The organism is Chloroflexus sp. (assembly GCF_034432675.1).
GTDB lineage: Bacteria > Chloroflexota > Chloroflexia > Chloroflexales > Chloroflexaceae > Chloroflexus.
In genome coordinates, this window is sequence record NZ_DAOUBI010000145.1 from 1 (window position 1) to 43,445 (window position 43,445).

At 54.7% G+C, this 43,445-nt stretch carries 36 protein-coding genes and 1 pseudogene; 28 read left to right on the plus strand and 9 right to left on the minus strand.

The features are described from left to right. Nucleotides 1-100: 100 nt before the first annotated feature. Both VAE55_RS10900 and rimO read left to right on the plus strand, forming a co-directional pair. Nucleotides 101-598, plus strand: a complete 498-nt coding sequence (locus VAE55_RS10900; RefSeq protein ID WP_322815811.1) for a YajQ family cyclic di-GMP-binding protein — start codon at nucleotides 101-103, stop codon at nucleotides 596-598. Between the two features lie 207 nt (nucleotides 599-805). Continuing rightward, the gene (rimO, locus tag VAE55_RS10905) at nucleotides 806-2,176 is read left to right on the plus strand and encodes a 30S ribosomal protein S12 methylthiotransferase RimO (protein ID WP_322815812.1); all 1,371 of its coding nucleotides are present in this window, start codon (nucleotides 806-808) and stop codon (nucleotides 2,174-2,176) included. Nucleotides 2,177-2,236: 60 nt separating this feature from the next. On the opposite strand, the gene VAE55_RS10910 is transcribed toward rimO, so the two are convergent. After that, nucleotides 2,237-2,662 (minus strand): BlaI/MecI/CopY family transcriptional regulator, encoded by a 426-nt coding sequence (locus tag VAE55_RS10910; protein ID WP_322815813.1) that lies wholly within the window; start codon nucleotides 2,660-2,662, stop codon nucleotides 2,237-2,239. A gap of 193 nt (nucleotides 2,663-2,855) precedes the next feature. Between VAE55_RS10910 and VAE55_RS10915 the strand changes: the two genes are divergently transcribed. From VAE55_RS10915 to VAE55_RS11010, 20 genes are all read left to right on the plus strand, one after another. Further along, complete coding sequence (locus tag VAE55_RS10915; RefSeq protein WP_322815814.1) at nucleotides 2,856-3,887, plus strand: polyprenyl synthetase family protein; 1,032 nt, start codon at nucleotides 2,856-2,858, stop codon at nucleotides 3,885-3,887. Nucleotides 3,888-4,395: 508 nt separating this feature from the next. Continuing rightward, nucleotides 4,396-4,698, plus strand: coding sequence for an RNA recognition motif domain-containing protein (locus VAE55_RS10920; protein ID WP_012257727.1), 303 nt, complete (start codon nucleotides 4,396-4,398; stop codon nucleotides 4,696-4,698). 97 nt (nucleotides 4,699-4,795) lie between these two features. Then, entirely contained in the window at nucleotides 4,796-5,881 is a 1,086-nt protein-coding gene (locus VAE55_RS10925) for a calcium/sodium antiporter (RefSeq protein WP_322815815.1), read from the plus strand. Next, the gene (locus VAE55_RS10930; protein ID WP_322815816.1) at nucleotides 5,882-6,778 is read left to right on the plus strand and encodes a histone deacetylase; all 897 of its coding nucleotides are present in this window, start codon (nucleotides 5,882-5,884) and stop codon (nucleotides 6,776-6,778) included. Between the two features lie 125 nt (nucleotides 6,779-6,903). After that, nucleotides 6,904-7,638, plus strand: coding sequence for a hypothetical protein (locus VAE55_RS10935; RefSeq protein WP_322815817.1), 735 nt, complete (start codon nucleotides 6,904-6,906; stop codon nucleotides 7,636-7,638). 180 nt (nucleotides 7,639-7,818) lie between these two features. Further along, on the plus strand, nucleotides 7,819-8,412 hold the full coding sequence (locus VAE55_RS10940; protein ID WP_322815818.1) for a sigma-70 family RNA polymerase sigma factor: 594 nt from the start codon (nucleotides 7,819-7,821) through the stop codon (nucleotides 8,410-8,412). A gap of 1 nt (nucleotide 8,413) precedes the next feature. Then, on the plus strand, nucleotides 8,414-9,193 hold the full coding sequence (locus VAE55_RS10945) for an anti-sigma factor (RefSeq protein WP_322815819.1): 780 nt from the start codon (nucleotides 8,414-8,416) through the stop codon (nucleotides 9,191-9,193). Between the two features lie 459 nt (nucleotides 9,194-9,652). Continuing rightward, the gene (locus VAE55_RS10950; protein WP_322815820.1) at nucleotides 9,653-12,592 is read left to right on the plus strand and encodes a GAF domain-containing protein; all 2,940 of its coding nucleotides are present in this window, start codon (nucleotides 9,653-9,655) and stop codon (nucleotides 12,590-12,592) included. A 190-nt stretch (nucleotides 12,593-12,782) separates the two neighbouring features. Continuing rightward, on the plus strand, nucleotides 12,783-14,864 hold the full coding sequence (locus tag VAE55_RS10955) for a putative glycoside hydrolase (RefSeq protein WP_322815821.1): 2,082 nt from the start codon (nucleotides 12,783-12,785) through the stop codon (nucleotides 14,862-14,864). A gap of 42 nt (nucleotides 14,865-14,906) precedes the next feature. Continuing rightward, a complete protein-coding gene (locus VAE55_RS10960; RefSeq protein ID WP_322815822.1) occupies nucleotides 14,907-17,306 on the plus strand; it encodes a peptidoglycan recognition family protein in 2,400 nt (799 codons plus the stop codon). Nucleotides 17,307-17,549: 243 nt separating this feature from the next. Next, nucleotides 17,550-18,524 carry a MoxR family ATPase gene (locus tag VAE55_RS10965; RefSeq protein ID WP_322815823.1) on the plus strand — a complete coding sequence of 325 codons (975 nt, stop codon included), beginning with the start codon at nucleotides 17,550-17,552 and terminating at the stop codon, nucleotides 18,522-18,524. 26 nt (nucleotides 18,525-18,550) lie between these two features. Next, complete coding sequence (locus VAE55_RS10970) at nucleotides 18,551-18,760, plus strand: hypothetical protein (RefSeq protein ID WP_322815824.1); 210 nt, start codon at nucleotides 18,551-18,553, stop codon at nucleotides 18,758-18,760. Next, nucleotides 18,750-20,759 (plus strand): anti-sigma factor, encoded by a 2,010-nt coding sequence (locus tag VAE55_RS10975; protein WP_322815825.1) that lies wholly within the window; start codon nucleotides 18,750-18,752, stop codon nucleotides 20,757-20,759. Before VAE55_RS10970 ends, VAE55_RS10975 begins: the two co-directional genes overlap by 11 nt. Nucleotides 20,760-20,958: 199 nt before the next feature. After that, nucleotides 20,959-21,771: an FAD-binding domain-containing protein gene (locus VAE55_RS10980; protein WP_322815826.1), complete on the plus strand. Its 813-nt coding sequence runs from the start codon at nucleotides 20,959-20,961 to the stop codon at nucleotides 21,769-21,771. Next, on the plus strand, nucleotides 21,771-22,241 hold the full coding sequence (locus VAE55_RS10985) for a hypothetical protein (RefSeq protein ID WP_322815827.1): 471 nt from the start codon (nucleotides 21,771-21,773) through the stop codon (nucleotides 22,239-22,241). Before VAE55_RS10980 ends, VAE55_RS10985 begins: the two co-directional genes overlap by 1 nt. A gap of 3 nt (nucleotides 22,242-22,244) precedes the next feature. Continuing rightward, nucleotides 22,245-23,015, plus strand: a complete 771-nt coding sequence (locus tag VAE55_RS10990; protein WP_322815828.1) for a glucose 1-dehydrogenase — start codon at nucleotides 22,245-22,247, stop codon at nucleotides 23,013-23,015. Nucleotides 23,016-23,029: 14 nt separating this feature from the next. Beyond that, a complete protein-coding gene (gene moaD, locus VAE55_RS10995) occupies nucleotides 23,030-23,284 on the plus strand; it encodes a molybdopterin converting factor subunit 1 (protein WP_012257741.1) in 255 nt (84 codons plus the stop codon). Between the two features lie 2 nt (nucleotides 23,285-23,286). Then, nucleotides 23,287-23,700, plus strand: coding sequence for a molybdenum cofactor biosynthesis protein MoaE (locus VAE55_RS11000; RefSeq protein ID WP_322815829.1), 414 nt, complete (start codon nucleotides 23,287-23,289; stop codon nucleotides 23,698-23,700). Nucleotides 23,701-23,710: 10 nt separating this feature from the next. Beyond that, nucleotides 23,711-24,547 (plus strand): bifunctional DNA-formamidopyrimidine glycosylase/DNA-(apurinic or apyrimidinic site) lyase, encoded by an 837-nt coding sequence (gene mutM / locus VAE55_RS11005; RefSeq protein WP_322815830.1) that lies wholly within the window; start codon nucleotides 23,711-23,713, stop codon nucleotides 24,545-24,547. Between the two features lie 97 nt (nucleotides 24,548-24,644). Continuing rightward, on the plus strand, nucleotides 24,645-25,274 hold the full coding sequence (locus tag VAE55_RS11010; protein WP_322815831.1) for a response regulator: 630 nt from the start codon (nucleotides 24,645-24,647) through the stop codon (nucleotides 25,272-25,274). A 368-nt stretch (nucleotides 25,275-25,642) separates the two neighbouring features. Here the strand turns inward: VAE55_RS11010 and VAE55_RS19155 are convergent. After that, a pseudogene (locus VAE55_RS19155) lies at nucleotides 25,643-26,761 on the minus strand (AAA family ATPase). A 697-nt stretch (nucleotides 26,762-27,458) separates the two neighbouring features. Between VAE55_RS19155 and VAE55_RS11025 the strand changes: the two are divergent. Continuing rightward, nucleotides 27,459-28,019: an HD domain-containing protein gene (locus VAE55_RS11025; RefSeq protein ID WP_322815834.1), complete on the plus strand. Its 561-nt coding sequence runs from the start codon at nucleotides 27,459-27,461 to the stop codon at nucleotides 28,017-28,019. Between the two features lie 3 nt (nucleotides 28,020-28,022). On the opposite strand, the gene VAE55_RS11030 is transcribed toward VAE55_RS11025, so the two are convergent. Next, the gene (locus tag VAE55_RS11030) at nucleotides 28,023-29,150 is read right to left on the minus strand and encodes a trans-sulfuration enzyme family protein (protein WP_322815835.1); all 1,128 of its coding nucleotides are present in this window, start codon (nucleotides 29,148-29,150) and stop codon (nucleotides 28,023-28,025) included. A gap of 237 nt (nucleotides 29,151-29,387) precedes the next feature. Between VAE55_RS11030 and VAE55_RS11035 the strand changes: the two genes are divergently transcribed. Both VAE55_RS11035 and VAE55_RS11040 read left to right on the plus strand, forming a co-directional pair. Beyond that, complete coding sequence (locus tag VAE55_RS11035) at nucleotides 29,388-30,554, plus strand: glycosyltransferase family 1 protein (protein WP_322815836.1); 1,167 nt, start codon at nucleotides 29,388-29,390, stop codon at nucleotides 30,552-30,554. Between the two features lie 47 nt (nucleotides 30,555-30,601). Further along, entirely contained in the window at nucleotides 30,602-31,699 is a 1,098-nt protein-coding gene (locus tag VAE55_RS11040) for a site-specific DNA-methyltransferase (protein ID WP_322815837.1), read from the plus strand. 437 nt (nucleotides 31,700-32,136) lie between these two features. Here VAE55_RS11040 and VAE55_RS11045 read toward each other — a convergent pair whose 3' ends face one another. The 4 genes from VAE55_RS11045 to VAE55_RS11060 all read right to left on the minus strand — a co-directional run bounded on the left by VAE55_RS11045 (nucleotide 32,137) and on the right by VAE55_RS11060 (nucleotide 38,312). Continuing rightward, nucleotides 32,137-32,919 (minus strand): succinate dehydrogenase/fumarate reductase iron-sulfur subunit, encoded by a 783-nt coding sequence (locus VAE55_RS11045; protein ID WP_322815838.1) that lies wholly within the window; start codon nucleotides 32,917-32,919, stop codon nucleotides 32,137-32,139. A gap of 94 nt (nucleotides 32,920-33,013) precedes the next feature. After that, entirely contained in the window at nucleotides 33,014-34,987 is a 1,974-nt protein-coding gene (locus VAE55_RS11050) for a fumarate reductase/succinate dehydrogenase flavoprotein subunit (RefSeq protein WP_322815839.1), read from the minus strand. Between the two features lie 38 nt (nucleotides 34,988-35,025). Then, nucleotides 35,026-35,745 (minus strand): succinate dehydrogenase cytochrome b subunit, encoded by a 720-nt coding sequence (locus tag VAE55_RS11055; RefSeq protein ID WP_322815840.1) that lies wholly within the window; start codon nucleotides 35,743-35,745, stop codon nucleotides 35,026-35,028. Between the two features lie 950 nt (nucleotides 35,746-36,695). Then, complete coding sequence (locus tag VAE55_RS11060) at nucleotides 36,696-38,312, minus strand: ATP-binding protein (protein WP_322815841.1); 1,617 nt, start codon at nucleotides 38,310-38,312, stop codon at nucleotides 36,696-36,698. A gap of 383 nt (nucleotides 38,313-38,695) precedes the next feature. Between VAE55_RS11060 and VAE55_RS11065 the strand changes: the two genes are divergently transcribed. Next, nucleotides 38,696-39,202 carry a hypothetical protein gene (locus VAE55_RS11065; protein ID WP_322815842.1) on the plus strand — a complete coding sequence of 169 codons (507 nt, stop codon included), beginning with the start codon at nucleotides 38,696-38,698 and terminating at the stop codon, nucleotides 39,200-39,202. A gap of 105 nt (nucleotides 39,203-39,307) precedes the next feature. Here VAE55_RS11065 and VAE55_RS11070 read toward each other — a convergent pair whose 3' ends face one another. Then, nucleotides 39,308-39,682, minus strand: a complete 375-nt coding sequence (locus VAE55_RS11070) for a hypothetical protein (protein WP_322815843.1) — start codon at nucleotides 39,680-39,682, stop codon at nucleotides 39,308-39,310. Between the two features lie 53 nt (nucleotides 39,683-39,735). On the opposite strand from VAE55_RS11070, the gene VAE55_RS11075 reads away from it, so the two are divergent. Together VAE55_RS11075 and VAE55_RS11080 are read left to right on the plus strand one after the other, a co-directional pair. Further along, nucleotides 39,736-40,479: a glucosaminidase domain-containing protein gene (locus VAE55_RS11075; RefSeq protein ID WP_322815844.1), complete on the plus strand. Its 744-nt coding sequence runs from the start codon at nucleotides 39,736-39,738 to the stop codon at nucleotides 40,477-40,479. Nucleotides 40,480-40,535: 56 nt separating this feature from the next. Further along, nucleotides 40,536-41,210 (plus strand): M23 family metallopeptidase, encoded by a 675-nt coding sequence (locus tag VAE55_RS11080; RefSeq protein WP_322815845.1) that lies wholly within the window; start codon nucleotides 40,536-40,538, stop codon nucleotides 41,208-41,210. 508 nt (nucleotides 41,211-41,718) lie between these two features. Here the strand turns inward: VAE55_RS11080 and VAE55_RS11085 are convergent. Beyond that, the gene (locus VAE55_RS11085) at nucleotides 41,719-42,693 is read right to left on the minus strand and encodes a tetratricopeptide repeat protein (protein ID WP_322815846.1); all 975 of its coding nucleotides are present in this window, start codon (nucleotides 42,691-42,693) and stop codon (nucleotides 41,719-41,721) included. Nucleotides 42,694-43,445 lie beyond the last annotated feature (752 nt).

Below are 43,445 nucleotides of genomic sequence, written 5' to 3' on the forward strand. Positions count from 1 at the left end.
ACCAATCCAGCGCGTGATAGCACCGCAGATGGTTGTTAGAGCGCGACAGTACAGCGTTTTATGAAATAAGTTCTAGTACATCCTGATAGGGAGGAAATCCATGCCCGCCGAAAATAGCTTTGATATTGTGTCAGATTTCGATCAACAAGAACTGGTGAACGCAGTTGACCAAGCCCTGCGTGAAGTTCAAACACGATACGATCTGAAAGATGCTGGTGTCACAATCACTCTGACGAAAACAGAGCTGGTCATTGAAGCTGATAGCGAGATGAGCCTGCGGAGTGTGCGTGATGTACTGGAGACAAAAGCCCTGCGTCGCAAGCTGTCACTTAAAATCTTTGACTACGGCAAACCTACCGATGCCAGTGGTGGGCGGGTACGTCAGGTGGTGACGCTACGCCGTGGCATTGATAGTGAGCTGGCAAAGAAATTGAGCAAGATGATCCGGGATCGCTTTCCCAAAGTGCAGCCCCGCATTCAGGGTGATTCACTGCGCGTCGCCGGGAAGAGCCGTGATGAATTACAGGCGGTAATCGCATTTCTCCGCGAACGCGAAGGCGAGATTCCGGTACCTTTGCAGATGACCAATTATCGCTAACCATATTCCCTGGCGGTGCCCGGTGTGATCCTCCTTATACCTTCATGCGCAGCGAAGGTTTTGCGCGATCACGGTAAAAACCCTCTCACCAATGGCACGGGCGACCGGCCCTGGTACACGCTCGCGCTGAAACTCGATCTATAATGGAACGAGAGGATGCTGTATCTTTTTACAAGAATGTACAACAATATATAGAGAACGTAACCAATGAAATATCACATCGTTACGCTGGGATGCCCCAAAAATGCTGTCGATAGCGAGGGAATGGATGGGCTGCTCAGCACACAGGGTCATCAGGCAGTTGCTTCGGCTGAAGAGGCCGATGTTATTATTGTTAACACCTGTAGTTTTATCGCGGCTGCGCGTGCCGAAACCCTTGGTGTCCTGAAAGAACTGGCCGGGCGGAAGCGCCCCGGTCAACGGCTCATTGCCGCCGGTTGTATGGCGCAGAGCCATCCACACGAGGTAGCCGGTGTGCAAGGCGTAGATGCAACGCTGGGTACGCAGCAGTGGACGCAGATCAAAGCGCTGGTCGGCCAATTGGAACGCCCGGTTATTCCGTTGACGCCAGGGCAACCGGTGACCACCATTCCACTGACGACAACCACCACAAATGGCCAGCCGACCTCGTATGCCGATTGGCGCACGACTCAGATCCGACGCACACACCAGACTCCCTCAGCCTACCTCAAAATCTCCGATGGCTGCAACCTGCGCTGCGCCTTCTGCACAATTCCCAGTTTCAAGGGTGATATGCGCTCGAAGCCGGTCGGTGCGGTGCTGGCGGAAGCGCAAGAACTGGTTGCCGGAGGCGTCCGGGAGATTGTGCTGGTTGCGCAGCATCTGACCGACTACGGACGTGATCTTGGTTTGAAAGACGGTCTGGCCACGCTTTTAGCCGAGTTGTGTCAGGTAACGCCTCCAGAGACCTGGATTCGCCTGATGTACGCCTACCCGCACGGTATCAGCGAGCGGCTGATTACCACGATGGCCAGCTATCCCCAGATTTGCCACTACCTCGATATGCCGCTGCAACATGCCCATCCGGCTACGTTGCGGCGGATGCGCCGGCCACCGGACACCGACCGCACGCTGAGGATCATCGCCGAACTACGGGCTGCAATGCCCGATATTGCCATCCGTTCAACATTCATTGTCGGGTATCCCGGCGAAACCACGGCTGAATTCCACGCTCTGCTGGAGTTCTTGCAAACTGCCCAACTCGACCGGGTCGGTGCCTTTCGCTACTCACGCGAACCAGGAACACCGGCTGCCGAATTGCCCGATCAGGTACGCCCCCAGGTGATCGAGCGGCGCTGGCACGAGTTGATGCGTCTGCAACAAACCATCTCCTACACGCGCAATCAGCGCTGGGTAGGGCAAACGATCAAGGTGTTAATGGAAGGGAATGGTACGGCAGATGATGGCAGTGAGCTGAGTATCGGGCGCTCGTTCCGTGATGCACCTGAAATTGACGGTCAGGTGTTTGTCTGGGGCAACTATCCAGCGGGTACAATGGTACCGGTACAGGTTACCCAGGCGACTGCGTATGACTTGTGGGGAGAGGCGCTTGGGTAGATGAACAACAGTGAGTGGCGCGGAATGTCAATCCACGCCACTCACCGATCAGGAGAATGATTACTTCGATCCATTTAACCGCTGACTAATCTCACGCTGGAGACGACGCAATTCGGCAGGATTATTTTTTGCCAGATAATCAACCATGTACGAAATGGCAGTATCGCTATAATCATCAAGTAAGCCATCCAGAACCTGTCGTACAACCAAATTAACAAATTCATCTTCAGAGATAACCGGGGTGTACACGTATGCCAGCCCGTCGCGCTCACGATTCAAGACACCCTTATCGGCCAGGCGACTCATGGTAGTCATAACGGTTGTGTACGCAATGTCGCGCTGTTGGGCCAGCTTCCGATGTACCTTTTTCACTGTACTCGGTCCCTCTTGCCAGAGGATTTGCATAATCTCTGTCTCGAGTGGACCCAGTACCTTAACCAGACCATCTTTCGTCGGGCTGAAGCGGAAACGCAGGTTGAACGCCATAATACACCCCTTTACGCACATCAATGGTAACGACAGCTCATCACTTCCTGAGAGCGAGTGTACGGCGTTGCCTGCGTTTCGAGAAGAGGAAAACATTACACAGCGATGACTCATCGGTAGTACTATTTCTTGCTTATTCATACGACAAATCGTCGTATCCGGCTGTTAGAATTGTAAACCATTTGTAATGAATATGACAGCAACACCAGACGTTCGTTATCAAATTCAGGCGGAAATGCGTGCTGCATTTCCGGTGGTCGAAGGGCGGTTGAGCCGGTTTTACGCTATGCAGGAGTACCATCTCGGCTGGCGCAATGAGGATTTGACGCCGGCGGACGCCGATCCGGGCAAGTTGATCCGGCCGCAGCTCGTATTACTGGCCTGTGCGGCTGCCGGTGGTAATCCGCAACAGGCATTACCGCTTGCCGCCGGTATTCAGTTATTGCACGACTTCTCGCTCATCCACGATGACATCGAAGATGACAGTGCTATGCGGCGTGGGCGGCGCACGCTGTGGCACATCTGGGGGCTGGCCCATGGCATCAATGCCGGCGATGCCATGTTTGTCATCGCTCATCTGGCTATTCACCGCCTGAGCGAACGCGGCTTGCCGGCAGAGCGGGTGTTATCGATTCTGCGTCGTTTCGATGAGATCATCCTCCGCATCTGCGAAGGGCAATACCTTGATCTCAGCTTTGAGGGCGATCTGAGTATTACTCCCGCTGATTACCTGACGATGATCGGTGGTAAAACTGCCGCTCTCATCGCCGGCGCTGCGGAACTCGGTGCCCGTGCCGCCGGCACTGACGGGGCGACGGTGGCAGCACTGGCCGATTTTGGGCGAGCGCTTGGTCTGGCCTTCCAGATCGAAGACGATATTCTCGGCATCTGGGGCGCCCCCGAACAAACCGGTAAACCGTTCGCTGCCGATCTCTATCGCCGTAAAGTCAGTCTACCGGTTGTGCATGCGCTGACGCATAGCCCTGAACGCGAGCGTCTAGCTGCCCTCTACCGCCAGCCCACACTCGACGATGCTGCTGTGATGCAGGCGATGGCTATTCTCGATGCTGCCGGATCACGTGCCTTCTGCGCTACAATGGCAAATGAACATCATCAGGACGCCTTCAAAGCCCTGGATCGCCTGAATCCGGCTACCGCGGCGGCAGCCGCAGCCCGTGATCAGTTACGGTCACTGACGCAACGTCTGATTGGGCGGCAGGCGTAGGTGGTCTCTTTGCCGTGTATGAGCGTGGTTATGACAAAGACTGCGCCACTCGTCTGATGTTACCAGATGCAGAATCTTATCTGTTTCTCGAAAATGCAAAAAGCCTGTTCACTCACAAAGACACAGAGACGCGAAGACACAAGATAAAGGCAGACTTCGCGGTTCTGCAGCTTTGTGCCTTTATGAGCATAACCCCTTTTTGCAAGGGACTCACTAATGACATGCTCAAATGGTAGAACCCTCAACTGGCTTTTCATCTGGCAGCAAATGTGATACACTATAGCCGTTACACAGCGTCACGTCGCCGCGAGAGTCCGTTCGTCCGTTTGAGGCCCGATCGACTCCCCCGTCCGCATGACCTCCACGCCTGAGGAACAGCACGCGGCGCTGTGGGCCGCCGTTCGCTCTGAGGCGAAGCGTCCGGTGTTTGTTTCGGAGGCGTGGTTTGTGGGCATTAGCCCCGTGAGTGACTGCGTTGATCAACCAACGCGGAGGGAGTGGGACCGGAATGTACGTGAAGCTTTTTGTCGGTAATTTGGCCTGGAGCGTTGATGATGCAACGCTAGAGGCCTTCTTTCAGGACTACGGCGATGTACGTAGCGCACGGGTGATTAACGATCGTGAGACTGGTCGTTCACGTGGTTTCGGCTTTGTCGAGATGGAAGTCGCTGATGTAGCGACTGTGATCAGTCAGACGAACGGTCGTCCGATCAACGGGCGTGAAATTCGAGTCAATGAAGCCGAGGACAAGGGTTCCCGCGGCCCTCGTTCCGGCGGTGATCGCGGCGGCTTCGGCGGTCGGCGTTATTAACGCTTCCCTTCGAGCCGGTCGCGCCTCAACTGGCTCGTGAGCGGGATCCTCTGCCCCCTGTCATTGACAGGGGGTATATTGTGTCAGGATATAGATTATGGTTGTCGTTCTGTTCATCGCAGGCATTGTGCTGCTTGTATTGGGGGCCGATCTGCTGGTGCGCGGGGCAGCCAGTCTGGCTGCCGGCCTGGGTGTCTCTTCGCTGATCATTGGTCTGACCGTCGTTGCTATTGGTACGAGTTCACCGGAAATTGCCGTTAGCCTGCAATCTGCCTTTAACGGCCAGGGTGCCATTACACTCGGCAATATCATTGGGAGTAATATTGTAAATGTGATGCTCATTCTTGGTGTAGCGGCGATGTTTGGCTCACTGCCGGTTGATCGGCAAATTTTCCGCCGTGACCTGCCGATTATGATCGGCGCCTCCGTCCTGACCTTTTTGCTCGCCCTTGATCGCACGTTATCGTGGGTTGATGGGATGATTATGCTGCTGGCCTTGATAGGCTATGGATGGACAATATGGCCGCGAAATAGCACTCATGAGACACCGCATCATGCTCGAACTACTCAACGGCACTGGCGGGCGATTGTTCTCCAACTGGCAATGGTTGTCGGCGGCCTGGTATTACTCGTTCTGGGTGCGCGCTGGCTGGTTGATGGTGCAGTTACCTTTGCAAGCTGGTTTGGCGTGAGTGAGTTGATTATCGGGCTGACGATTGTCGCTGTTGGTACCTCACTTCCAGAGATTGCGACATCGGTGATCGCCGGTTTACGGGGTGAACGTGATATTGCGGTTGGGAATGTGATCGGGAGTAATATTCTCAATCTGCTCCTTGTTCTGAGCACAACAATGATCCTGTCACCACAACCGATTGCCGTGCCTGAAGCAACGATCTGGCTCGACCTGCCGGTGATGCTTGGGGCAGCGATCATCTGCTGGCCGATCTTCTTTACCCGCCGGATGGTGTCACAACGGGAAGGTAGTCTCTTACTGGTCTATTACCTGAGCTATACGCTGTATCTGGTCTTGCAGGCAACCGGTAGTACCGAATTACCGATCTATACTACAGTTGTAGGTCTGGTATTGATTCCTCTCACTGTCGCTCTGTTGGTTGTTCGAGCCTTGCGCTGGCTGGGGGAAGAGCGTCGCCAGCGTCAGCTTTCAATGAATGCTTCGGAATAGATGCGCGCCTTTTATTCTGATACGTTTGTCTTGCCACTACCGCCAGGGCACCGTTTTCCGATGGAGAAGTATGCGCTGCTCCGGGAGCGGGTGCTGAGCGAGAGGATTGTAACGCCTGAGCGGTTGCACGTTCCCGAACCGGCCAGTATCACCGAGCTGTGCCGGGCGCATGACGCGAACTACGTTGAGCGGGTCATCAATGGACAATTGACCAGTGCTGAAATTCGTCGCATCGGTTTTCCCTGGTCGCCACAGATGGTTGAACGCTCGCGGCGTTCGGCCGGGGCAACGATAGCCGCCTGCCGGGTAGCCCTGAGCGAAGGGGTAGGCGTGAATCTGGCCGGTGGTACCCATCATGCCTTCGCCGACGCCGGCGCCGGCTATTGTGTGTTCAACGATGCCGCCGTCGCCGCACGCACCATGCAGTCCGAAGGGCGTGTTCAACGCATTGCCATCATCGATTGCGATGTGCATCAGGGTGATGGCACAGCCGCCATCTTCGCCGGTGATCCAACCGTCTTCACCTTTTCGATTCACGGCGCTCACAATTTTCCTTTTCGCAAACAGCAGAGTGACCTGGATATTGCCCTGCCTGATGCTACTGGCGATACGGCCTATCTTGATGCACTGGAGTGGGGGGTGCGCCAGGTCTTTGCAATTGCCCGCCCTAATCTGGTGATCTATCTGGCCGGTGCCGATCCCTATTACGACGACCGGCTGGGTCGGTTGAGTCTGACCAAAGCCGGTCTGGCCGAGCGCGACCGTCTGGTCTTCAGTTATTGTCGGGCGGCAGGCGTACCGGTTGCGGTGACGATGGCCGGCGGCTATGCCCGTCAGATCAGTGACACTGTTGACATTCACACCCATACCATTGCCGCTGCTGCCGGTTTACGGTGATCTTTCCAAATTCTTGGCCTAGATGTTCCGATCCTGACATCCAAAATGGCAAAACCTTCGCACAGATAGGTGAAGGCGCATGCACGGGCATGCACTGAACATAGTCTGAAATCGGAGGTAAAACTGTGACAGCCGAACAAACAAATCAGGGTGTCTTCTCTCGTCGGAGTCTGATGAAGGGTGTTGCCGGACTGGGTGGGGGATTGGTGGTTGCAAGTTTCGCCAATCTGTTCGGGATTCGACCTGCATCAGCCGGCCATGATCGCAAAGATGATCCACAACTCATTCTGAACCTGGCTGCAACAGCCGAGACGCTGGCAACTACGTTCTACTACGCTGCATTAACCTCAGCCCAATTCGAACTGCACGAAGAGGATATTCTCTACCTCAAGCTGGCTCTCGATGCCGAGAAGTACCACCTCGATTTTCTGGTCAGCAACGGTGGTCGGGCTTTGACCAATCAGTTCTATGTTCCGGCGAATTTGCTGAGTGATCCAGCCCTCTTCGTCCAGGTCGGAGCGGATGCTGAGACCGCGTTTGTCGGCGCTTACCTTGCAGCCACACGCCGCTTTGCTGAGTTGGGTGCTGATCGCTTGGCCGGCACCACGGCTCAGCATGCGTGCAGCGAAGCGCAGCACCTGGCCTTGATCCGAGAAATTGGTGGCTTTGCCCCGAATAATCTGCCTTTACCGCTACCGATTTACTACAACGTTTCTGACGCAGTGCCCACACTGGCACCATTCTTGCAAGGCGGTCAAGGCTTCATCGGGCCGGTCACCGCACCTACTGCTGCTCAGATTATGACCGTTCTCGGTGGTGTGAAATCCGATCCAACCCAGCCCTATACCAGAGTGTTCTAAGCGCGTCGTGTCAGCAGAGGCCGGGCCTGCCAGGGCGAGCAAATCCTGGCAGGCTTGTGTATGTTTACCGGCTGTACAGAATAGGGGGCAACTGTGGATGGGCAATCATTACTTGCACCAGTCAGTTCAGCTATAATACAGTATCACTATAGCGCTACTGAACAAAGGGTCTTGTATTCAATGCCATCCCAACCACCTGAAGATACCGGTCTCCGTGGTCTGACCGATGAATTGCTCATCGACTTAATTGTTCAGCGTGAAGAAGCTGCCCTAGGCGAGCTATATGATCGGTACGCTTCGTTAGTATACGCGATTGCGCTGCGTATTACCGGTGATCGGCAGACGGCCGAAGAGGTTATGCAAGACGTTTTTCAGAATATCTGGCAGACGGCAGGTGGCTTTCGTCGGCAGACTGGTGCCGTGGCAGGTTGGATTATTGGTATCAGCCGCTATCGGGCAATCGATACGCTCCGCAGTAAACGTGAACGAGGGCGTAGCCGTGAATTGACCGGTATCGAGGCCTCGCCTCATCCTTCAACATCCTCAGACATTGAACACGATGTGGAGCAACGCATCTTGCATGAAGCAGTACGGGCAGCCCTGGCTGATCTGCCATTACCACAGCGCCAGGCAATAGAGATGGCATATTACGGTGGTTTGACACAAGTAGAGATCGCTGAGCGACTCGGTGAACCACTTGGCACCATCAAAACACGATTGCGACTTGGTTTGACAAAATTGCGTGAACTTTTGCGAATGCTGGCGGAGTCGTAGTATGGAACCTTCATCGGAACGATCTGACGATATAGCCGAGTTGCTGGCGGCTTACGCACTCGATGCGCTCGAACCGGCAGAGCGAGAACGGGTGCAACGTCTGCTGGCAGAGCAACCGGCATTACAGCAAACTCTGGCCGAGCTGCGTGCGGCTGCTGATTTGTTGCCGTATGGTCTCGAACAACCGAAACTACCCCCAGAGTGGCGCCAGCGAACCATCGATTATGCCGTAGGACGTCGCCCAGCACAGGTCGAGAAATCTTCATCCTACCGGCATTGGTGGCGAAGCTGGCAGTCAGTTCTCGGCAGTTTGACGGTAGTCCTTGCCGTCGCTGTCTTTGGTCTGGTCTGGTACATCAGCAGTTTGCAAGCTCAACTGGCAACGATCATTCAACAGCGCGATCAGGCACAAATGATCGCTGCGACTGCACAGGCTGCATCTCAACAACTGGCCGCCGTCCTTGTTACACCAAACCCTCTGGCTGCGCTGCAAGGGGACAATGGTCAGGGATCGGTATTTCGTGATCCAGAAGGGAATCTGGTTGTTATTGCAGCCCTACCACCTCTTTCCACCGATCAGGTCTATCAGCTCTGGCTTATTGAAGGTAATGCAGCTCCTGTCAGTGGTGGTATATTTACTGTTGATACGAATGGCTATGGCTTCATCCGCTTGCCGGCAGCACAGGTGGTGGCTGGTACGATACTGGCAATTACGGCTGAGCCGACTCCCGGTAGCCCTGGCCCCACCGGTCCGGTTTTGATTGCCGGGCAGATAAGTTGACCTTTGAGCCGGGTTGCAAGCTGCCATCAACGAAGCCAGACGGTGAGATGAGTTTTGCCGTATTGGTCAGATCGTCAAACACTCTGTGCTTGTCGAATGCTACGCTTGTCAAGGCCAGGCAGATCCACTGCAGAGCACTCGCCGACCTATCAGGACTAAAGCCCTATCTGACAACATCCCAGCTCTATCGGCGCTACCCCAACGTACGGGGTAGCCTTGTCATGCCTTGAGTCCAGTTCTGGCGCGATCGCAAAGATTTGAGCGAGGGTTGGTTACCCGTTGGCCACTACCTGGTCGGTCAATGAATGCAATGCCTCGCGCCAGAGCAGCCCGTGTCAGGTTGTAATTTCAATGCGAAGAGGCTTTTCATAACTACGAAATAGTACGCGCTCCGAAGACGAGAAAAACCGTTTCAGACGTGTTATAATAATGATCAAAACTTCCTATCCGTGAGTGTTTATGTCTGAATCAGCACACATCCTTATCGTTGAAGACGACAATGATATTCGGCGTATTTTTCAAGTCATTCTCACCCGCCATGGCTTTCGGGTTTCAGTAGCAACCACGGGCGAAGAGGCGCTGAACTTTCTCCAGTTAATCACTCCCGACCTGATCTTGCTCGATCTGGCGCTTCCCGGTATCGATGGAGCCGAAATAACTCGCCGGATCAAAGCAGATCGCACTAAACCATTTATTCCAATCATCATTGTATCTGCCCATGCCGATCTGAACACCAGTGTCAGTAATCTCGATGCCGGCGCGGATGATGTATTGCTTAAACCGGTTGACCACACCCTGTTGCTGGCACGGGTGCGCGCCCTGCTCCGTCTGCAACGTGCCCAACGCAATCTCCAGCAAGAGCAGCGTAAGACGGAGTTGTTGCTGCATCTCTCGCGTGATCTGGGTTCCAGTATCGAATTAGATGTTCTTCTCACAGGTTTTCTCAACCATCTGGCCGATGCCATTGGAGCCATTCGTGCCAGTATCATTCTGACCGGTTTCATCGAGGAAAAGGTTCTCCTCTATTCAAGCAGCCAGTATTCTGCATCCGGTGAAATCCAGGACATTTTGCGTTACGGTGTGGCCGGTCTGGCATTGCGGTCGCGTAAGCCAATCCTGATCACCGACACGCGCACCGATTCGCGCTGGTTGGTAACGTCTGAACGCCATCAGGACGTGCGTTCAGTAGCGGCTATGCCGATTATCCGCGACAACCGCGCGTGGGGGGTTATTACCCTGGTACACCATACCCCTGGCTATTTCACAAACGAACATCTGGAATTACTGTCATCGGTAGCCGCTCAAAGTGCGGTTGCGCTGGAGAGTGCTCGCCTCTATCGTTTGAGTGAGCAACAGAAAGATCTCCTGGCCCGTCGTGCTGAAGAGTTGCGCCAGATCAATGAGATTAACCGGATGCTCTCTGAATTGATGCAGATGGATCAGTTGAGCCGGTTACTGGTGCAGATGATCCACCATCAGTTCAAATATCCTCTAGTCGCACTTTTACTGCGTCAGGACAATCAATTTGAGCTGCGTGCGATTGCCGGAGTTAATTTACTAGGTGAAACAAAGGTAGTCATCGGCCTTGATGAAGGGTTGAGTGGATGGGTGTACCGCCAGCAACAACCATTACGGATTGATGATCTCCGCCAGGATGGGCGTTTTGTTCCCCTATTGCCGGGTGAAGCACTGGCGCGTTCGGCACTGAGCATTCCGGTCCTGTTGGGTCATGAGCTGCTGGGCACGATTGAGGTACGCAGCCAGCAGCCAGGTGCGTTTACCAGCAATGACGAGGCTATCTTACAGGCAATCGCCAACCAACTGGCAATTGCCATCAGCAATGCTCGCCTGTTTGAGAGTGAACAGCGCCGCATTAGACAACTTAACGATATTAACCGTCTCTCCCTTGCGTTAACTGCTCAGCTCACTGCGGCTACTGATATGCAACTGATTGCTAAGGCAGTTACGCAGATTTTTCAGGCCAAATGGACTGCTATCATTCTGTTTGGTCCCAAACCTACCGATACAATCGTTGCATCGTATGGTCAAGACGCATCATTTAATCAAGAACTTTCACGTTTGCTGGAACGGAATCCTTACATCGCCGCCAAAATTATGATGGTACCACAACCATGCTACGTAACCGATCTTGTGGAACGAGCCGATCTGGCGTCTCTACAATCGCTCTTTACAGCTCAGGCGTTGGATAGTCTCTTACTGGCACCACTGACGGTGAAAAAGCAAACGCAAGGTTTTCTGTGCCTGGAAGTGAATCGGCGTGCGCAGTTTGGGCAGGCTGAACAGGAACTGCTCACCACGGTAGCAAGTCTTGTTGTTCAGATCATTGAAAATGCCCGACTGTACCGGATTGTAAATGACGAGCGCTCAACCCTCAATGCTATTTTGCAGAGTGCAACCGATCCTATTTTGCTGATTGATCCCCAAGCTCGCCTGTTGTTGGCCAATTCAGCAGCCTTCTCCCGTTTACAGATCGACCAGAAAACACATTATGGTCAGCCTGTTGAGCAGTTTCCGGCGATACACGCCATCTTGCCTGTTCTTGACAAAGAGAGATCCACGATACTTGAAATCGAACTACGGCCACACCTGCACTTTAGTATCAGTATTGCTCCAGTGCGTGGCGTTGATCGAAAAATGCTAGGCTGGGTTGTCGTCTTTCGCGATATTAGTCCAATCAAGCGCCTGGAACAACAAGAGCGTGAACGGGTACGCAGCGTTTTTCGCCGCTATGTATCACCGGAAGTCGCTGAACGCCTGCTCAGTGCGGGTAGTGATTTCGGTGCGCCAACAGAATGCACAGTTGCCGTGCTCTTCGCTGATATGCGCGGCTTTACAACCTTGAGCGAACAGTTGGACGCCCATGTGTTGGTGGAACGTGTCCTCAACCGGTTTTTTACAGCGATGACCGATGCTCTCTACGCCTATGATGGAACCATTGATAAGTTTCTCGGTGATGGTTTGATCGGTGTCTTTGGCTCACCTATCAGCCATCCCGATGACCCTCAACGTGTTGTGATGGCTGCGGTCGCTATGCAACAGGCATTTGCCCGTCTGGCTCAAATTTGGCGAGAAGAACTAATCTTCGATATCGGAATGGGTATTGGGATTAGCTATGGCTTAGCAGTAGTCGGTAATATCGGTTCGGATCAGCGTCAAGACTATACACTCATTGGTGATGTGGTGAATACAGCGTCACGCTTGTGCAGTATTGCTCAAGCCGGTCAGATTATTATTTCATCACACTTGATGCAAGCACTTGGTGATCAATCGCCATATGAGTTGCGTGAATTGGGTGCCGTGCGCTTGAAAGGTAAGCAGGAACCTCATGTTATTTATGAGGTGTTGTTTGATCAATCGTTGGTCAAAGTGGAAAAATAGGAAATAGGAGGTAAAAATAAAAAACAGTCTATCAACATGCATTTTCTATTTCCTAACTTCCTATCTTCTATCTCCTATTTCCTATTTCCTCTTGCTCACTTGACAGCTGTCTATCAGCACTTTAAGATACGTTCAATCAGTGTCTGCCGAATAATGGTACTTTTCATTCCAACTGAAGGAGTCCGCAACCATGGTGTTGTTCTCGCGGCGAATTGTTCGCCTCTGGTTATTCTGTTTGCTCTGTGTCATGATTATCACTGGCTGCGCATCACGGCCGGTTGTACTAACTGGAACGGTTACCGATGCCTACACCGGTGCACCTGTTCCTAATGCTACGGTAGTGATTGGTGATCTAACCCTAACTACTGATGAACAGGGCCGTTTCCAAACCGAACGCTGGCGACCCGAAGACACGCTGGCATTACAGGCACCAGCGTATGAGCCGATAAGTCTACCCCTGGCCGGTCAACCCGGTGTAGGTGAGAGTGGTGTCTTTACGGTTACGGTTACAACTGCGCTCCGTCCCAACGTCCTTAGTGGACGAGTAACCGATGCGTACACCGGCGCACCGGTCAGTGGGGCCGAAGTTTTGTTGAATAATGACGATACCCTGCGCACAACGACCGATGCTGATGGTCAGTACACGCTAACCGGTGTGCCCGAGTCGTTTACCGTGACTGTTCGTGCGCCTGATTACGCCCCGGCAAGCGAGACAATTGCACGAGCGACCAGACTCGACGTCAGTGTGCGTCCAAATACGTTACGCGGCCAGGTTACTAATGTGTATACCGGCGAACCGATAGCTGGTGCAACGGTGACACTGGCTGATGTGCGAACGACGACGGATGCCGAAGGGCGTTATCTGCTTCGTGATCTTCCTGCCGAACAGGGTGAGATCACTGTCGAAGCCGATGGTTTTGCGCCAACGACACAACCGTTTACTCGCACGACGAGTCTCGATGTCAGGCTTCGTCCCGATACGCTCATTGGGCAGCTTATCGACGCTACGACCGGTAAACCGGTACCCAATGCAGCGATTATTGCCACCGAGACCCTGACCTCAACCGCCGTTGCCTTTACCCGTATCAACGATAGTGTCGAGGGTCGCTTCCGATTGCCCAACCTGCCCGAACAAGGTTTTGTACAGGTGCTGGCACCGGGGTATACCAAGCGGATAATCCCAATTGAACCGGGTAATATGCCGCAGCAGATTGAGCTGGAACCCTTCTACGTGCGGGGAATCTACATTACGGCGGCGGTGGCCTCTGTGCCGCGATTGGTTGATCGTTTTCTTGATCTGATTGATCGTACCGAATTAAACGCGATAGTGATCGATATCAAGAGCGATCTGCGCGATGATCTAGGCATGGTCTACTATGACTCCCAGGTACCGCTGGTCCGTGAACTGGGATTGAGCACGCCAAGGGTCGATTTCCAATCCATCCTGGCTAAAGCGAAAGAGCGTGGCATCTACACGATTGCGCGCGTCCAGCTCTTTTCGCACGATAATGCGTTATCTGATGCGCGCCCTGAATGGTCAATCCGCCTGCGCTCAACCGGTGAGGTGTATGCCGACTATCCGGGGCCTGGGATTCGTTATGCCTATCTCGATCCGACCAATCAGAACGTCTGGGATTACAATATTGCGCTGGCAGTAGAAGCGGCTCAGATGGGGTTTGATGAGATCAATTTTGATTACATTCGCTTCCCCGACTGGTTTGGTTCCAGAGAAGAGTTTCGCGATAAGCTGCTGTTCAGCGAACCAATCGATCCGGCCGGCAATCCAGGTCGCATGTACGATGTCATTATCGAGTTCATGCAACGTGCTCACCACGCAGTAAATGCAGCCGGTGCCTTTATGTCAGTGGATGTCTTTGGGCGGGTAGTGAATGGCCCATCGCTCACCATTGCGCAGGATATGGCACGGATGGGTGAGCATGCCGATTACGTCTGTCCAATGCCTTATCCATCGCTGTGGTGGGGTGGGTTAGAGAACATTGCAGTGCCGGTCAAATTTCCGTATGAAACGATCCAGATTGCAGTACGGAATGGTGGCCGTCAGATGGCAGCCAGTTATGGACGGCAACGTCCATGGCTTCAGGATCACACTGATCCCTGGTCGCCGGTAGTCGTCGAATACGGACCGGCTGAAGTACGTGCACAGATTAACGCCACCGAAGAGCAACCGGAAGCTGCGTCGGGTTGGATACTCTACGATTCGGCGAATATCTACAAAGGTGCCTTCAGTGGTGCCGCACGCTCAACACCATAGCAACGGAGAAGTCGTCGACGAGTTTGCAGCGGGGCATTACTTATGATCCGACACACAGGGCCGAGATTAAGCCTGCTCATCGCTCTGGCCGGCATGCTGTTGTGGATACTACCGGTTACTGCTCACCCGGTCGCACTAACGGCACAGGTATCGAGCTGGCACCTAAGCAGTGTGCGTGACTGGCAGGCTGGTGAGAGTCAAAATCTGCTGGTCGTGAATAATGCCGGTGGTGAATTACGCCTGGCAGCTGAGGCAAATGAAGGCAGCTTTATCTCGGCGCCGTTTGAAACAGCGTTTGCAACCAACGCTGCCGGTGCTGTCTGGCGGGCCGATCTGGTTACCGGCACTGCTTTACAATTGGAGCTGCGTGCACGGGCTACGTCACCTGCGAATGGGGATGATGGCTGGGGGCCATGGCAACCGCTCGTCGTAGCCGATGAACCACCTGCTGCCGATCCAGATGCCTTTACGACTGCGGCTCCGCTGGTACTACCAGACGATACCCGCTACCTGCAATTACGGGCAACCTTCACCAGCGAGGTGCCACGCGCTTCGGTGGTGCTCAATGAGGTGACGATTACCTACCTAGCGACCCAGATCTCGCCACCGATCTTCGCTGCCGGCATGCCGCAACGGCCTATCCTGTTTGGGAAACCGGTCTTGACACCGCGCCCGCTGCAAATCGCTCGTGTCGATTGGGCCGAACCGGCGGCAGCCCGACTTGATCGTCGTGATCCACGAGGAGTTGTCATCCATCAACTGGCTGTCGATATTCCGCCATCAGCGACTCTGTCATATCTCCGTGCGTTGCTTATCTATCAGACCAGCGTGCTCGACTGGGACGATCTGATATATCACTACATTATTGACAACGAAGGGAATCTCTTTGAAGGCCGGTTGGGAGGGCCAACCTCGCTGGTGCGCCAGGTTGCCGGTAGTGAGGCGGATGTGCATGTTGCGCTGCTCACGCCTGCCGATCAGGCACCTTCAGCCGCTGCCCAATCTCGACTCGTCGCCTTGCTGGCATGGCTCACCCAGACGTATGCCATCGCTCCTACCGATCTGCAACCGACCGCAACTGATGGGATATTGCGCCCCGCTATCGCCGGTCATTTCGAGGTCAGTGCTACGGCGGTTGATCCGTATCCGCCGCTGCGCGAACTTTTGCCATTATTGCGTACACAGGTTGACAGATCAACAGTTCGTGCACGCTGGTACTTCGCTGAAGGTAATACCGCCGGTTACAGTCAGCGGCTGAGTATGTACAATCCCGCACCACGTCCGGCTATAGCACGGGTGACACTCTTTCCCCCAACCGGGCAACCGATCATCCGTGAACTCCAGGTACCTGGTGGTGGTCGGGCTGACGTTAATGTGAATGAGATTGCTCCGAATGCAAGTGCGCTACCGGCAATTGTTGAAGCCAACGAAGCGATTCTGGCCGAGCGCTCCATGGCTCTCACAACCGACATTGATAGCGGGCCTGGTATTGACCGCCTATCGCGGGTCTGGTATTTCGCCGAAGGGAGTACAACCAACCAGACCCAAACTTATCTCATCATCTTTAATCCGCAACCCAACGATACCAGAGCGCAGATCACGTACATGCGCCGTGATGGAACCGTCTTCGAGCAAGAGGTGCAGATCGGCACCCAGAATCGTCTGGTGGTCGCGGTACACGATATAACGCTTCCCGATGGCTCTCGCCCGCTCGCCGATGCGAGTTTTGGGATGCGGGTCATTGCCGACCAACCGGTTGCGGTTGAGCGCACAATGCGTTTTGGCGCAAGTGGAAGCGGTTTGCATACCAGTCGTGGTATCGATACGCTCTCGCGGCGCTGGCTGTTTGCCGAGGGTACCACCGAAGGCGAATTTCGCACCCAGTTGTTGGTGCTGAATCCGAACAATCAGCCGGCCAATGTGGAAGCAATCTTCCGCGGCCCGGCTGGGATTGCGGCTACTCGCCGCTATGCAATTCCACCACGGGCACAACTGGCTATTGATGTCAACGAAGTTGTGCCTGATCTCGGCATCGCCACCGAGGTCATCGCGGATCGCCCCGTTGCGGTGGAGCGAGCAATGTACTTTGCCGATGGTGCGGTTGGTACCATTGGCACTGGTGCCCGGTCTCCAGCGTACCGTTGGGCATTTATCGATGGCCGTACCAGTGATGCCAGCTACTATCTGTGCCTGTCAAATGTTAGCCCATTGTCCACTATTGCCACTGTTGAGGTCATTTTTGGCGATGGTACCAAGACCAGCCTGAGCGTGCGTATTCCGGCGGGTGCCCGTTACACACTGGCGCTCCATGAGGCATTCCCTGATGAAACAGCCGTGGCTGCCATTGTGCGCAGTAATCAGCCCATCGTAGCGGAACGCTCGATCTATCCCGGCAGTGGTGCTCGTGGCGGTAGTACCTCGCCTGGTATTCCACTGCCGTAGGCGGGCAGAGGTTATCAACGTCTGTGGTTGCTGTGAATGTTGCAGTCTGAACGCCATACCTATGAAGTGCGCTTAGACTGCAACATTCATAGTATACTCATAACCGGCAGTGTTCCTGCTCTTACCCGTTCTCTTTCCCCTATTTCTACCCACCTCGAACCAATTGCCACACCCTTCCCGCGCCGCGTGATCGTGGTATACTGCTTTTGCATCCGACAAATAGCCATCTGAATTGAGGTACCTGTGGAAGAGGTTCAGCGTATTGCTGCACGTATTGTCAATAATGTCGAACAAGTCATCGTTGGAAAACGGCGGATCGTTGAGCTGGTACTGGTTGCGCTGCTCTGCCGTGGTCACGTCTTAATCGAGGATGTTCCCGGTACCGGCAAGACCATGCTGGCGAAGAGCATCGCACGCTCAATTGGTTCGAGCTTCAAACGCATTCAATGCACACCCGATCTACTACCGAGTGATGTTACCGGTGTTTCGATCTTTAATCAGCAGACCCGCGAGTTTGAATTTCGGCCTGGGCCGATTATGGCGCAGATTGTGCTGGCCGATGAGATAAACCGGGCAACACCGAAGACGCAGTCGGCTTTGCTTGAGGCGATGGAGGAGCGTCAGATCACGGTTGATGGGGTGACACACGCTCTGCCACAGCCGTTCATTGTGCTGGCAACCCAAAACCCTATTGAGTACGAGGGCACGTTTCCACTCCCGGAAGCCCAACTCGACCGCTTTCTGTTACGAGTGCATTTGGGGTATGCCGACCGACTCGATGAGATCGCGATTCTGAAGCGGCAACGTGAAGGCCATCCGCTCGAAACGTTGCCAACAGTGGTTGATATGAACGATCTTTTGCATCTGCAAGAGGTGATCAAACAGGTTCATGTGGATGACCTGATTGTTGAGTATATCGTGGCGCTGACCACTGCAACCCGCGATCACGGTGATGTGTACCTCGGCGCCAGTACCCGTGGTGCGCTTGCCCTCTATCGCGCTGCGCAGGCCTGGGCCTCGCTCAACGGACGGGATTTTGTGACCCCTGATGATGTGAAGGTCCTGGCCCAACCGGTGCTCAGCCATCGTTTGATTGTCAGTCCGGCGGCACGAGTACGCAATGTGACGGCGCAGACGATTATTGATGAGGTCCTGGCGGCAGTACCGGTACCGGGGGCGCGGGCCGGTCGGCGCTTTGAACGGATGGCTGCCGGTTGAGTCACCGGCAATGAGAGGGTCTGGCAATGGACGATCAGAAAGAAGGTGTCGTGCAGGCCGGTCGGCGTGCTGCGTTGCACCTCGCTCTCCAGCGTATTGTGTTGTTGCGTGAAACCGGCCCCAAGAGTGCAGCGTGGCAACGGGCTCGGATGAGAACGATGTGGCGATTACAACAACAACTGGCCGCCGACGATGAGGCGGCGACACAATCAACGCGGATTGAAGATGATCACTGAACTGGCGCACTGGTTGGTCAATACCGGTGATCTGCTATACGGTTGGGCACTGGCATTGACCCCCGATGAACGAACGGCCCGCCGCCTGCTTCAGCGGTGGTTGCAATCAGTACGTAGCGATCCACCCGCGGTCTGGCGTGATGATGACCTGCTGGCCCGGCTCTATCAAGTTGCACAAGCCAGTTTTGCCGGCCAGCCGCTGCGGCGCTTGCCGGCCCCGCCAGGAGCACCGCTCCTTGGCCCCTTACGGGCCTTACCCCTCGACCAGCGGGTAGCAGTGCTGGCATATAGTTTGCCCGGCGTTGATCAGGGTCGGCTTGCCGCCATTCTGGGGATACCGTCAGATAGCGCAATGATAACCCTTGTTCAGGCGATGCAGGCATTGGCACCAGCGCTTGGGTATACCCTCCCCTCTGAAGAGAGCAGTCGGGAGTGTTCGCTGATCCGCCAGGCGCTCATTGATCCAACCCAGCATCTCCGTATCTTCGAGACGATCCGCCGGCACTTAACTGCCTGCACCCCCTGCCGACAGTTCGAGCGTGAATGGCAGGCGGTTAGTCGGGCGTTGATGTCGGCGATCCGTCATTATCGCAATACCACTGTATTACCTGATAGTGTTCGTGCCCAACTGTTGAAAATGGCACAGACACCGCAACATCGGCTTGCCCGCCTGTTGCCGCTTTTGCAACTGGTAGCACTCATCAGTATTGTTGCTGTACTCGTTTTACCGGGATTGATCCGCAATCCCTTTACATTGGTGACGATGAGTACCGCCAAACCTGCACTTAGTGCCGCTGCCCTGATTGAACGGGCACTGACGCACGGTGGTATTCCCGAACCAGAAGGCCCTCCCGTCTGGCAGGCTCGTTATCAGACCCTGTGGTATTTCAACAATCGCACCATTGCCCCGCTCTTTGCGGAAATCTGGCACGACCGCGATAACCCTGCCCGTCACCGCTTGCAACTGCGCCACGTCGAAGGTGGTGCGCCTTACGAATTTCAGCTCGCTGATGGGAGCCGGCGATTCTACTATGCGCTCGATGGCGCTTATGCACCGACGTTATACGGTGATCTGCCGATACGGGCCAATCCCAACGAGCCGGAGCTGGTCATGAGTGTGTTAACGCCTGAACAGCAAGAGGCGGCCTATCGTGCCCGTCTCACCACCGGGCCATGGGCTATCGTGCCGGCATACCTGCGTCAGGCGTCGACTGCCCCCGATCTGCGGTTGTTAGGCCAGCAACGCATCGGCGAGCGCCTGGCATCCATCGTCAGTTTTCGCGGCATCAGTCCACTCGATCTGCCGGCAGAATCTGCCGAGTCGGTGCTGGTTTTGATGGCGATTAGCGAACAAGACGGGCATGTGCTGAGTATTACCGAGCTGGTCGGTCCGCCCGGTGGCACTCAGACCAGTCGCGTGGTCTGGCGCCTGGTTGCGTTTAACTGGCTGGTGACCGGTGAGCAGATTCGCGATGCGTTCACGTTCGAGCGGGCCTGGAATGGCAGAGCAGAAACTGAGGGGGTAGTAATTCAACCACTCGCCGATCCGGCATGGCCACTGGTGCGCGAGAATAATGTGATCGATATTGGTGCAACGAACCTTCAGCGTCTTCCCGAATCCTTTGTGCTGCCGGCAGCAGTACCATTTGGAATCGACCGCGAATTGCTATTGCGATTGCGCGGTTCGACTATCAATGGCGTGTTGTACACCGGTAATGGCCGTCGATTAATCCTGACCTACGATCGGTTACCAGGACTCGATGCAAACATTCCGGTTGAGGTGATCGGCCCCTGGCGGGTACGGATCGAACCGGTGCGCGGCCAACGCTATCGGGTAGCGATTGAGACAAATAATGCCCGTCGTAATGCCGGGGTACAACTTGCACTAGATGCCTCCGGTTTTACTATTGATGAGATACGTACTCTGATTGGCTCACTGCAACGGATTGACCGACTCGATTTGATCACTCGTCAATCACGCTCTGGTCAGGCGCGGTAATGGTGTCCTGACAATTGAACGTATCTCGTCGCCTCGACAGTGAAGAGACGCGCCCCGTGGAGTGAGCGCAGCTTTTGCACCCCATGGCATGCCAACCGGTTTCGTTGGGGTGAGGGTTTGTCAAGCAGAATGCACTGTGCAATATTCGCCGTCATCTGAACTTGTGGTATACTCGATAAGAGCAGTTGAACTGAAACCAATGCAACTCCGTACCGATCTGACAACCCGTGAAGAGCAGGCCGCTTATTTGGCGGAAGCGCTGGCCGGCCTTTTTCAAGGTCCGGCCCAACCTTCACCGATTCGTGGCGGGCAACGGGCAGCGCTGCATCGGCTGCGCACATTTAACGTTCACCACTACGCCCGTACTCGCAATGATGTGGTGCAACGCGGCGTTTCTATGCTCTCGCCATACCTGCGCCATGGGGTGCTAAGCCTGGCCGAAGTGCGCGATTCGATATTGGGCCGGTTTGGTATCACTCCAGACACCGAAAAATTTGTCAATGAGCTGGCCTGGCGGGCATTCTGGCAGCTTGTGTATACCCATCTCGGCGATCGTATTCACCACGATATTGAGCCAGCAAAACACAAAGCTCGTGTGCCTCGGCGTCGTCTCCCACCCGAAGTGACTGCGGCGGCCACCGGTCTGGTCTGCATCGACGAATCGCTTCGTGAGCTGTACACCGTCGGTTATATGCACAACCACGCCCGCATGTGGGTTGCGGCGTATCTCATTCACTGGTTAGGGGTTGACTGGCGTGAGGGGGCCGATCTCTTCTACCGTCATCTGCTCGACGGTGATCCGGCCTCGAATAGTCTGTCGTGGCAATGGGTGAACAGCACGTTCAGCCATAAGCCCTACATCTTCAACCGGCAGAATGTCGAACGGTTTAGCGCCGGCTCCTTCTGCGCTCGCTGCCCGCTGGCGAAGGGGGGCTGTCCGTTCGATGACAGTTACGAAAACCTGGCCCGGCGTCTGTTCGGGGTGACACTGGCCGAACTGGAGGGAAGGTGATGAGAGGCGGGATTGTCTGGCTTCACGGCGATAGCCTCAGCCCAACCGATCCGGCGCTGGTCGCCAATCCAACGGCGCCGGCGGTGTTTGTGTTCGATGAACCGTTTCTGGCGACGGCGCAACTGAGCTTCAAGCGGCTCTTTTTTCTGTACGAATGTGCGTTAGAGGCGATTGCCGGACGGGTCGGCAGTATCCGGCGCGGGGTTGTGGTTGACGAAGTACGCGCCTTTGCGGCTGAACACCAGGTGCTGACGGTGCATGTCACGGCCAGCGTTGCGCCGCGGTTTCGTGAGTATGTGGCTGCGTTGCGGGCCGGTGGGTTGCAGGTTATGATCTACGAGCCACCGGTATTCGTGACGTGGCGTGGCGAACCACCACGCCGGTTCGGTGCCTTCTGGCGACGGGTGGCAGCCGAGGCACTTCAGGCCGGGAACACCGCACCATCATTGCCGGCCACAGAGGATGAGTGAACCATGGACTTTCAAGGCAAAATAGCCATTGTTACCGGTGGTGCACAGGGGATCGGGCGCGCAACCGCTCTTGCACTGGCTCGTGAAGGGGCGGCAGTAGTGATTGCCGACCGTGATGAAGCGGCTACAACGGCTCTGGTTTCCGGTATTAACGCCTGGGGCGGGCGGGCGCTGGCCGTTATCGCCGATGTCAGTGATGAAGCCGATGCGGCCCGGATTGCCAATGAAACAGTGCTAACGTTCGGCGGTATTGATCTGTTGGTGAACAACGCCGGGATTCAACAACCGGGGACAATTGAAAGTACGACCGTTCAGCTCTGGCAAGAGATTATTGCCGTGAATCTGACCGGTGTATTCCTGGTTTCGCGCTTTGTGATGCCCGAATTACGCCGACGCGGCGGTGGGGCCATCGTCAATGTTGCTTCGGTCTACGGGTTACGCGCCGAAGCTGGTTGGGCCGCTTACTCAGCCTCGAAAGGTGGTGTCATTGCGCTCACCCGGGCAATGGCGCTCGATGGCGCTGCCGATGGGATACGGGTGAATTGCGTCTGTCCCGGCATGATCGACACCTCACTGCTCCGCGCCAATGCCGCTTTGCTGAACGCCCAACGTCCCGATGAAGCGTTACGTGGCTTTGCGCGGCGGGTACCACTTGGACGCCTGGGCACCCCAGAAGAGGTGGCCAGTGTCATCCTTTGCCTGCTCAGTCCAACCGCCGGCTATCTCTCCGGGGCTGTCATTACCGCAGATGGTGGCTGGGAAGCCCGGCTCTAGTCAGGAGGAGGCTGATGATTACGGTTACTGTACGCTTCTTCGCCGGACATCGCGATATTGTCGGACGTAGCGAAGCCAGCTACACTCTGGCTGAAGGGACAACCCTCGGTCAATTGTGGGAACAACTAACTGCCGAATATCCCCGCCTGACCGGTTATACCGGACGCCTGCTCTTTGCTGTGAACCAACAGTTCGCCCAACCGACGACTGTGTTAGCCAACGGTGATGAGGTCGCCTTTATCCCGCCAGTAAGTGGCGGACGGAGTTGATTATGGTCGAACCGTTTGTCATTACCACAGAACCGCTTGATCCAGCGCCACTGGTAGCGGCAGTCCAGACGCCCAATGATGGGGCTGTTGTCACCTTTAGCGGCGTAGTTCGCAACCACTTCGGTGGACGGCCTACAGCATTTCTGGTGTACGAAGCCTACACCGAAATGGCCGTGCCGGTGTTACGTCAGATTGCCGACGAGGCACGAGCATGCTGGCCGATTGGGCGGGTCTGTGTTCACCACCGGGTCGGTCGGCTAGAGATTGGCGAGACGGCAGTGCTGGTTGTCGTTGCGGCTCCGCACCGCGACGCCGCCTTCGCGGCTGCGGCCTACATTATGGATCGGATCAAAGAGATTGCGCCCATCTGGAAACAGGAGCATTGGGCCGATGGTAAAGCCGAATGGCGTGAATAGGTAACGTACTATGCCGGAACTTCCTGAAGTTGAAACTGTTGCCCGCTCCCTCGCCCCGCAGCTTCAGGGACGCACGATTACCGGGCTGGCCAAACTTGACTGGCCAAAAATGCTGACACCGTCGCCTGATGAATTCGCCGCACTGATTGCCGGACGGCGCATCAAGGCGATTGGGCGGCGAGCAAAGTGGCTGCTGCTGTCGCTCGATGGCGAGTGGACGCTGGCCATTCATCTGCGAATGTCGGGACAATTGCTGGTTGCCGAACCGGAGACCTCTAAGGCACGGCATGTCCATTTTGCCCTCGATCTCGACAACGGGCGGCGACTCATCTTCAACGATCAGCGGAAGTTTGGCCGCGTCCACCTGCTCGACCGGCAAGGGCTGGCCGCTCTGGATGCAGTCCATGGCCCGGAACCGCTCGCCGCTGATTTTACTCCCTCTGCATTAGCCGAACGCCTGCAAAACCGCCGGGCACCGATCAAAGCTTTGCTGCTCGATCAACACCTGATCGCCGGCATTGGCAACATCTACGCCAATGAAGCGATCTGGCTGGCTCGCATTCACCCGCTGACCCCAGGCGTAATGCTCACGCCGGAACAGATCAACGAATTGCACCATGCCATCCGGCACGTGCTGCAGGAAGCCATCGCCAATCAGGGCAGCTCGTTGCGCAACTACCGTGACGGTTATGGCCGACAGGGTACGCAACAAGAGCATTTCAATGTCTACGACCGGGCCGGTGAGCCGTGCCCGCGCTGTCAGAGCACGATTGAACGGATTGTTGTGGCCCAGCGGAGTACCTATTTCTGTCCGACCTGTCAGATTACCATGCAACAATCGGAATAAGTGTGCACAATACACACAGGTTGAAGGTTGGTTTAAGAATTACAAGGGCCGGCACTCCTGTTGCCGGTGGCTGCCGCTCACATAATGGAGTAATCCGGTGCAAGAACCAATTCTCCTGGTGGAAGACGATCAAATCCTGCAACTCACCCTCACCACAATGCTGCGGCGCGACGGTTATGCCGTAGATACTGCACGCAACATTGCCGAAGCTCGTCTGGCGATCCTCTCGCGTCGACCAAGAATCATTCTACTTGACCTCGGCTTACCCGATGGCAGTGGGTTTGATATTCTCAACTGGTTAAACCTGGAACCAGATCGGCCACTCATTATCGTCACGACTGCAAACGATTCGCCGAAAGCGGCGCTTGAAGCCCTGGGACTCGGTGCCTTCGACTACCTGACAAAACCGATCAACCACGAAACCCTCCGGTACACACTCCGTCGTGCGGTCAGCTACGATCAGCTTCGCCAGCAAGTCCGTAACTACGAAGAATTACGCAGCGAAGTGGATGAAGTGCGTCTAACCGTGCGCAGCGCTGCTCACCATATCAGTCAGGCCTTAACGGTGATCATGGGAGAAGCGCAACTGGTACGCGAAGAGATATCTGATCCAGCCCTCCGGGCCAGCCTGGATCGGATCGTGCGCATGGCCGAGGAAGCTGCCCAGACCCTCGCTACACTGCGCACGAACCGCCTCCTTGCACCGCGCGAGGGGAGTGTTGAGTGAGAGTCTGCCGCAAGACGTGCGCACCGTACAAGAACAATCATATGTCGCCAGTAGAAGTAAGGGCACGGTCTGCCATGCCCCCACTGATGCCCGGTGATCATCGTTCAAGCGTGCCACCGGCGAGTTGATACGTTGTCGTCGGCGCTGTAGGGGCGACGCATGCGTCGTCCCTCCTGTTGTCCGGTGGTGAACCGTTCAGGTGCAATAGTATTGACTGGTGGTATAGCTTCTATTCTACCAGATGTGATATGAGAGGCGCTTAACGTCAGGTTGTTGCACAATGCTACGTTGGGATGATGGTTGAGAGTTATTCAACCGCAACACGTACTGCAATGACAATGACAGGTCAGATGCCTTCCAGGAATGCGTTATGGCAGTGGCCTGCCACCAAGAATATTCTTTTCCCACAAATCACCCAGCCCGTAACCGTTGAGCCACGTCTCAGTCTCCTCCATCGTCAAGCGTCTACAGACAGACTGACCATCCTGCCGTTCAACAACAACGATGTCTTCCGGCTCAAACTGTTAACGAGCGTTACCGATTGAGTAGCCACATGACGTGCGTTTGCGTGGCTGCACTACGTAGCAATCTGACCAGTACGTGTATGGCGTAAGGGTGTAGCCCCATCTCCGGTTCATCAAGTAAGATGATGGCCGGCAACTTCCACGCCGGTTGGAGGAGCAGTGTTGCCAGACAGATGAAGCGTAGGGTTCCGTCAGAGAGAGCATAAGCATCAAAGTAGGTATCGCTACCTCGCTCTCGCCATTCCAGTTTTATTTTGTTAGGGTTAAACGGACTGGGTCGGAGCACAAAATCATCGAAAAAGGGGGCAACCATGCGGATAAGATCGACAATATTGCGATAATGGTCTGGCGCTTGTTGCTGTATATAGTACAGATATGCGGCCAGATTCGATGCATCCTGACGTAACCGATAGTTATCGTCAATATCGCCAGTTTGTTTCACTCTAGCCGAATCACTGGTATCGTGAAAGTGATACATGATCCAGCTTTGCATTGCCTTGAAGACATACGCTGGGATACCTCTGCCGTCATTGGTCGGTAACAGACTCTCTTCGTGACCGGAACCCAACAGTGTTTCAACGGGCTTATCGTAGCGGCGGTCATGGAAGAATGCGCGTTCCTCGGCAAACACGAAGCGATCTCCTACGGCTGGAACCAGCGCACAGCGATATCCATTTGCGATGATATTTCCCCTGGCCCGCCTATCTTTCTTCGTAAACCACAATTCAATTTGCAATGAGTCGGTGTTTTTTGACCGAAGTGGAGTATGCGATCTACCCCGCCGGCTCGGGCAACATACATCTGTAAATGGCGTTCAACCATTGCGCTGAGAAATGCAAAGACGCCTAAGATGTTTGATTTTCCGCTACCATCCGCACCGATCAAGATATTGAGGGGCCGTAGCGAAAGTTCCAGTTCGCGGATTGACTTGAATGCCTGAACCTTGATGGTTTCCAGTTGCATGTGCCCATCCTTCCTCGTATACTTCCTGGCACCCCGCACCCGCAAATGACCACAACCCTGCCCGCCTAAAGGTTTTCTCAGTGCCTTGGTAGTGCTACGATGTCTTTACAACGTCCCTCGCCTCAGCAATTGTGTTATGCTGTATACCATGAGGCTGTCGTTTACCAGGTGATCATGAGGGAAAGGCCAAGCAGAGCAGATTGTTCATTACCCTGTACTGTACCAAAGTATACTGGTGTCATATCAAATCTTGACTAATGCTGTGCATCATCGCCGAGCCTCTCAATCGTCGTCGATCAGCCCGGCCTCTGCCCGATGTGTTGCTGCGTTGTCCGCAATGTACCGGCAGTTCCCGGTGGAGCGGGTTTCCAGCTCACGCTCAGGCATGCCCTTCACCCTCATGTACCGGTACGGGTACATGCTGCGCCCCGCATCTATCGATGTGTACGCTAAATGTGGAAACGTGGCTGCCGCACGCCACACGATGCGTCACGGACAACTCGGTCTGGAAACCGTATGTCCGCCGCGTGTGATACCACTGCGTGCGTAGCAGAAATGCCGTTCTCCACGTTCATGCTTAGGTTGCTGTCGGTATGAGCGATGACGTTTCTTGAACCGGATTTGACTTAGTGATTGTTGTTACCTATACACGATTGGCAATCCCGTGCATGTATCAGACATTTCTGGAAAGAATCACATGGAACCACCTGCGTTAAGTTCACTTATCCCGCATCTCCTGGCACTCAAATTGCTGCCGCGTACCGGTTGGTTACAACGTGGAGTACGTGATGTCGAAAGTGTTGCCGAACACTCGTTTGGAGTGGCGGTTCTCTGTCTGCTGATCGGGGATCAGATTGCCGACATTGATCGCGGGCGATTGCTGGCAATTGCCTTGTTGCACGACCTGGCCGAGTCGCTGTTGGGCGATTTGCCGGCATCGGCCACCCGCCTACTTGGCAAAGAGACGAAACGCCAGGCCGAACGGGATGGCCTGGCGGCGTTGATCGGTCATCTGGCCCGCAGTGATGAGTATCTCACGCTGTGGGATGAGTATGTTGACGGTACCTCACGGGAAGCCCGGTTGGTCAAAGCGGTTGATCGGCTTGAGCTGATGGCTCAGGCGCTGGCCTACGAACGCAGCGGTGTCCGCGGTCTTGACTCGTTTTGGCCGCTCGATGATGAGTGGGCAACAGAGTTTACGCCAGTCGCCGCGTTGGCCGCACATTTGCGCACCGAACGCAGTCGGTTGTCCGGTTGATCCTCACTGTGACTGTGCAGCCCGTCGGATTGCACCATCGAGATCTGCCCAGAGATCATCAATATCTTCGATCCCAACGCTAAGCCGCAACAGTGTGGGCGGCAGGTGTTCTTGCCCTGCAATTGCAGCCCGTCGCTCCATGGTTGACTCAACAGCTCCCAGGCTGGTCGCATGGCGGATTAGACTGACGTTGCGGCAGACTGCATCGGCAAATGCGGCATCACCGCGCAGATCGAACGAGATAATGGTACCGAAACCCTTCAATACTCGACGGGCAATGGCATGGGTTGGATGTGTTGGCAAACCCGGATAACGGACACAGCTAACCAGCGGGTGGCGGGACAGCCGTTGGGCCAGCTCCATCGCATTGTGCTGCGCCCGTTCCAACCGCAATGCCAGCGTGCGCGCACCACGCGCCGCCAGAAATGCCTCGAAAGTGCCGGGGGTGGCTCCGGTCAATTCACGCGACCGTCGCAAATCGTGCCAGAGTTGTTCATCACGAGTCGTTACCACACCTGCGAGCAAGTCGGAATGTCCGCCGATAAACTTGGTGGCCGATTGGATGGAGAGGGTTGCCCCAAACTCGAGCGGCTGCTGGTTCAACGAGGTGGCGAAGGTATTGTCTACCGCGACGATGGTACCGGGCTTGCGCGGCGCAGCACAGATTGCCGGGAGATCGGCAACGACAAGCAACGGATTGGAAGGCGACTCAAGCCAGACCAGATCGGCCGCGGCACAGGCTTGCTGCCAGCCTTCGGTATCGGTAAGCGCCAACCGTCGCACCGACCAGCGCCCACGCGCTGCCCCGGCCATTGCCAGCCCGGTCACACCCTGGTAACAATCGTCCGGTAACACAACCTGTGCACCGGCGGGCAATTGATCAAACATGGCAGCAATCGCCGCCATTCCCGACGCAAACGCCACTGCCCGCCCGCCTTCAAGACCACCAACAATCTCTTCGAGGGCTTCCCAGGTTGGTGTTGCATCATTGCGGGCATATGAACGCCCTTGACCGATAAGAAAATTGGATGCCGGAATTGGCGGAACATTGAGCGGCGCACCGGCTTCAATCGTACGTCCGGCTGCTACCAGCCATGACTCTGGTTTGAGATGCTGAGAATGTCGTGCCATACTACACCTTACGTTCAGAGGCTGCTCTTGTGAGAGAAGGTTGTGCCCACGAGACGATGGTTGTGCGGGTGATTATCACATTGACGACGAAGAGTGTCAATTGATCAGTCAAGTGATTGACGGAATTGCGAATTGCGGTACAATGTTGTAACAATCGCTCCAACAATGGCTATTATTAGAGCAATAAACCGCGTAGCACTAATTCCCCTGCCTTTGCGAATTGTTGAGGAGTTTGCTGTGCAGATCGTGATCAACGGCAGCTTTTGGTCCCAGCCGACCGTGGGCATTGGCCAGTATCTGCATCATGTACTGCCCTGGTTGCATCGTCTGGCACCACAGCATCGTTACCTGATGGTAGTACCGGCTGGTACCAAAACTCCTGCACTTCCGGTTGGTGTTGAGGGGATCACGGTAAAGATTGGCGGCCCACGCCAGATCGCAAAGGTGATCTTTGAACAGATTGCCATCCCTGTCATCACCCAACGCCTGGCTCGCAACGGCGAACCGACGGTGATCTTTGTGCCCTACTTTGCACCACCGCTGCGCGCACGTCAACCGGTTGTCACTACTATCGGTGATCTGATACCATTGCTCTTGCCGGCCTATCGGGGAAGTTGGGCTGTGCGGGGCTATATGGCATTAGCTCGGCGCGCAGCTCTGCGCAGTGCACATGTGTTAACTTTCTCGACGTTCAGCCGGAGTACGATTTTGAATTACCTGGCCATCCCACCTGACCGGGTTACGGTGAGTTATCTGGCTGCCGGTGATCAATACCGTCCAGCCGCTGATGTACACGCCGCTCAGACTCTGGTTGCCGCCCGTTATGGTGTGCAACCGCCCTTCATCTACTATGTCGGTGGGCTTGATGAACGAAAAAATCTGGGAACGTTGTTACGTGCGTTTGCGCTTGTACATGGTCGGCATCCCCACTGTACGCTGGCGATTGCCGGGAGAGCGTTGGGCCGTGATCCCCGCCTCTTTCCCGATATTGATCAATTGATCCGCGATCTTGATCTGACGAAGGCTGTCCGTCGCATTGATGTTCCGGTTGACGACGGCCCCCTGCTCTATCAGGCATGCACCATCTTTACCTATCCATCGCGGTATGAAGGGTTTGGCTTGCCCCCCCTGGAAGCAATGGCGTGTGGTGCACCGGTGATTGTAAGCGACGCCAGTTCATTGCCGGAGGTTGTTGGAGCCGCCGCACTCCGCATCGCACCCGATGATGTGGCCGGTTGGGCAGCCGCAATCAATCGCCTCTTGGGCGATGAGGCGCTACGATCCGATCTGCGCACCCGCGGACTGGCCCAGGCAGCCGGTTTTTCATATCGGCATACTGCTACGATTACGCTCAACGTTCTCGAACAAGTAGCGAAAGAAGCAGCGGTTGTCCGCTATCGATAACAATCGATGGCATGTACTCACAGAATGACTCTGTTGATTAAATGGATATGGATACCGAACAATACACGCAGCTTCCAATCGATCAGATCATTTGTGGAAACTGTCTGGATATTTTGCCAAAACTTCCAGATCAGTCTGTTGATCTTATCTTCGCCGATCCGCCCTATAACCTGCAACTGCGTAACGAGTTGCGACGACCAAACCAGACCCTTGTCGAAGGGGTAGATGATGAGTGGGATAAGTTTACTGATTTGACCGCCTACGATGCCTTCACCCGTGCCTGGTTGCGCGAGTGTCGGCGCATTCTCAAAGATAGCGGCACCATCTGGGTGATCGGCACCTATCACAATATTTTTCGCGTAGGTACCATTATGATGGACCTCGGATTCTGGATTTTGAACGATGTGATCTGGCATAAAGTGAATCCAATGCCCAATTTTCGTGGTGCCCGGTTTCAAAACGCGACCGAAACCCTCATTTGGGCAAAAAAATCGGCTGATCAGAAGACCTATACGTTCAATTATCAGGCGATGAAACATCTGAATGATGATAAACAGATGCAGAATGTCTGGCATATCCCGCTCTGCACCGGCGCCGAACGGATCAAAATTGATGGCCGTAAAGCGCATGCCACCCAAAAACCAGAAGCCCTATTGTACCGGGTCATCCTTGCTTCATCACAAGCGGGTGATGTCGTGCTCGATCCATTCTTCGGTTCCGGTACCACCGGCGCAGTTGCCAAACGGCTACACCGGCACTATCTGGGGATCGAACAAGACCCGACGTATGTTGCGATTGCCCGCAACCGGCTGGCTGCCATTACGCCGGTCGCGGTCGATCACCAGATCTTGACCACCCCTTCAAAACGGGATGCGCCGCGAGTGGCATTTGGTCAACTTATCGCGGCGGGCTATATCGCAGTTGGTCAGCAACTCTCGAATCGTGACCGCAGCGTTATCGCTACGGTCAAGGCTGATGGCCATGTCGTGTGGAACGGGGTTAGCGGATCAATTCACGCCATTGCCGCCAGGGCCCAGAACAAACCGGCGTTTAACGGCTGGGAGTACTGGTTTGTTGAGGAAGCCGATGGTTCCCTGATCAGTATTGACGAGCTACGTGAACGATATCGGGCGGAGCATTTGTGATCGAGGTGATGGTTGTGTCAGCGCTGGGTAATAGTGCTCGTGACACGCGACTCAACGATTACCCCGACACTACGACTGTGCGCGGATGCGCCGAACCAGCGTGCTAACTTTGTGTACGGTGTGATCATCCCTTGTCAGACAGGGTTGCCCGTGGCGCGTGGTATGAAGTGCAGCGGCAACGCTGCCGCGCCAGCCGTGATCAGGCACGGCAGCGCAATGGTTTCCCCATTTTGCTCAACAATGGTCATCATCCAGTGCTACCGGCGAGTCGACGAGTTGTGGTCAGGGGGCACGGCATGCCGTGCCCCCCTACCTGGCACCATTGTCTGGCAGTGCGTCGTTCAGATGCAGTAGATTTGAGATTACCGGCGCTATAGAAATCCCTCTTCCACACCAGTGGAAGAGGGATTACGTAGACACAGTGGATAACGAACAGCCTAACGAGTCGTCGTCGGCACAATCGGCGTATTCGGTTCAATACCGCGAAGCGCTGCCATCACCAGATCGCGGTTGAGCTGGGCAATCGTCTCAAGGCTGATCTCCTTGGGGCAGACCGCAGCGCACTCACCGATATTCGTACAATTGCCGAAACCCTCGAAATCTGCCTGTGCCACCATATTAACGACTCGCTGATACCGCTCTGGCTGGCCCTGGGGCAGCAGCGCCAGGTGGGTGACCTTTGCCGCCGTAAACAGCATCGCCGAACCATTCGGGCAGGCGGCCACACAGGCACCACAGCCAATGCAGGCTGCGGCGTCCATTGCCCGGTCAGCAGCTACTTTCGATACCGGAATGGTATTGGCGTCGGGTGCCGATCCGGTGCTAACACTAATGTATCCGCCAGCCTGAATAATCCGATCAAACGCACTCCGGTCAACCACCAGGTCTTTCAGGATCGGGAATGCCGACGCACGCCAGGGTTCGACCGTGATGGTATCACCATCTTTGAAACTGCGCATGTGCAACTGACAGGTGGTAATGGCGTTCTTGGGGCCGTGGGCAACGCCATTAATCATCAGAGAGCACATACCACAGATACCTTCCCGGCAATCGTGATCGAACGCTACCGGCTCTTCACCTCGCGACATGAGATCCTCGTTAAGCACATCCAGCATCTCGAGGAACGACATATCGGGGTTGACGTTATCCATAACATACGTCTTGAACTCGCCGGGAGTATTGCGATTCTTCTGCCGCCAGATCTTCAGCGTGATCTTCATACTCTATCTCCGGCCACCGATTGATGGTGTCAACCGGCAGCAGTTAAACTGATAGTAACAGAAACCTGTACGAAATCGCTAGCATCCAACCGGATTACTTATAACTGCGCTGGGTCGGCTTAACGTACTCGAAGACGAGCGGCTCTTTGTGCAGGCGAGGTTTCGCCAGATCGCCGGTAAACTCCCACGCTGCCACATACGAGAACTGCTCGTCGTTGCGCAGTGCTTCACCATCAGGTGTCTGGTATTCTTCGCGGAAGTGGCCGCCACACGACTCTTCACGATGGAGAGCATCTAGACACATCAGCTCGGCCAGTTCAAGGAAATCGGCCACCCGTCCGGCTTTTTCCAGTGCCTGATTGAGATCGTTGGCCTCGCCGGGCACATTCACATTCTCCCAGAACTCGGCGCGAATCTCAGGGATGCGCTGTAATGCCTCGCGTAGACCGGCCGCATTGCGTGCCATACCGCACTTGTCCCACATCAGCTTGCCCAACTCGCGGTGGAACGAATCGACGGTTCGCTTGCCGTGAATGCTGAGCAGACGCTGAAGACGCTGGTTGATCTCGGCTTCGGCTTCAGCGAATTCAGGACGGTCAATGCTGATACCACTGGGCTTAACCTGGGCCAGAAAATTGGCGATGGTGTAAGGCAGAATGAAATAGCCGTCGGCCAGACCCTGCATCAGCGCCGACGCACCCAACCGATTGGCACCGTGATCCGAGAAGTTCGCCTCACCGATCACGAACAGGCCGGGGATCGTGCTCTGGAGGTTGTAATCAACCCACAGTCCACCCATCGTATAGTGAACGGCGGGATAAATCCGCATTGGAGTTTCATACGGATCTTCGCCGGTAATCTGCTTGTACATATCGAAGAGATTGCCGTAGCGTTCGGCAATCTTCTGTCGGCCCAGGCGCTTAATCGCATCGGCGAAGTCGAGATAGACCCCCAGACCGCCGGGACCAACACCGCGCCCTTCATCGCACACCTGCTTGGCAGCACGAGAGGCAATGTCGCGCGGCACCAGATTACCGAAGCTGGGATAGCGCTCTTCGAGATAGTAATCGCGCTCTGATTCAGGAATGTCTTGCGGGCGGCGTGTATCTCCCTTCTTCTTCGGTACCCAAATCCGGCCGTCGTTACGCAACGACTCCGACATCAGAGTTAGCTTGCTCTGGTATTCACCACTGACCGGAATACAGGTTGGGTGAATTTGGGTAAAGCAGGGATTACCGAAAAACGCCCCCCGACGATGAGCGCGCCAGATCGCTGTGGCATTACACCCTTTGGCATTCGTACTCAGATAGAAGACATTGCCGTAGCCACCGGTTGCCAGCACAACCGCATCGGCAGCGTAGCGCGTGATTTTGCCGGTCACCATATCGCGGGTAATGATTCCACGCGCTCGTCCATCAACAACTACCAGATCAAGCATCTCGGTACGGGGGAACATCTTCACTGTACCGGCTGCGATCTGACGGCTCAAAGCCTGGTACGCGCCGAGCAGCAACTGCTGGCCGGTCTGACCACGAGCGTAGAACGTGCGTGCCACCTGGGCACCACCGAACGAGCGGTTATCAAGCAAACCACCGTACTCACGGGCAAACGGTACACCCTGGGCCACGCACTGGTCGATAATATTGACAGAGACCTGGGCCAGGCGGTAGACATTACTCTCACGTGCCCGGAAGTCGCCACCTTTCACGGTATCGTAGAAGAGGCGATAAATGCTATCGCCGTCGTTGCGGTAATTCTTGGCTGCGTTGATACCACCCTGAGCGGCAATGCTGTGTGCGCGACGCGGACTATCTTGATAGCAGAAGCAAAGCACGTTGTACCCGGCTTCACCCAGCGTAGCGGCTGCCGACGCTCCGGCTAGTCCAGAACCGACCACAATAATCGTGTATTTTCGGCGGTTGGCCGGATTTACCAGCTTCATCTCAAAGCGATGCTTATCCCAGCGCTGCTCAATCGGGCCAGTCGGGACTTTGGAGTCAAGGACACTGACATACTCAACCTGCCGCGTCCCGGTACGAACAGTCGTCTCGTTCTTCGTCTCGCTCATGCGAATTTCCTCGCTCTTCTAGCGTTGGTCTGGACTATCTACGCGACAAAGCCGAAGTAGACCGCCAACGGAAATGAGATATTGCCAATGAAAACGGCTGCTGCGACAACAATTGCCAGACCGCGCAATAACCGATCATAGGTGCGATTGTTCCAGCCAAGCGTCTGAAACATACTCCAGACACCGTGGTAGAGATGAAGGGCCAGGAAGACCATTGTCAGGAGATAAAAGCCAACGATCAGTGGATTTTGAAAGCCATACACGACATTATTGTAGGTTTCGTACACATTATTGTGTGGATGGATGAATTGCCCGGGTTGATAGCCGACGACGCCGAAGGTTAGATGTAGGATGTGATAAATAATGAAGAGAAAGATCAATACACCGCCAAACCGCATTGTATAGTCGGCATACCCTGATTGGCGCTTGTGCTGCCCATAACGGCGTACCGTTGAAATACTGCTCGCCTGCAAACTGCGCCGGCTCTGAAGGGTCAGGCTGGTGGCGGCCCAAATATGCAAAAATACTGAGGCCAGTAAGATAAAGCGTGCTATCCAGAGCAAATGCTCGTGGCCGAAAACGGGATAGCCGAGTTCGCGCAGACCGGCCGCATAAGCGTTGTACACTTCAGGGCCTTGATACATCTTCAAATTACCGTACATGTGAAAAACGACAAAGCCAACGAGAACGAAGCCGGTCAGCGCCATAATCACTTTTTTGCCGACCGACGTGCGGGTGAGGGTGAGCACTCCTGTCATCGTTCCATCCTTCCCGAAACCAAGCTCTGCGCAAGATACAGACGATCATTGACTGCCGGCCAGAGCCGGCAGTAGCAGGAAAATATCCGTAATTTATCCTACAAAGTATCTTACCGCTACAGAATTATAACGGAATTACGATCAATTGTCTACCGCTTGCAACCATCCGATCACTTCTTGTGAAGAAAGGTACGAGGCTTGTTGAAGCCATAAACAACCATCAATCCTGAGCGAATGAGTAGAGCAAAGAACGATTCGATCTTAAATCAATAGCAAAGAAGTCTGTAAGAAGGCACAAATCTGGCGCAATCGGTTATGGGTGGTTGATAATGTTGGGTATAGTACGGAATTATACCGGTATGAGTGGTGGGCTACCATGTCAAATCTGGTGTCATAGCATGGATGACACGTGATCCGACGATCACCGTGGCACAACCCCTGAGCGCAGATGCGTCGAATCAGTGTTCCCGCTTCGCACGCAGTGGAATAACGTTGTGGCGACGATGCCATATGTTGTAGCGTTGTCTACGCGGTACCGGCAACTTTCCGTGGGGTGTGCTGCCGGCCCGTGCTCATCCATCCCCATCACCAAGGTCGCGTACTGGCACGGATACGCGCTGCGTACCGGAGTGATGCTTTCCACCAAACCAGATTTTATATTAAGCATCCTCTGTGTTCTCCGTGTCTCTGTGGTGATTCGTTACACTACAGCGGCACCGAGAGCCTAGAGAGTTGAATGGGATAAATGGCGGAAATACCGTTCTCCGTCTCCGCACTAGGACGCCGCCGGCGTGATGGCGCGATCACGAGTGATGCTTTCCACCAAACCAGATTTTATACGCAACATCCTCTGTGTCTCTGTGGTGATTCGCTGCACCACAGCGGCATCGCAAGCGCAGAGGGTGGTATGGGATAAATTAAGGTAACTTAGAACCAGATGATACGTTCGTCTAAAGATCCAACCGCACCTTGGCGCCAAAGTTCTTCTTCTCCTTGCTAGGGAAGTACGAGAGGCACGCGGCATCGAGCAAGTCCGGGCTCAGCGTTGGGGTCTCCATGTTGTAGCGGGCAATTGCGATTAATTGATCGAGAATATCGCGCGGCTGGCACATCCGAAACGGCCGCTGATCGGGGCGAAACCACTTGGCGATCAGATAATCAATGCTGCGATCATCGTAGGGAACTTTGCGAACCCGACACATGATCTTCCAGATTTCCCGCCATTGCTCTTCGGTTGGATCGATAATCTCGATCTTGAACTTGATACGACGGAGCAAAGCATCGTCACCCAGGTCTTTGGGATCGAGGTTTGTGCTGAACATAATGAGCTGATCGAACGGAATCTGGATCTTCTGCCCTGATACCGTATTGAGAAAGTCATAGCGCTTTTCGAGGGGCACGATCCAGCGATTGAGCAAATCGAACACGCGCACCTGCTGGCGGCCAAAGTCGTCGATCAAAAAGATGCCACAGTTGGCTTTCATTTGAAACGGCGCCTCGTAGATCTTTGAGGTCGGGTTGTAGATCAGATTGAGTTGTTCGAGCGTTAGCTCACCGCCAACAATGACCACTGGTCGACTAATCCGAACCCAGCGCCGGTCATATTCAACCTCTTCTGGTAGAGGATTACGAGGCGGCTCGTGAATAACCGAGTCGTACATTTTGATGATGGCGCCATCGGTATACACCGCATACGGAATAAAGATGTCGTCACCCATCAGATAGGTAATACGCTCGGCAATCGTTGTCTTACCGTTGCCGGGATACCCGAAGAGCATCACCGATGATCCGGAATTGACCGCCGGCCCAACCATATTCAGAATGGACTCATCGATCACCAGACCCTCGAACGCATCGCGGATATTCCGGCGTGTTACCTTAACATTCTTCACCGTCTGTGCTTTTACCGACTCGATCCAGCGTTCAAGCGGTACCGGGCAGACACTGGTGTACTGAACCTTCTCCATCGCAGCCTGCGCCGCCGTCTGCCCGCGTGGCGTCAGCACGTACTCATAGTTAATATCGCCGAAACCACGTTGGCCGACAATATCAATCTGTTCGACATTCCGCAGGTCGACGATGATTTGCTCAATCACCCGGTAGAATAGCCCCATCGCTTCAGCCAGCTCCATCCCGGTTGCTCGCCCTTTGTTGTAGAGAATGCGCAAGAACTGCTCGGTAAGGAATGTACGGTTGAGACCGGTTTCTGCCGGTGTTGTCGGCTGTTCAGGTGAAAACGAATTACTAAGTTGCGGACGTGCTTCATCTTCAGTAGGGGGCGGATCGCCCAGCATGCGGAGCGTTGCCACGTTTTCGCCACGGGCACGCGCCTCACCGATCAACCGCTCAAGATCGGTGACGTGCATCTGAAGATGGAGCAGTGCATCAACATCGTTCTTAGCCTGCGCTTCTTTCAGGCAGGCATATACGGCACGGGCGACAGTGTATTTGACGCCATCGATGTAGAGGTGATGACAATACTCCTGATTGCGCACGTAACAATCACGCGGCTGGCTCTTCCGTGCTAACATTTCGTCGTAAGAACGTTGATCGAGTAAATAACGCATAGCACCTCTTCTTTGTCATCAGGGAGAACGTTCATTATGACCGTTGCCTGCGGGGAAACGGAGCCTAGGCAACTTTGCCGGGATGTGTCACTGTCCTCATTGTAATGCCGCTAGCGAACCATCGTACTACCAGCAATCCATTTTGTTGGACGAATTTCATCATCAGAATGAGAAAAGAGAGCTTGACGATAGTGACAATTTTTGCTAGAATTAGAACAAATGTTCGATACAGTGTTGAACATCATGCCAACACATATCAACACATGGTCAAGCGGCAACACCCGGCAGATCGTCGACCGGTCAGGGAAGATGCGAGGAAGGATCTATTCCCGAATAATGATTGATAAGGTGTGGCATTGTAAAGCTCGCAGAGGAGGCCTGGCATGGCAACTACCAGTCGTGAACTACACCGGGTGCAACGAACCTTCAGGATAGGCCGTATCATGCAGGGAGCCGTGATCGCACTAGCGATTGGTGCGCTTACCATACTGGTTGGAGCTATCACCGACGTTGGTCGCACGATCATCGACGATTGGCGCTATGGCAGGCCACGCACCACCCATCTGACCGGCTATGCCGGATTACCTGCCGAGCGCTCCGGTCATCCTTCGCGGTTTATGGCGCTCAATCTTGATCGGCAGATTGTGATCATGGTTATTCCGGGTAGTGACATGAGCCAGGTGCAAACCTGGCCAGGCCCATACTTGTTTGGGTTAGGCGAAGATCTGACGCCTGTGGTATTATCATTAGAAGATGTCGACAGCGATGGGTTGGCCGATCTGGTAGTGACAATCCATCAAGAGCAACTGGTCTATCTTAACCGTGATGGTACATTTCGTTTGCCAACGCCAGAAGAGTGGCATCGACTGGCACAGGAGTGGGGCAAGTGAGCACGTTCTCCAATCGCAAGAGAGGGCCACGACGGCCAGGCCAGCCTCTCTTTCCAATTGAGGATCCGGAGATCGTGCATGCACCGACGCAGCCGCTGGCCGATCTTACTGCCGATCTTGATGCGGCTCTGGCGGATCAATCATCTGTATCGCATACGACGGTCGAACCGCAGGGTTTGCGGATTCCTGATGAGGTACGGGCTGCTTATGAGCGTGCCCGACAATCAGCTCGATCAACGCCTCCGCTTCGTCCAGGCTATCGGCGTACTTCTGAGCCGCCCCGGAACGCTCAACCAATGGCAGGCAAAGATTTGTCCCCACCGGTCCGACCCGGTGGATCGGTGGGTAGACCATCAGCGCTGCATCATCCCAGAATGAACAGACCAGAACCGGCGTCGTTATCAACCGGGCGGGTTGCTCCCATTCGTGCCAGACACAATCTACCAGCGGAGCATCCATCACCGGAGCCAAAGCGAGCACCGGTTACAACCGTCGTCAGCCAAGTACCTCGCTTTGAGCGGCAAACAACGTTCGTGCCTGTACCGGCGGAGCTTACCGACGAGTTGATCTTACCACCACCGACATACCGTCGGCCTGAACCCCTTACAATTGCCGATTGGTTTAATCAGCCGCTCGTGTTGCTGGCAATTGCCGTTACCAGTATTGTTGTTGTTGGATTGTGGTTCAGTCTGGCAGTTGCATCGCCATTTTTGAGCTTTCAGTACGCAAGGGTGAATGACGGCTCGGTAGCATCCAGTATTGTCGCAGCAGCTGGTATGAGTCCTGCTATAGTTCCTGCGCCTGGCGATTATCGTCTGCGAGCTGCACCCAGCCTGTCGCCGGTACAGATTGATCGGATCTTGCAAAGTTACGGTTCACCGGCGACCGGTACCGGCGAAATCTGGTACCGCCTTGGTGTGGAATATAACATTGATCCAGCCTATGCCCTTGCCTTCTTTATTCATGAAAGCGGGGCCGCTACCAATCCGAACTGGGCCGGCTTTAAGCCAGATGGTAGCACAACCCACAACGTCGGAAATATTATTTGTGCCGGCTACCCAACCTGTTATGGCCGGTTTCGCGATTACCCCAACTGGGAAGCCGGTATTGCCGATTGGTATCGCCTGATCGATGTGGAATACATTCGTGGCCGCGGACTTCAGACAGTGGCTGAAGTCATCCCGATTTACGCACCGTCGATAGAGAATGATGTTCAGGGATATATCAATGTCGTTACGCGGCTGGTTGATCAATGGCGCACCGGCAATATTCCATGAGTGATCGATAACTAAACAGGTTCACGTTTATCCAACATCTGCGGTAGAAACACACTATGCGAATCTTTTTTCCTATCTTTGTTTTTGCTGCCATCGTACTCCTGGCATTTGTTGCCTTCAATGCGATGAATCGATCTAACCAGCCTGTGCTCAGTGGCTGGCGCGGTCCAGTAAATGCGAGTGAGTCCCTGGCAGCGAACATTGTCGGTAGCACTGATGTGTCGTCCCAACAAGGACTGATCGGTGTAGCCGAACCACAGGGACGGGGACTCAGCGATTCGCTCGTGCCCACCGGAAATCCGCTCGGTGTTGCCAATACCGTTATGACGCAAGGTTATGGTGTCGGCACCCACGCGCCGGCAGCGGTTTGGGGGGCGATTGATCTGGCTATCGATGGCAACGGTGATGGAAAAGCCGATCCAGAAGGTACTTGGAATCAGCCGGTCTACGCCACCCATGCCGGTCAGGTCAAGATCACATCGAATAGCTGGCCTGCCGGCAACCACGTTTGGGTTACTAACGAACTCTATCGCACCGGTTATGCTCACCTGTCAGGCTTTGCCGTCAGTGATGGTCAATGGGTCAATCCCGGTGATGTGATCGGATACATTGGTTCGACCGGTATGTCGAGTGGGCCACACCTTGACTACCAGGTCTGGGTCTGGCGCGATGGGCAGTGGGTCAATCAGAACCCCCTTGATTACAACGTCTTTGCAGCCTCTGGCCGTTGATGAGAACCGGTTTTAAGACGGCTCTCGCGCAGGTAATGATGAGATGGCAACCTGGCCCTGTTCGGCGCCATTTCCGGGGTCGCGAACCGGACTATCCATCTTGCCGTAACCATCTGTTGATGTACTGATCTCGCCATTCCTTTGTCGGTCTCTGGATGTTAACCTTCAGGCGGGCTAAAGCCCTACCTGACGCCGTGACAGTCCCGCTGGGTCTAGGCCGAAGCACGCCTAAAACCCGCCCCGTCAGGCGGGCTGAAGCCCTGCCTGACGCCGTGGCAGCCCCGTTGGGGCTAGGGGTAAACCTCCCCGCCGTCAGGCCAGCCCCGGAGGGGCTTCCACGCATTGAGGCGGGGTTTCAACCCGCCGAACAATGAACCCGCCGCACCATCATCCCGCCGCCAGCACCCGGCCCCCTTCCCGCGACCAGGCCAGCCCCGGAGGGGCTTCCACGCATTGAGGCAGGGTTTTCACCCGCCGAGCCAATCTGCCGCTCTGCATCTGTGGCACTTCATCCCGAACGTGAACGTCGCTTGCTTGCCATTTCATCTAACGAAGGTATCACATCAGTACCGCCTACTTCATGGCTTGCCAGCGGCTGATGATGTCGCGAACGATGCTCCTCAATGAAACCAAGTGCAGCGGCTCGCCAGGCGTTGGCAGCACACGGGCCACTGGGGTCGATTTTGATGCTGAGCAAGAATTGATCGCGGGCCATATCGTGTTTGCCACAGGCGGTCAACAATTCACCGAGACGGTAATGAAGCTGCCCACGACTGGCCGGAGGACAGGCCGGCACAAGAGGTATCACCTGAGCCAGGAAAGATTCTGCTTCACTACGCCGTCCTATCTCAATCAAATAATTAGCGAGAGTACAGTAAGCAACAGCACGCTCAACCGGACGTCGAGCAGTATTGATTGCCAGACGTACATGGTACTCGATCTGTTCATTAGTTTCTGCAAAATCACTCATTACCATGTTTGCCTCAAATAAATCAGGGTTGAGTGCGAGTGCTTTTCTGGCATATTGAATAGCTGCCTTTGGTTCTTCCAGATCAATCAGCGCGATACTCAATGCTGCGTACAATTTGGCATCGTCAGGATCAAGCCGGCACGCTTTCTTCAAGTGGTCTATCGCTACCCGTGGCCGATTGCGCTGGAGTGCGATGAGGCCCAGCAGCCAGTGTGTGTCAACCGAGAACGGGTTGAGCGATTTGGCTATTCGAGCGAGCCGCATTGCCGGATGGTACTGCCCGTTATTCAGCATCCGGTACGTCTGGCCGATGAGCAGGTATCGACTCAGGAACCAGAGGCTGCACAACACTGCCGGTAGAGCATTTATCAACACAACGCCACCAAGAACCATCCACAATAAAACAGCGATAATTCCTGGCAGCTCTGGAGTACGCAGAAGAGCTTGGCCAAGCCGGTAGCGAGCGATTCGATACGGTTGCAGTTCCTCCAGGTCTGATGATTGAAAGCCCATAGGTAGCTCCTTCGCGCAGTTGGCCACTTCTCAGTGATGGCGCAGGGCTACTCACTGTACGTGGCTGCGATACCGTGTCATCCCGATACGTGGGTCTGCGATGTACGTTCGTGCGATATAGCTACGTACAGCATAGCAGGGAGTTGTGACATCTACGGTCACATTGGGCTGCCTCCTTTCAGAAAGCTGGCATTTGAACAGAACCCCGGTTAGTCTGTTTGATCGCGCCGTGTGAGCCAATCCAGCTCCGCTATCAGGTCATGATGGTGCGTATGGATGCATCACATGCTCCTGATAATAGAGATGACAGAGGCAACCGATTTTTGGCACAACAGTATTTATCGGTCACTCGAAATATCACCGATGAGTGACAGTAGGCGGCAATCTGTATGGGCAATCACCCTGTACATGTGTGCCGAAATCTTGACTTTTGCTAACATCTTTGAAATTAAAGAAAGAGGGTATTATTTGCAACAACGGCAGCGGGTCTGCATCTGAACATTTGTACTTCAGAACTTTGACCATCCGTGTTGAACGTTGCAGTTGACTAATCATGCTGTAAAGAGTGGCGATCAAATCTCGTGGATAGATTTAATACGGTTTTGCTTTACAGTATCGAGTAGAACCTGTTTCAAAAAACATCTACGAGAAGGTATCTTCTTCATTGCCGCTCGATCCCATGTTCGTGACGAGCACACCCGGCCTCCGCGTGACCAGCCGGGTCAATGACGTTGCACGCGCCAGATCGTGAG

Excerpts from the sequence above, each read along its gene's own strand:
- VAE55_RS10900 (WP_322815811.1), top strand. The coding sequence starts at position 101 with ATGCCCGCCGAAAATAGCTTTGATATTGTGTCAGATTTCGATCAACAA.
- rimO (WP_322815812.1), top strand. The coding sequence starts at position 806 with ATGAAATATCACATCGTTACGCTGGGATGCCCCAAAAATGCTGTCGAT.
- VAE55_RS10910 (WP_322815813.1), bottom strand. The coding sequence starts at position 2,662 with ATGGCGTTCAACCTGCGTTTCCGCTTCAGCCCGACGAAAGATGGTCTG.
- VAE55_RS10915 (WP_322815814.1), top strand. The coding sequence starts at position 2,856 with ATGACAGCAACACCAGACGTTCGTTATCAAATTCAGGCGGAAATGCGT.
- VAE55_RS10920 (WP_012257727.1), top strand. The coding sequence starts at position 4,396 with ATGTACGTGAAGCTTTTTGTCGGTAATTTGGCCTGGAGCGTTGATGAT.
- VAE55_RS10925 (WP_322815815.1), top strand. The coding sequence starts at position 4,796 with ATGGTTGTCGTTCTGTTCATCGCAGGCATTGTGCTGCTTGTATTGGGG.
- VAE55_RS10930 (WP_322815816.1), top strand. The coding sequence starts at position 5,882 with ATGCGCGCCTTTTATTCTGATACGTTTGTCTTGCCACTACCGCCAGGG.
- VAE55_RS10940 (WP_322815818.1), top strand. The coding sequence starts at position 7,819 with ATGCCATCCCAACCACCTGAAGATACCGGTCTCCGTGGTCTGACCGAT.
- VAE55_RS10945 (WP_322815819.1), top strand. The coding sequence starts at position 8,414 with ATGGAACCTTCATCGGAACGATCTGACGATATAGCCGAGTTGCTGGCG.
- VAE55_RS10950 (WP_322815820.1), top strand. The coding sequence starts at position 9,653 with ATGTCTGAATCAGCACACATCCTTATCGTTGAAGACGACAATGATATT.
- VAE55_RS10955 (WP_322815821.1), top strand. The coding sequence starts at position 12,783 with ATGGTGTTGTTCTCGCGGCGAATTGTTCGCCTCTGGTTATTCTGTTTG.
- VAE55_RS10960 (WP_322815822.1), top strand. The coding sequence starts at position 14,907 with ATGATCCGACACACAGGGCCGAGATTAAGCCTGCTCATCGCTCTGGCC.
- VAE55_RS10970 (WP_322815824.1), top strand. The coding sequence starts at position 18,551 with ATGGACGATCAGAAAGAAGGTGTCGTGCAGGCCGGTCGGCGTGCTGCG.
- VAE55_RS10975 (WP_322815825.1), top strand. The coding sequence starts at position 18,750 with ATGATCACTGAACTGGCGCACTGGTTGGTCAATACCGGTGATCTGCTA.
- VAE55_RS10980 (WP_322815826.1), top strand. The coding sequence starts at position 20,959 with ATGCAACTCCGTACCGATCTGACAACCCGTGAAGAGCAGGCCGCTTAT.
- VAE55_RS10985 (WP_322815827.1), top strand. The coding sequence starts at position 21,771 with ATGAGAGGCGGGATTGTCTGGCTTCACGGCGATAGCCTCAGCCCAACC.
- VAE55_RS10990 (WP_322815828.1), top strand. The coding sequence starts at position 22,245 with ATGGACTTTCAAGGCAAAATAGCCATTGTTACCGGTGGTGCACAGGGG.
- moaD (WP_012257741.1), top strand. The coding sequence starts at position 23,030 with ATGATTACGGTTACTGTACGCTTCTTCGCCGGACATCGCGATATTGTC.
- VAE55_RS11000 (WP_322815829.1), top strand. The coding sequence starts at position 23,287 with ATGGTCGAACCGTTTGTCATTACCACAGAACCGCTTGATCCAGCGCCA.
- mutM (WP_322815830.1), top strand. The coding sequence starts at position 23,711 with ATGCCGGAACTTCCTGAAGTTGAAACTGTTGCCCGCTCCCTCGCCCCG.
- VAE55_RS11025 (WP_322815834.1), top strand. The coding sequence starts at position 27,459 with ATGGAACCACCTGCGTTAAGTTCACTTATCCCGCATCTCCTGGCACTC.
- VAE55_RS11030 (WP_322815835.1), bottom strand. The coding sequence starts at position 29,150 with ATGGCACGACATTCTCAGCATCTCAAACCAGAGTCATGGCTGGTAGCA.
- VAE55_RS11040 (WP_322815837.1), top strand. The coding sequence starts at position 30,602 with ATGGATACCGAACAATACACGCAGCTTCCAATCGATCAGATCATTTGT.
- VAE55_RS11045 (WP_322815838.1), bottom strand. The coding sequence starts at position 32,919 with ATGAAGATCACGCTGAAGATCTGGCGGCAGAAGAATCGCAATACTCCC.
- VAE55_RS11050 (WP_322815839.1), bottom strand. The coding sequence starts at position 34,987 with ATGAGCGAGACGAAGAACGAGACGACTGTTCGTACCGGGACGCGGCAG.
- VAE55_RS11055 (WP_322815840.1), bottom strand. The coding sequence starts at position 35,745 with ATGACAGGAGTGCTCACCCTCACCCGCACGTCGGTCGGCAAAAAAGTG.
- VAE55_RS11060 (WP_322815841.1), bottom strand. The coding sequence starts at position 38,312 with ATGCGTTATTTACTCGATCAACGTTCTTACGACGAAATGTTAGCACGG.
- VAE55_RS11065 (WP_322815842.1), top strand. The coding sequence starts at position 38,696 with ATGGCAACTACCAGTCGTGAACTACACCGGGTGCAACGAACCTTCAGG.
- VAE55_RS11080 (WP_322815845.1), top strand. The coding sequence starts at position 40,536 with ATGCGAATCTTTTTTCCTATCTTTGTTTTTGCTGCCATCGTACTCCTG.
- VAE55_RS11085 (WP_322815846.1), bottom strand. The coding sequence starts at position 42,693 with ATGGGCTTTCAATCATCAGACCTGGAGGAACTGCAACCGTATCGAATC.